The following is a 57671-nucleotide window of genomic DNA, read 5'->3' as shown; positions in this document are numbered from 1 at the left end:
ACACAGAGACCATTTAAAAGCAGAAAGGTTATTAGAAGAATTAAACAATACTTCTATTCCATTCTCAATTGATGAAGCTACAACTTTAATTTCTAAGTATACAAATGCTAAATTTGGAATAGGTGCTGCTGCAATTGAAGAATTATTAAAACAAATTGATTTAGAAAAAGAAATTAAAGAAATTAAATTAGTTCTTGATAAAGGAATTCAAAATGCAGACAATGCTAAATTATTAAAAAGATTAGATATTTTAGAATCATTAAAAAGATCAAATCAAAAAGCAGAGTGAATGATATTACGTGTTTTACCTGTTATACCACCTGACATTAGACCTATCATTCAATTGGATGGTGGAAGATTTACAACTAGTGAAATTAACGACTTATATCGTCGTATCATCATTAGAAATGAACGTTTAATGAAAGTTAAAGAGATGCAAGCTCCTTCAATTATTGTTAATAATGAAAAACGTATGTTGCAAGAAGCTGTTGATGCATTGTTAGATAACGAACGTAAACCAAGACCAATACAAGGTAAAGATAAAAGACCTTTAAAATCTTTAACAAGTGTTTTAAAAGGAAAACAAGGACGTTTCCGTCAAAATCTTTTGGGGAAACGTGTTGATTACTCAGGTAGATCAGTTATTGCTATTGGCCCTGATTTAAAAATGTATCAAGCTGGGCTTCCTCGTGAAATGGCATTAACATTATTTAAACCTTTTGTTATTCAATGATTACAAGAACATGAATATGCTGATAATGTAAAATTTGCTGAAAGAATGATTTCATCAAACGAACCTGAAATTTGAAAAGCTTTAGAACATGTGATAAAAGAAAGACCTATTCTTTTAAACCGTGCTCCTACATTACATAGATTAGGTATTCAAGCTTTTGAACCTAAATTAGTTAAGGGTAAAGCAATCAGATTACACCCATTAGTAACTACAGCTTTTAACGCTGACTTTGATGGAGATCAAATGGCTGTTCACGTTCCAATTACAAAAGAAGCTATTGCAGAAGCTAGAGCTTTAATGCTTGGTTCAAATGCTATTTTAGGTCCTAAAGATGGTAAAGCAATTGTTACCCCAGGGCAAGATATTATCTTAGGGAATTATTATGCGACTTTTGAAGAAAAAGGATCAGTTGGAGAAGGAACTATCTTTGCAGATGTTCAAGAAGCAATTAGATCTTATGAAAATGGAGCTGTTCAAGTCAATGCTATTATTGGTATTGCTGTTGATGGATTGCCTGCAACTAAATTTACTGATGAACAAAGAAAAAATTCATACTTATTAACTACAATGGGTAAAATATTGTTTAATCAAATTTTTGCAGATGATTTTCCATGAATTAATTCATCAGAAATTAATAACGCAAAAGAAGTTGTAAATAAATACATATTTGATTTTTCAAAAGAAATTACTAAAGTTATTGCTAAGCATGAAATTATTCCACCAATTAACAAAAAAGGACTTTCATTAATTATTGAAAAATATTTTAATACATATGGTTCAAGAAAGACAGCTGAAATGCTAGATAAAATGAAAGACTTAGGATTTAAATATTCAACTAAATCAGGGACAACTATTTCAGCTGGAGACATTGTTGTGTTTACAAATAAATATGAAGAATTTAAAGAAGCTGATAAAAAAATTAGTCAAATTAATAATTACTTCAAACAAGGTTTATTAACCCAATCAGAAAAAAAACAAAGGGTTATTAAAGTGTGATCTGATGTTAAAGATGAAATTCAAATTAAACTTGATGTTGAATTGAAAAAGGATGTTAAAAATCCAGTTTTTGTAATGTCAGATTCTGGAGCTCGTGGAACTCTTTCTAACTTTACCCAACTTGTTGGTATGCGTGGACTTATGAGTGATACTAAAGGGGACACTAAAGAAATCCCAATTAAATCATCATTCCGTGAAGGATTAACTGTTTCTGAATTCTTTATTTCAACTCATGGTGCTAGAAAAGGTATGGCTGATTTAGCACTTAAAACTGCCGATTCAGGATATTTAACAAGACGTTTAGTTGATGTTTCGCAAGAAATTGTTGTGGTTAATGAAGACTGTAAATCAAGTCATGGTTTTGATGTAAAAGCTATTGTTGATACAAAACATAATGCAGTTATTGTTACATTAAAGGATAGAATTAATGGTAGATTTACATTTAGCACCCTAAAAGATGCTAAGGGTAATGTAATTGTTGAAAAAGATACTTTGATAACTTCATCAATTGCAGATAAAATAATTGAAGCAAAAATTGAAAAGGTAATTATTAGATCAGTGTTAACTTGTGATAATAAAAAAGGTGTTTGTCAAAAATGTTATGGTAAAAATTTAGCTACAGCTGAATTAGTAAAAATTGGTGAACCAGTCGGAGTTATTGCTGCTCAATCAATTGGTGAACCTGGAACACAGCTTACTATGCGTAACTTCCACTCGGGTGGGGTAGCTGGTGATGCTGATATTACACAGGGATTACCACGTATTAAAGAATTACTTGACGTAACAACTCAAAAAGGAACTGTAGCTATTATTGCTAAAAGCGAAGGTAAAGTTGTTAAAATTGAAAACAATAACAATATTTATAAAATTCACTTAAAATACAAAAATGGAAAACAAGCTGTGGAGACAACTTTATACAATGCTGTATTAAGAGTAAAAGAGGGTGATTCAGTTACACCTGGTAAGAAATTAACAGAAGGTTCTATTAAATTACATGAACTTTTAGAAGTAGCCTCACCAACTGCAGTTGAAAACTACATATTAAAAGAAGTTCAAAAAGTTTATAGACTTCAAGGTATTGAAATTTCTGATAAGTACATTGAAATTATTATTAAACAGATGTTAAACAAAGTTAAAGTTGTTTCATCGGGTGATTCTAATTTACTTCAAGGAGAAATAATCACTAAACAGAAATTTAAAGAAATTGCTGCTGAATGTATTAGAAAAGGACATGATCTTCCAATTGTTGTTCCACAAATTCTAGGAATTAAAAAAGCGCCACTAAAATCTGAATCATGATTATCTTCAGCATCTTTCCAAGATACAGCTCGTGTTTTAACTGATGCTATTATCAAAGGAAGAGAAGATAAACTAGAAGGACTAAAAGAAAATATTATGTTAGGAAACCTAATACCTGCTGGTACAGGACTAACAGGTATTGAAGAGGTGATGAGAATTGCTGAAGAGTACCACAATAATGAATATTAAAAAATAATGAGTTTTAACGTCATTATTTTTATGAAAGTTTATAATCTATATTAAGGAGAGAAAAAATGAAAAAAACTTCAAATAAAATAGTATTAGTGGGAACAGGTGCAGTTGGTATGTCATTCATTTACTCAGCAGTTAATCAAGGAATTGCTGAAGAATACGTGCTAATTGATGTAAACACCAAAGCAGCAGAAGGTAATGCGATAGATATTCAAGATGCCATTCCAATGTTAAACCAAACATCAAAAATTAAAGCAGGAGAATATTCAGATTGTCAAGATGCAGATCTTGTTGTCATTACTGCTGGTAGACCTCAAAGACCTGGTGAAACTCGTTTAGAATTAATTGCAGATAATGCAAGAATTATGAAGGGTATAGCACAAGCTATAAAAGGTTCTGGATTTACTGGTGTTACTTTAATAGCCTCAAACCCTTGTGATGTTTTAACTTCAGTTTATCAAGAAGTAACTGGATTTGATAAACATAAAGTTTTAGGATCAGGAACTAACTTAGACTCAGCAAGATTAAAAAGATTGATTGCAAGTAAATTAGGATTAGCACCAGCTTCAGTTAACGCGTTTATTATGGGAGAACATGGTGATTCGTCACTTGCTGCATACTCTGCATCAAATGTTATGGGTAAATCAATTTCTCAAATTAAAGGTGAAAATAAAATTTCTGAAAAAGAACTTGAAGATGCATGATATCAAGCTGCTCATATGGCATATGAAATAATTGAAAGAAAAGGAGCAACATTTTATGGAATTGGTGTTTCATTAACTCAATTATCTTCAGCCATCTTAAGAGATGAAAAAACAACTTATATGATCAGTGCCAAACTTGAGGGTGAATATGGGCAATCTGGTTTTTATACAGGAGTACCTGCTGTATTATCAAGTAATGGATGAGAAAGAATTATTGAATGAAAACTTGAAGAATCTGAAATTGCAAAATTTAATGAATCATGTAATAAACTTCAAGAAGTTTACATTATTGCAAAAGAAGCAATTAAATAATTTAACTAATAAACAAATCAATTTGATTTGTTTTTTTGTTTTTTGCTTAATAAGTTATAGAGGGGAAATCTATGCAAACTTATCAAATAAACAATCAAGAAATAGAAAATTCAAACATTATTGTGAATAATTTTATAACAATATCAAATCAATCTATATTATCACCAGAAATAATATTTATTAATAGGCCTTTTCTTGTAAATAATAAGGGGTATTATAAAATGTTCATAAATTTAAATTATAATCCAAACTTTGTTAAAAAGTCAGACCTAAAAAACATTAAAAGTTTTGATAATTTAGATTTTAAATTATATGAGTCTAAAACTTTAAAAGAAATTAAGTCAAACACTAAATATTCAAAGCAAATAACAATAGATAATAACGCAGAAAACAATTTTAAAGAAATAGAGTATAATATTCCTGTAGAAATGGTAAATAATAACCTTATTTACATTAATTTTGGTAATTCTTACAAAGAAAATAGTTTTGATTTTAAAGGTAAAGGGCAAATAACAATAGATTTAAGTTCAAATGGTGGATCAGAACTTGAGCAAAATATTGTAATGTATTTGCCAAACTGAAACGAAAAAAATCAATTTTTTAAATCAGTTAATATTTTAAAAAGCTTTTCAAAAATTATTTTACAGCCATTAACCGTCAATAAATCTTATGAACATCTATTAGAAATAAATAATGAATTTTTTGACAATATACCTAAAAGAATTTTAAACAATTCAAGAGTCTCTGAAATAGTTTCGCAAGTCAAAAATAATACAATTTCCCCTTTATTCAAAGTAGGCGAAATATTGTTTTCTGACAAAAATGATTTTAAAAAAAATTACCAAGGTAGTTTAGATTTTGAATTTGAAAAAAACAATGATGGAAATTTTTATTTAAAAAGTAAAAATAAATGAGTTTTAGATGAAAGTACAAAATTAATAGAACTGAAAAAAAGCTCTAAATATGAAACTATAGTTTTTAATCCATTTAGTTGAAGTAAAGAACAAACTTTAATTTTTAAAATTGATTTATTGGGTAAAAAAATTGAATTTGAAATTCCTTTAAATACTTTTTCCAAATACTATGAATGAAATCAAAAATTTGAATTTGATTTTAAAAAGACCAGTTTTAAAAAACTTCAGCTTGACAAAATTTTCTGAAACAATATAAATTTTTTAAATAATAAAGAATTAAAAGAGGAACTTAAAAAATATGAGGTATAAAAAGTTTTTATCATTAATTTTGTCATTTTTATTAGTAAGTACATCAGTTGCTAGTCTTTATTTAGGTTTTAAAAATTTAAACTTAAATTTAGAATCTAAAAATGAAAAAGATTTTTTAATAAATAAAGTAATGTTTTCACAAAACGAGTGGACATCATTCATTAATAAAAAAGCTGAGATTGACATTCAAAATTTTGAATTATTGTTTTTAAGAAAACTTCAATCACAAGCATCAATCAACAAAATTACATTTGAATGAAATAAAACACAAGTAGTTGTTAAATTAGTGCATAAAAATAAACAGTACTCCTGATTTTATAACTTACAAAAAAAGTTTGTTATATAATAAAGTAAAAGGTGAAATTATGAATATAAACAATGAAATATTAAAAGAAATTAAAAAAAGAGGTGTTAAAGTAGCTTTAACAAAAAATACAAAATTTTTAGCTATGGGCCTTGATTCTCTTGACTTAATGGATATGATAACAGTTTTAGAAGAAAAACTTAATGTTTATGTTTCTGATGATATTTTGTTATCGATAAAAACAATTGGTGATTTAGAAATAGAAATAGAAAAACTTTTAAAAAATGCCTAAATTTATAAAAGAAGATTTTAGATATGAAGCAGTGATAAATGAATTAAAACAAAACAAAATAAAACTTACAGATATACGTATTAAAATCATTAAAGTTTTATTAAAAAATAATCATTTAAGTACACAAGAAATTATTGAAGAGCTTCAAAAAAATAATAAATCTATTAATGCTATGAGTGTTTACAATACAATGGACCTATTTTTAAAGAAACATATAATTTTTTCTAATACTTTTGATGGAAAAAATATAGGTTATGAGTTGCCCTCTTTAAAATCTATACATATAAAGTGTGATAGTTGTTATAGTGTTGATCATGTTTCAGAAGAAATAGAAAAACTTTGAGATATTAAAAACTTTGAGCCATTAGTAGATAATAAAAATACAAAAATTGAACATGTCAAAATTGAAATTCATGTAACTTGCAAAAATTGCCGTTTAAATAGTAATTAAGTTAATTTGTAATTGAAAAAAGTATCTTTTTAAAATATAATTAAATAAGTGAGTTTTTTATTAGGGGCATAGTTCAGTTGGCAGAACATTGGTCTTCAACACCAAGTGTCGCGAGTTCGAGTCTTGCTGCCCCTGCCATTCACAAGCAAGCACCAAATCGGTGTTTTTTTATTAGGGGCATAGTTCAGTTGGTAGAACATTGGTCTCCAAAACCAAGTGTCGCGAGTTCGAGTCTTGCTGCCTCTGCCATTAAGTAAAAAAAATCGTTCCAAGAACGATTTTTTATTTTCTAAAAACTAAAAAAGCTAAACTTTCAACACCACCGTGAACTAAAAAAATGTTAGGCATTAATTCTTCTTCAAATTTAATTTTTCTATTATTAAATTCATTTCTAATTAAATCTATAGTTTTGTTTTTAGCTAATTCGCTTCTTGCAAATACAATTTTAAAATTAGATCCAAACTCTTTAAGATATATTTCTGAAATTTTTTCAGCTACAGAGCTATATGTTCTAAAAACACCTTCTTTTGTAGGTTTGCTATTTCATCGCATAACAACTTTTACTTTTAAAAAAGATAATACAGACACTAACATTGATTTTGCTCTACCACTATTAGCCATTCTTTTCAAGTCTCCTGGAATGAAAATTGTCATACAATTTTCATATCAGTCATCAAGAAAAGCCTTAACTTCTTTAAGATTTTTTATTTTAGAACTTTTCAGCTTTTCACTTAATCTTAAAACTGCTCTTTCGACAACTTGAGCAGCCATTTTTTCATTAAAATAAATTGTCACTTTTCCTTCAAATTTTTCATCATTTGCTACCATAAGAGATGTTTGAAACATACTTGAAAGATTGTTAGCTAGAGGTATATGTATTATATGATCATATTTTTTTAACATTTCATCATATTTCTTTTCAACTTCACCAGGACTAGCTTGACTTGTTTTGGCTTCACCATCATCATTTAATAACTTTAAAACTTCATATTTTTTAAAATTTTCAATGTTATCTAAAAAATCTTTATCATTTGCCAAATTTATATGTAGAGGAAGGACTTCAACACAAGTTCCTTCAAAAATTTTAGGGTCATAAACTGACGAACTATCAATTAAAATTCCAATTTTCATTATATTTCTCCTTTATATGCTAATAGCGCAATTGTTCCTTCTCCTGTATGCGCTGCAATTACAGGAGATAACTCTGATGAAATATTAATTTCAAAACCTTTTGTGCTAATCAAATATTTTAAATCTTCTAATTCTTCTATGCTCATTCTTGAATAAGATATGTTAATAAGCTTAATATTTTTAATTTCGTTTTTTATTAAATCTAAAGCTTCATTTATTGCTTTTTTGCGTGTCCTTGCAACTTTTTCTTTATCAATAATTCCGTTATATCTCAATATTGGAACAATTTTCAACATCTTAGCTAAACTAGCAGCAGCTGGTGAAATACGACCGCCTCTTTTTAATGTGTTTAAATTTCTTGGGATAATAAATCCAATTAGCTGTTCGCTTCTTTTTTTAACCAATTCGACTATTTCAAAACCAGTTTTCTTTTGTGCTATTCAAAAAGCAACATTTTCAACAATTTCTTGCATAGCTATACTTACAGCGTTTGTATCACAAACAAATACTTTATCTTTGTAATTTTCTTCACTTTCACTAAAAAATCTAAAAGTGTTAAATTGCCCACTAAGGCCTTTTGAAATTGGTAAGAAAATAACTTGATCATATTCTTTTAACAACTTATCTCACATTTCCATCATTAATCCTGGTGTAGTTTGTGCAGTTTTTAAATGTTGTGATTCTAACATTTTATAAAATTTATCTTTATCAAAGTTTTCATCACACAAATGCGTTGTGCCATCATCTTCAACTATTAGAAGAGGCACCAAATAAAGGTCTTTTATTTTACTTATATCTCCATCATATGAAGAATCAGTAAGAATCGCTATTTTCATATTTCTCCTATCTAAAATCAAAATTTGTTAATATAATTATATAATATAAATACCAAATAAAGTAAAGGCGGCGCTAAATGATTCAAAAATGTGGAATGTTTTATAATAAACAATTTAACACCTTAATGGTCTGTATGAAAAATGAAAAACATAACCAAATACAAACTACAAAAAATTTATCAATTTTAAAAAAAGATGGAGTTATAGTTGGTTTTAATATTTTAGATGTCGAAATTAAAATAAATAAAAGTTTTATTACCTCAACAGATACTGAAATTATTGAATTTGTTAATAAAAAAATTAATTTAGAATGCAAATTAACGTTGAATAATCAATTTGTTATTGGGCAAATTGATTATTGTGAGTCAATTCCACAAACACATTTAAATGCTTGCAAGGTTAATATTGGAGAAGGTCTAAATTTAAATGTTGTTTGCGGAGCTTCTAATGCCAGAGAGGGGATTTTTGTTATTGTTTGTTTGCCTGGATCATGATTACCTGATGGAAAATTAATTGTAAATGGTAAGTTACGTGGTTATGAATCTAACGGCATGCTATGTAGCGCAGCAGAATTAAAATTAGAGGGTTTTAATAATAATGGAATAGTAGAATTAGATAGTTATTATCAAAACAAAGTTGGTTTTGATTTTTGAAGGGTTAATGATGAAAAAAATTAGTTTTGATAAAAAAATTAAAGAAGGTTTTTACATAGCAGACTATTTTAAAAAAACTCAAAAAATATTATCTGAACAAAAAATTGAGCAAAATGTAACTATGCAGTTTTTTCAAAGAAAAGATAATGTTGTTCTTTGTGGAATTGAAGAAGTTTTACAGCTTCTTCAATTTGCTTGCCCAAATTTTAAAGAATTAAAAATTTGAGGCTTAAAAGATGGAGATATAATAAGTAATCAAGAACCGGTTTTAAAAATTGAAGGTAAATATATTGATTATGGTTGATTAGAAGGAATGATTGATGGAATTTTAGCTAGAAATTCATCAATATCTACAAATTCTGCATCCATAGTTTTAGCTTCAAATGGGAAACCAATTTTAAATATGATGGATAGAGCAGATTCTTATCAGACACTAGCCACAGATGGTTATGCATCTTATGTTGGTGGAATCAGAATGTTTGTAACTGAAGCTGCTGTTAGTTTGATTGATGATGAAAATGTGAAAAAACCATCAGGTACAATGCCTCATGCTTTGATACAATCTTTTGAAGGAGATATTATAAAAGCAACTCAGGCATTTTATGATACATTTCCTGAAAATAATTTATTATCATTAATAGATTACAATAATGATTGTGTAAATGACGCTGTAAAAGTAGCAAATTATTTTAAAGAAAAATTATGAGCAGTTAGAATTGATACATCTGCAAATTTAATAGATAAATTTCTTGAAAGAAATAAAAATAATTATCCAAGTGATGCAAATTTAAATGGTGTTAATCATTATTTGATTAAAGAAGTTAGAAATGCCCTTGATAAAAATGGTCACAAACACGTCAAGATTATTGTTTCATCAGGTTTAACTGTGGATAAAATAAAAGAATTTGAGGAAAACAAAACACCTGTTGACATTTATGGAGTTGGTGCAATGTTAGCTAAAATAAATATTAGTTTCACAGGCGATGCTGTTTTAATAAATGGTAAAAAAGAAGCTAAATTTGGAAGAGAAAACATTGAGTCTAATAGGTTAATTAGATTTCAATAAAGGGGATAAACATGAGTATATTAAAAGAATTGCAATGAAGAGGATTGATAAAACAAATAACAAATGAAGAAAGACTATTAAAAGCTGAAAAAAATCATTCCGCAGTTTATTGCGGTTTTGATCCAACAGCTGATTCTTTACATGTTGGCCACCTAATGATGATAATAATGCTAAAAAGGTTTTCAGATTTTGGTTTTAAAGCAATAGCTTTAGTTGGCGGTGGAACTGGTATGATAGGTGACCCATCATTTAAATCTGATGAAAGACAACTTCAAACAAATGAACAATTATTGAAAAACTTTAATAGTATTGAAAAACAATTAAAATCAATTATTAAAGGTGTTGAGTTTAAAAACAACAAAGACTGATTAGGAAAATTTTCAATGATTGACTTTTTACGTGAAGTTGGAAAAGATTTTAATATAAGTTATTTACTAAACAAAGAATCAATTGCAACTAGAATAAGTACAGGATTATCATTTACTGAGTTTTCTTACACAATGCTACAAGCTTATGATTTTTATCATTTGTATATAAATGATGATTGCAAGGTTCAACTTGGTGGAAGTGATCAATGAGGTAACTTAACAAGTGGTACTGATTATATATCTTCAAAAGTGGGGTCAGACAAAACCGAAGCTGTTGGAGTTACAATACCTTTATTACTAAAAGCAGACGGGACTAAGTTTGGGAAAACATCCTCTGGGGCAATTTGGCTAGATGAAAATAAAACAAGTGTTTATAATTTTTACCAATTTTGATTGAATCAAACAGATGAAGATTCACAAAATTTTATTAAGTTTTTAACTTTTTACAATGAAAATGAAATAAAGAAATTAATTGAAACCCACAAAAATGAACCTAAAAATAGACATGTGCAAAAAGCTCTAGCTGAAAGTTTGACTAATTTTGTGCATGGACAGGAAAAATTAGACCAAGCTAAATTATTAACTGAAGGCTTTTTTAAAGGAAACATTTTTGATTTGGATAAAAACTTAATTGAATTAGCAATTAAATCAATGAACTCGATAGAAGTTAAAAAAAATGAATCTCTTGCAGATTCGCTTATTAAAGTTAAAGCAGTTCAATCAAAAAGAGAGTTGCGAGAGTTTATTGCTTCAAAAGCAATAAGCTATAATAACGTTGTTCTTGTTAAAGAAGATCTTTTAATAGCTGATATTAATCCTATATTCGAAAATAAAATTATAATCAAAAAAGGCAAAAAAAGTTATTTTGTTTTAACAATAATATAACAAAAATATTTTTTCCAAATAAATTATTGTTTTTTGGAATTATTTATTTATAATAATAGATAGGTATACATTGTATACCGCTTTACAGAAAACTGAAAAGCTCAAATTTAAAAAACATTATTACACTTTTACTATCAAATTAACATTTTATTTTTTCTCTCAATCAAAAAAAACAAAAAAGAGCTCGAAAGAGCTCTTTTTAATTTTGTTTAATCAAATTATTTAATTAAACGGTTGTATCATTCAACAATTAAAGCATCATTGATTTCAGCATTTAATTCTTGACGTTCTGGTAATCTTGAGAATTCACCTTTAACTGCGTTTTTGTCAACTTTAACAAATTCTACAGTTGATGCGTTGTTTTGTAATGCTTCAGAAACTTTTTCATTTTTCTTTGTAGCTTCTTTAACTTCAACTTTATCTCCAGGTTTTAATTGGTATGAAGGAATATCAATTTTTTTGCTATTAACTAAAATATGTCCATGATTAACTAATTGTCTTGCGGCTTGTCTTGTCATTGCAAAACCAAGTCTATAAACAATATTGTCTAATCTTGATTCTAGTAAAACTAAGAAGTTAGTACCAAGAATCCCTCCATGAACTTTTTTTGCTCTAGCAAATGTGTTTCTAAATTGCCTTTCAGTCATACCATACATGAATTTAACTTTTTGTTTTTCTTGCAATTGAGCACCATAACCAGAAATCTTTAAACGGGTTTTATCTTTTCCGTGTTGTCCTGGTGTAGTAACTCTTTTTTTACCTTTGCTAAATTCTTTACCGTTTTCAAGAATTGAAAAACCATATCTTCTTGCTTTTTTAAATGTTGATCCTGTATATCTTGACATACTTTCTCCTTTTTAAAAATGTAAGCGTTATTAAAAATAATCTTTAATAAATTCCCCACTAACCAGTTTAACGATTCGCCCTTACTGCAAAGAGTTACTTTTTTAATTGTTGTTAAACAGAATTTAGTGAATATTCATTATGCAGAATATAAACAATAACTTTAAATATTATAAACATTTTTTGTTCAATTTGATGCTTTTATGTATTTTTATGTATTTTTATAGTTTTTAAGACTCTGAAAAATAACAAAAATTGATATAATTTAAATAAATAAAAACTAAAGAAAGATGAAGGTAGAAACTAAATGAATTTAAAATCAGAAAATCTAACAATAAATACATTAAGTTTAGTTTTGATCGTCATTTCTTTAATAGGTATGTCAATAACTCTAGCTTGGTTCATAATTTACAAAAAAACAATAGAATATACTTATAAAAACTCTCAAACTTTAGAAAAAATAGATTACATTCCTGTTACTAAGTGATTGGTTAGTGTCAATACAGTTGCTACTAAAAATAGAACTAATAAAAATATTGAAGATAGTTTTAATATATTATTTAGAAATTATTATGAAATGTACGGGGAAAGGTTTATATCTTTATGTAAGCAAACAACATTATTTTTAGATTCAAATTCAAGCAGATCATGGCCTCTTTTTTCGAACTTTTTAAAAGCAAAAGATTTGAATTCAAAAATAGAATTATTGAATTTGGATGCAAAAGAAACAGTATTAAATGCTCAAGAAATTTTAGAACTTCAAACTATAACTAGAAATTGATTTGTAAAAATAAATGATATGGCAAACACTATAGTTGAAATCTTGAATGATAAAAATCAAAAAAAAGATGCAAAATCTGCAGAAATATGAAGAGTGCAATCTTTAAAAGAAAGTAAATTATATTCTTTAAAAATAGGTTTGAGTAATTCTTTATCTTTCATAAAAGCAGCTAAATATTCAAATGCTGTTGAAAATTTAAAAGCAGTTAGCTCTCTTCTTGGAGAAATAACACAGTTTATTGATAGCACAGATAAAATAATAAACATGGTAGATCACGAAATAAGAGAAAGATTACAAAAAATATTAAACGAGATTCAGTCTATAAACTTAAGTAATAAAGAAAAAGAGAAAAATTTAAATGCTTTTATTGCTTTAGAAAATTCTTATATAAATTTCATAAAAAATGCAAAAATTGATATCTACTCGTTAAAAATAGATGAAGCTTATAAGCGTTGCTTTAGAATGATAGAACAAATCAAAAAACATGAGTCTAATCTTCAATACGAAATGTTGATCAAAAACTTTATAAAATCAAACTATTCACACTTAGAAAATGTTTTTAACCAATGTAACTCTGATATCTTGAAAAGCATTGAAATGGTCGATTTCAATGCTAAATTCGGTATAAAAATAGTTCAACAAAAAAGAAAAATTGATTCAATTAAAAGAAGTTTTGAAAATATAAGAAATAAAGCACTTGATATATTCACAGAACCAGTTAAGTCAAAAGAACAACAGTATGCAACAAATCATAAGAAAAAAGGTCAGGAAATAAAGGAAATATATGAAAACTCAAAAATTATTCTTAATGAACTAGTTGCTATACGAATATCAATGAAAAGCTTAGATGATTTCAAAATTGAATTAGAGTCAAAAATAATTAGCTTTAAAAAAATGCTTTTAGCAACAGAGCTCATTTTGGCTAAAAACCCAAAAATAGATGAATTGAAACGTTTTACCCCTTTTATTCAAACTTATTTTTCTAAACTTCAGGAATGTGAAAATATTTTAAAAAATGATAATGAAGTTTTTGCTTCTCAAAAAAATATAGATGATTTTTCAGAAATACTAGATGAATACAATTCAACAATCGCTAAAACAAAAACTGAAATGGCACAGTGAGTTTATATTGCAAAATTAGCTGAAATGTCATTAGCTTATTCTGCAAGATTTAGCGGCATAAAATCTTTTGATGAAGAAATAGAAAAATCTATTCAAGCATTCGAAGCTGCAAAGTACAAGGAATGTTTGAATAAAAATATTGCATTCTTAAGAAATATTAAACAAAAAAATAAAACCGCAATAGCATATTAGAAGGTAACAAGCGAATATGAAAAGTATTTTAATAAGATATGGAGAGTTAACTTTAAAAGGTAATAATAAACACATTTTTATATCACAGCTTATTAGCAACATTAAAAATCAACTAAGTTCTTTTGAAAAAGACAAAATAAAGTACATTAAGGATAATAATTCATTGGTTTTAGATGTTGATGATTTACTTGTTAATGAAATAATAGATAAATTAAAAAACGTTTTTGGTATTTATTCATTTTCTGTAATAGAAAAGTGTGATAAAAATATTCAAGAAATTTTTAAAGTAGTGTTAAAAATAGTTAATAGTTCTGATAAAAAAAGATTTAAGTTAGAAATAGCAAGAAAAGATAAGAGTTTTCCTATGTCTAGTGCTGATCTTAAATTAGAACTAGCTCCTATGATTTTAAAAGCAGCTGGTGATTTAATTGTTGATGTAAAAAATCCAGATTTAAAAATAGAAATACTTATAAAAAATGATGCAGCACACGTATTTTCAGAAAGAATTGAAGGCCTTAAAGGGTTACCTGTAGGTGTTAGTGGAAAAGCTTTATCTCTTTTAAGCGGTGGAATTGATTCTCCTGTGTCTTCTTTTTTAACAATGAAAAGGGGAATGGAAGTTGATTTTATTCACTTTATGACTCCACCACACACAACACCAGATGCACTTGAAAAAGTTTTTGAGTTAGCAAAGATAGTTTCTAAGTTTAATTCAAAAAATTTTAAACTTTATGTATGTAATTTTTCAATGTTACTTCAAGAACTTCAACATATTCCACAACAAAGCTACAAAATAACTATTATGAGAAGAATGTTTATAAGAATAGCAAATAAATTAAGTTTAAAAGAAGGTCATCAATCATTGATTACTGGTGAAAGTTTAGGTCAAGTTGCGTCACAAACTATTAACAGTATTGATGTAATAAATTGTGTTAGTGACATACCAATCTTAAGACCCGTATTAACACATGACAAAGAAGAAATAATTGCTATTTCTAAAAAAATTAAAACTTATGAAACATCAATTTTGCCATTTGATGATGCTTGTTCACTATTCGTTCCCAAAAATCCAGTTACAAAACCAAAAAGGTGAACAGCTGAAAAACAAGAAAATGCAATTCTTTGAAATGAACTATTGGATTTTACATTAGAGAATAGTATTGAAAAATTTTCATTAATTAATGGGGAATTCATCAAACAAGAATAGAAGGAGAAGGTCATGTACTCACCACAGCTTAATGTTAAACTAGTTTATGACTTTCAAAAGTCACTCATCAAAATAGATGAATATATACAATTTGCTAAGTTACACAAATTTACACATTTATTTTATTTTGAAAATACTACAATGTTTGGAGTCGCTGATTTTGTTAAGAAATGCAAAATTAATAATATAAAACCAGTTATTGGTGTTGGTGTTGAACTTGATGACAATAATTTTATTAATATATTACCACTAAATAAAAAAGGTTATCAAAACATTTGTTATATATCTTCTGATTTAAATTTAAATAATATTAAAGATAATAATTTTAAAATTAACATAATAAATAAATATGTTGATACAAATAATATTGTAATAACAAATGTAACTGAATTTAGACAAAAAAATAGTTTAGTTCAAGAAGAAAATTTTTATGATCTTAATTACATTAAGATCTACCCAAATGCAATTAGATATTTTGATGTTGAAGATAAAAAATACTTTTTAGCTTTGTATGCTTTAAAAAACAACATTTCTTATCAAGAAGCTGGTGATATTTATAATATTGATGAATCTTATCCAGATGGCAATATTGATGATATTTATCCTGACAACGATAAACTTTTAAAACAAATAGCTTTTAAAAGTTTTCATGAAATATTGGAAGATAATGAAATTCATTTTGGAGTTTATAATACGCCCAACAATATACCTTCATTTAAATTTTTAAAGAGCTTGTGTTTTATATCACTAGAAAACTATTTTAAAAAAAATGTTTTTTCTGAAAAAGCGAAAATAGATTATATTGAAAGATTAAATACTGAATTGTCTGTAATTGAAAAAACAGGATTTGCAGATTACTTTTTAATTGTTCAAGATTATGTTTTATTTGCAAAAAAAGAAGGCATATTAGTAGGTCCTGGGAGAGGTTCTGCTGCAGGAAGTTTGGTTTCTTTTTTACTAAAAATTACAACAATTGATCCTATTGAGTATGGTTTGCTTTTTGAAAGATTTTTAAATCCTGAAAGAATAACTATGCCTGATATTGATATAGATTTTCAAGATGATAGAAGAAATGAAGTTGTAGAGTATTTGTTTGAAAAGTATGGTAAATTTAACGTTGCTACTATTGTCACATTTCAAACTATTGCTTTTAAATCAGCATTTAGAGATTCTTGTAGAGTTTTTAATGTTGATATCGAAACAGTAAATATCATGAGCAAAGAAGCTAGCGCTTTTGACCAAGATTTTGACACCATTATCAATAAAAGTATTTTATTGAAATCATATTCTAAATCTAATGAATATGATTTTATTTTTAAGTTAACCAAAAAATTAATGGGGATGCCAAGACAAACTGGAACACATGCTGCTGGAGTTGTTATAACTAATAATGATTTAAGAGGAATTGTTCCAATAAAAGAAGGGGTTGGCGGCATTTCTCAAACTCAATTTAATATGAATCATTTAGAAGAAACTGGTTTAATAAAAATGGATATTTTAGGTTTAAGAAATCTTTCTACTTTAAATCAAATAATAAATTTGATTAATAAAAACTATAAAAAAAATATTAATCTTTTAAACATAAATTTAAAAGATGCAAAGGTTTTTAATTTATTATCTAAAGGAGAAACAACTGGAATATTTCAACTAGAATCTGAGGGTATGACTGATGTTGTAAAAAAAATGAAAGTTTCAAGCATAGATGATATAGCTATTGCTTCAGCACTATTCAGACCAGGACCTCAAGAAATGATTCCACAATATATTCAAAATAAAAAAAGCACACAATTAAGTTATGTAGACTCTGCTTTAAAATCAATACTAGAACCTACATTTGGTATTATAGTTTATCAAGAACAAGTAATTAATATTTTGCAAAAAATAGGTAATTTTACACTTGGTAAAGCTGACATAATTAGAAGAGCTATGAGTAAAAAAGATGTTAAGTATATGAGTGGATTTAGAAATGAGTTTATTTTAAATGCACAGTCCAATAATATATCTATTGAAAAAGCAACAAATATTTGAATTTGAATTGAAAAATTTGCTAATTACGGATTTAATAAGTCGCATGCCATTGCTTATTCTTTTATAAGTTACTGATTAGCATGGTTTAAGTTTTATTATCCTGCTGAATTTTACTCAGCCTTATTAAATCATTCTTTGGGTGATAAAGTTAAAAGTAAACTATACATTCAACAATTAAAAAAATATGGAGTGGAAATAGTTAAACCTTCAATTAAAAATTTAAATATTAATTATGTAGGTGTTCAAAAAAAACTTTATATGCCACTAACAATAATTAATGGTATAAATAAAGATTTTGTTTTGAATCTTAGAAATCAAAGTCAAGAACATCAAGATTTATTTAGCGATTTAAACAACTTTTTCTTTTATAGTCAAAAAGCTGGAATTACAGAAAATAATTATGATGCTTTAGCTAAAAGTGGAGCATTTGATTGTTTTGGTTATGATAGTTTCACTATGGTTTCTAATAAACAATTTGTATTTGGTTTTATTAATTCTATTGCACATGATAAATCATTAGATCAACAACAAAATAAGTTCCGAGTAGTTGAAATGGAAGAAACTGATTCAGTTGCTCAATCACAATATGAAAAAGAAATATTTGGTTTTTATATAAATGATAATCCAATAACAAAAATTAAGAATGAAAATGCTTTTTTTAAACCTCAAGATATCGACACTTTAGTTCCTAATATAAGAAATATTAATCTTATAGGTCAAATTGTGAAAATTAAAACAATTAATGATAAAAAAAATGAAGAAATGGCTTTTATTGAGTTTTTAGATGAAACTGGCATTTTAGATATAACAATTTTTGCATCCACATTTAAAGAAATTAAAAATGAGATTATATTAAATAAAAATTATATAATTGAAATCAATGTACAAGAGTATGGTCAAAAAACCACAGGTGTATTTAATAAAATAGTTAAGCCAATAAAATAATAGAAGGAAATAACATGAAAAGAATACTTTTGATTGATGGAAATTCATTAATATTTAGAGCTTATTATGCTCAAGCATACCAAGGGTACACTTTAACAACTTCTAGTGGTATTCCAACAAATGCAGTTTATTCTTTTGCAAATATGATAACTAATCTTTTAAAAGAAAGACAATATTATGATGTTAAGGTTGCTTTTGATAAAGGTAAAAAAACTTTTAGACATGAAAAATTAGAAAATTACAAAGCAGGTAGAGCATCAACCCCTGATGACTTGATAAAACAATTCCCTATAGCACGTGAGTTTTTAACATCAGCTAATATTGATTGATTTGAACTAGAAAATTATGAAGCTGATGATTTAATTGGTACAATGGTAAAAAAAGCTGAAAAAGAAAACCCAAATTTTGAAATTGAAATTTTTAGTAGCGATAAAGACATGTTTCAACTTATATCAAATCAAACAAGAATTGTAACTTCTGAAAAAGGTTTTATTTCACTTTTTGGCATAGATGAATTATTCGACAAATATGGTATATCTCCATCTCAGATACCCGATTTTAAAGGTTTAATGGGTGATTCATCTGACAATTTAAAGGGTGTTGAAGGTGTTGGCCCTAAAACAGCTACTAAACTTATTCAAGAATACAATAATTTAAAAGGGATTTATGAAAATATAGATTTAATTAAAGGTGGAGTCAAAGATAAACTTATAAAAGATAAAGAATCTGCATTTCTGTGTAAAGAAATAGCTACTATTGATTGTGAAGTTAAAATGCAGTCAGTTGAGTTTAAAGAATTAGAAATTGACATTAATAAAATGATTAATTTTTTAAACAAATATGAAATGAAAACTTTGGTAAGCCGATTAACAGGAAGAGCTAATTTTATAAATGACAAAACAAATAATGCAGAAATGAAACCATCTTTTGAATTTACATATAATTTAATAAACGATTTAGATGAAGAGTATTGAAGTGAAGAAAATTATTTGTATATTGAAAATTTTGAAGAAAATTACCATAAAGGAAAAATCCTTTCAATAGTTGTTGTAAATGATAAAGGGAATTTCATATTAAATGATTGATCAAATGCAATTTATTTTAATAAGTTTTTAATGTCTAAGCAAAATAAAAAAATTGTTTTTGATTTAAAAAAAACTTGAGTACTATTTGATAACCACAACTTAAATTACAATCAAGAAAGTTTTGTTTGTGATTTAATGGTTGCTATGTATATCTTGGACTCAAACCTTGTTTCTAATTTACAAAATATAAATGTATTGTTTAATAAAGATTTAATACCTAATGATGAAGAAGTCTATGGCAAGGGTATTAAAAAAACTTTTGATATAGATAATAGTATTAAATACAGTTATTTAATATGCAAAACAATTTGTTTGAAAGAATCTCATTATGCTATGATATTAAAACTTAAAGAAAAAAACCAATATGAACTTTTTGCTAATATTGAATTCCCACTTATAGAAGTCTTATATTCAATTGAGAAGCAAGGTTTGCATATAGACAGAAAAGAATTAGAAAAACAGACATTAAAAACTCTAAAAGCAATTGATGATCTTGAAGAAAAAATGCTTTTTATTTTAGAAAATAAAATACCACAAAATTTTAACTTTGCTTCTCCTAAACAAATTAAAGAATTATTGTTTGATACACTAGAATTAAAATCTAATAAAAAAAACTCTACTGACAGGGATTCATTAGAAAAATTAATCGGTTTTCACCCAATAATTGAATATTTAATAGAACACAGAAAACTCTCAAAATTATATTCAACATACTTAAGAGGTTTTGAAAAATTTATTTTTAGTGATAATAAAATTCACACAATTCTTCACCAAACTTTAACAAATACAGGCAGATTGTCTTCATCTGATCCAAATATACAAAATATTTCTGTAAAAGACGATATTCAAAAAGAAGTCAGAAAAATTTTTGTTTGTGATCCCAATAAGAAGTTTTTGTCTTTTGATTATTCGCAAATTGAATTAAGAGTTTTAGCTGAATTAGGGGATGAAACAAACCTATTAGATATTTTCAATACAAAAAGAGATGTTCATGACGAAGCAGCAAGGTTAATTTTCCATTTAGAAAAAAATGAAAAAGTTGATGCTAGTCAAAGAAGAACAGCAAAAATTTTCAATTTTGGAATAATCTACGGTTTAAGTGGCTATGGTTTAAGTAATGATTTAAATGTTTCTATTTTGCAAGCAAATGAATATATTCAAAATTATTACAAAGCGTTTCCTAAGTTTGAAAATTTTAAAAAAGAATTAATATCTATAGCTAAAAATGAGGGTTATTCACAAACAATTTCTAACAGAAGAAGAGTAATAAATGAATTAAGCTCCCCAATGGCCAAGATAAGAGAATTTGGAAAAAGAATAGCTGTGAATATGCCAATTCAAGGAACAGCTGCAGATATTTTAAAAGTTGCTATGATTAATATTTATAAAAATATTAAATTAAAAAATTTACCTGTTGCTATGGTTGCTCAAATTCATGATGAAATTATTTTTGAAATTCCTGATAAAGGATATGATCACATAATTAAAATTATTGAAAAAGATATGAAAAATGCATTTATAGATTTATTAAAAATAATTGGTGTTAATCAAGAAGTTAAAGTAGAATTAGAAGTTAATATGTCAATTGGAAATAATTGACTAGAATTAAAGTAGGTGAAGCTATGCCAGAATTACCAGAAGTTAGAACAGTTGCTAATGAACTTAACAAAATTTTACCTGGTTTGAGAATTGTTAGTGGTGAAAATTTTATGCCAAAATTAATTTGACGAAATAAGGAAAGCGACTTTTTTGATAAAGTATTAGATCAAAAAATAATAAGTGTTCAAAATTATGGAAAGTATCTTATTTTTAATCTTGAAAATTTCAAAATGATCAGTCATCTTCGTATGGAAGGAAAATGAAGTGTTAGTTCAAAAGATAAGTATGTGTATAATGAAAAGCATTTAAGAATAGAATTTGAGTTATCAAATAACCAATGACTAAGATATTATGATTCTCGAAAGTTTGGTACACTAGAAGTTTGAGATAACAAATCATATTTAAAAGAAAGTGGAATAAGCAAACTGGGACCTGAACCACTGAATAATAACCCTTCTTTTGAATATTTGAAAAAAGCCGCAATTAAAAAAAATGTTAAAGTTAAACCATTTTTATTAGATCAAAAAGTTGTTTGTGGAATAGGTAATATTTATGTTAATGAAATTTTATTTGCTGCAAAAGTAGCTCCTGACAGAATAACAAAGACTTTGGACGATAAAGAAATAAAAAATATTATTAAGTTTTCAAACTTAATTTTAACAAAAGCTATTGAGCTTAAAGGCTCTTCTATACATTCTTATAAGTCTGGGGAAAATGTTGAAGGTCAATTTCAAAATGAACTTAAAGTTCACTTAAGGGAGAACAAACCATGTTTTGAATGCAAAAAACCAATAATAAAAACACAAATTGGTGGTAGAGGAACATACTTTTGTGTGGAATGTCAAAAGTAACACTTAATGTGGAAAAGTGGAAAAAGCAAAAAAACCTTTACCCTGTATAGTACGCGTAATAAAGTTTTCAAACATACACTTTTGAATTTAAAAAACTACTAAAAATTACAAGTATTTTATAAAAAAATTAATTATATTTATACTTATAAACAAGGAGTTAAATATGAGTTTTTTAAATAAAAAATATAGCGTCGAAGTTAGCAATAAAATAAGTCCAGAAGACCATATAATTTTAATAAACTTATATCAACCTTTAATAGGGGCATCTGCTATAGGTGTTTATAACACTTTAATTTTTGAATCATCATGAACAAAAAAAATGAAATCAGCAGTTTTTGAAATTGAAAGACTTGTTAAACTTACAAAGATTAGTGAAGAAAGGCTAAAAACTAGTTTATCTAAGTTGACCAAATTAGAACTTTTAAAAGTTTACAAAGAAAAATCTACAAGCAATATTGTTTTCATTGTTAACAAACCATTAAGCGCTAAAAATTTTTTAAATAATCATAAACTTAAGGAATTGTTGTTTGAAGCCTTAGATTATGATAATTTTGAATCGACAATGTTTTTTTTCAAAGAAAAAACAACATTTACTATTAACGAAGAATACATTGATATTGAAAAAGAATTATTTGATCCATCAGATAAATTATTATCTCAATTAGATTTACGTTTAAATAAATCCGAATACAAAAATGAAGCTTTTAATAACCATTCCTTAAAAGATTTTGAAATAGAACAAATAAGAACCATGCAATCTAATGACTGAGTATCTTATTATAATATGTGTATTGGAATAAACCCTAATGACATAACAATTAATGCTATTAATAAATTAAAAAAAGAATTTGAATTTAATGATGATATTGTTAATTGTTTAATTTATTATTCATATATAAGAAATAATAAAAATTTTATTTTTAGATATGTTAGCAAAATTGCCGAAACTATTTATATGAAAAAAATGAATTCAGTATATTTAGTACACAACTTCTTGAGTTCTATCTTTTTTAAAAAAACAAGTTCTGTTAAGTTTGTTGAATCTTCTGTAATGCAATCACCAACAAAAATAATTGAAGCATCTAATGTCGTTTTAAATGACAATATAGAAATAGAGTGATAGTATGGAAAAGCTGGTCAGTTTTTTAAATTCAAATGATTCATTTTTAAGAATAAAAAAAGAATTTGAAAATAGTAATTACCCAATAAATGATGAAGTTATAAAAACCAATCAAAATATTCTTGAAGAATTTGCTAGTCAATATATTTTATGCACAGTCGGTCCGCTTATTAATTGTCAACAATTGATCAAAGGGATGCAAAGTAATTTAAGTTATAGAGATGAAAAGTTTTATATAACTTATTTTAACTGTGCACACTTTATTTTTGAAAATAGAAATCATCTAATTAAATCTAATTACAGTTATGTTGATTTTGATGTTGATTTATTTCCACAAACAGTCAAAGGATATCTTAAAGGGTTATCTGAAAATAAAATATTTGATGAAAATGAAAAACTAGAAAGAAAAAGGTTGATTGAGAATGCAGGATTAGTAATTGTTAAGTATTTAGAAGATAAGGTTAATAATTATAAAAAAGGTTATTATATTTGGGGAAATTTAGGTATTGGTAAAACTAATCTTTTAAGAGCTCTAGCAAATGAAGCGTGTTTAAGAGGAGGGAATGTTGTATTTTGTACAGCACCTAATATAATTGAAAATGCTAAGGAACAATTTTCAGAAAAAGATTCAAAAAATGTAATTCTAATTAAAAATTTAAAAAAATGCGATGTTTTGTTTATTGATGATTTTGCAGGTGAAATGGTTTCACTATGATCAAGAGATAATTTTTGGTTTAGTATTTTTAATTACAGAATGGATCATCAAAAATTAACATTTTTTACTTCAAACTTTAGCTCAGTTGATTTGGAGAATATTTACACAATTAAGTCTCAACCAAAAACTACAGAAAAAAAGAAAGTTGATAGATTTATTGAAAGAATTAAAGCTATATCTTCAAGTTATAACCTTAAAGGTGAAAAATCGAAAAGAAATTTAGTTTAAAATAAAGGGTGCATAACTTTTTTGTAGGAGGACTCAACTAAGCAATTATCACAATTATTTCAAATGTTAATTCAATCATAACTCTATTTTTTTAAAAAACAAGTAAAATTAACGCAAAAATAATAAATGCGTTTATGATTATGTTTTTTTCTTGTTTTAGGGCACTTTTGGTTCTTTGCCTTACTTCTATACAAAAAATTTATTTTTGTTTGAAAAAAAAGTGTTAAAATTGATTTTAGAGCATATTCATATAACTTAAAAACCTAAATTATTGTTTAAATTGAAATTTCTAGCATTTAATATGTTTTTTATAACTTTAAAAGAAAATATCTTAGAACCATAACCAAGAGTACTTTTAACAAGTCCAGAAACAACAGATTCAGCACTCACACCAATATTTCAAGTTTTATTTTGGTTTTCAATTCCTTTGACGTTATTTTTAAAATATTTTAATATCGAATTACATGCAAAAATTTCTAAAATTTGTATAAGTTCTTCATACATTCCTTTGTAAAAATAACTTAAAGCTGTTTTGAATAATGTTTCAGAATTCTTTATAGAATTATTTAAGAAGACTTTCTTTAATTCCCTAACAGCATGATATCGATCTAATATATAGTCAGCTTCTAAATAATTAGCTAGATTTTTTATTCAAGTAGCACCATCACCACCAACGACTAAATGAGCATTATCAAAATTTTCATAAAAATTACACCCTAATTCATAAATTTTAAATGATAAAGCTTCAGTAGAAATGTTTTCATTTTTTCCAATTAAAAAAGTATTTCTTTTATTGGCTAATTTCTTTCGTTTAAGATTTAATGTTTTTTTATCATAACCAGTACAAAAAGAAATAACCCTAACTTTAGTGTCCTTTCCTCTGTTATATTTTCACCTTTTTTTAGACCTAAATCGATCTACATTTAAAAAAGCATCATCAACAAAAATATAAACTACTTGATTATTTTTTAATAAAACTTTTTTAGTAACTTCATTTCTTTTTTTGTCATTTTCAACAGATTTAAATATTCTTGAAATTGTCATCAATGATAAGTGAGCATTGGGAAACATGTCTATAATGTCTTTATATTTTTTACCACTACCTAATTGATCTTCTATTTTTGCTTTTAAATCAGGATCAATCTTAACGTATTTATTTAAATTTAAGTGAACATCTAACAACTTCACATACTTTTTATCAAAATTATCAAAATAAACCCTTCTATTTATTTTTAAATATCCAAATTCACTAACAATACATCTTTTAGCTAACCTTATCAATTTATATCTTCTTTTATCTCTCTTTATTAGCAATTCATAATCAAGTCTTTCAAGTTCAAGTTTTTTTGTTTTTAGAATTTTTGCAAATTCTTCTCGACAGTTAAATAACATATAAAACACTCCTTTAATAAATACACCAATTTTATTATAAGTACAAAAAAACTACATACTTTGTAGTTAATTTAGTTAAAGTTCTATTAAAACTATCGGTTGTGCCTCTTACTTTTTTTAATAATTTGAAATTGTTTATTTTCTTGCATTAATTTTAACTTTTCTTCTCTTTCTATTTTTCTGATCATTCTATTTTCTTGTTCTTCTAAAGAAAATTGTTTTCATATTCTTTGTTTGTCTTGTTCTTCAGTAGATAAGTTATTATACTCACCTGATAAAATCATTTTTTCAAAATTAACTTTATTTTTAATTTTATTAAACGAATAATTTGACGATCTTTTTATATATTTATACTTTTTATCAAAAGCGGGACCAATAAGCGGTTTCAACTTTTGTTTTAAACTTTTAGCATCAATTATGTAACTTGAACCCTTATCAAATTGAAAAACTTGTCCAGAACTTAACACTACATCAATTATATATTTTTGTTTCAATTTTGTTGATGCTTCTGTTACTCTAATTAAACTTGTGCCAGAATAAACTTTCGTGATCAAAAGTGGTCTTCAGTGTTTTAATTTCAAATCATTATCAGAGTAATCTCCTGGACTTTCAGAATAGCCTAATCAAATTTCTTTTTCCTTCAACATTTAATTACCTGCTTTCTAAATTAGAAAAAGGAGTACTCACTTATGTGAATACTCCCTCTTTCTTTCGGGAATTATTTAATATTATTAGACCCTATATTTAGAATTATACAAAAAAAGAACCAAAAAGGTTCCTTTTTTCCTGCATTTGCATGCGAGACTTGAATTCAAAGTTTAATTTTCTTTGATAAATTAATGTTAACACATAAAATTGTTCTTGTGTTGTTTTTTTATCTAAATATTATAAAATTTATTTTTATTGATCCAACTATATTAAACCCTTCATTAAATTCATTAACAGTTTCACTATCTTCACTATCTATATTAAAATTTTTTAATAATTGTTTTTGATTAGCTTCTTTTAAATAATTTACTGCTTTAGTAGTCATAGAAACTTCATAATATCCATCAACTTCAGTTACTTGTTTTCCGTTTAGCATTGATGGTGTATCTAAGGATTTAGGTGTATCAAAGAAATCAGACGATTCAAAATTTAATAAATTATCAATAAAAGCAAAACCTTCTGGAAATAAATCTTTATCTAAAAAATAATCATATCATTTGGTACTAAGCCCTGTAATAGATTGTGCAATTGCTTTATCTCAAGTTCAAAAAGAGTTCTGATTATCAATGTATCATTGCTTTAATTCTTTATTTGTTTTACCATATCATTCACCTTGGTTTTTTGTTAAATCAAAATAATCAATATTTCAATCACCGTGAAATTCTTGTTCAGCACCTGTTGTTACTGAAAAGTTTTTTATATATTCTTCAAAGCTCATTTCATATTCACCATCTGGAACAATTGGATTATCAATTGCTTTATCAGCTATAGCTTTAGTCAAAACAAAATTATCACTATCAATTTTTCTGCCTTCGACAACACTAATCTTTATTGTTACATCAGTTTCATTATTTTCAATTTCAAAAGCCTCAATTTTTTTAACACCATCAACTTTAACTTTTATTAACTCTTGGTTAACTTCATTTATATCAGTCTTATTTTGAATATGACTAACAGATCTCTTTATGTCTACTATTTTAATTTGTTTATTACAAGCAACAACAGCAAAGCTTGAAGTAACAGTTAAACTAAATGCAGCAATAATACTTAGAATTTTTTTCATATTTTTCACACTTTGCTACATATATTTTAAAAGTAGCTCTTTCTATAATTAACTATATACTTTATTTTATTCAAAATCTAATACATTTTGATATTTATTGGTGCTCAGTTGTTCTTAGTAAATTTGTAAACAATTTTAATAATTCTTACCTTTATCCCACCATTACCACCTTAAATCCCATGGATTTTACTAAAAATGTAGCATTTCATGCTCATTTTTTGAGTAAAAAGGTGGAAGCAAGATAAGAGGTGTAAACAAAAGTTCAAAATACAACTGCTTTTAATATTATTTATTTATAAATAATATCACAACCTAACACAAAAAGTGTTTACAAATATAAAAAAATGTTTACATTTTTGTAAACAAATTAAACTTTTAAATAAAAAACACCAAAATTTGGTGTTTAAAGTTACTTAATTATTAATGCGTTGTTTTTTTATTATAGCAGCTCTTAATTCTACTATTTTACGTCTAATTTCAGGTGTTATATTATTTTGGTTTCTTAAATCATTTAACTGTTCAATTAGTTCTGTTAAATTTCTATCATCCAAAACGTGAATTTCTTTTACTTTGGTAATATTAGAATTTTCATCAACCATTATTTTAACTTCGGGTTTTGTTTTACCAATTTGTTGTTCTTCTGTTTGCTTAATGATATTTTTTAATTCATTTCACAAATCTATTTCATATTTTTCAGAATATAACATAGTTTTCTTTTTAATAAAATTGTTTTCAATTGGTGAGTGATCATAAACTTTTTTACCATAATAATCAATATACTCGTTTTCACCAATTCAAGAAGGTAATAAATATGAAATGTATTTTTTATCATTTAACAAAATAGCTACTAAAGGTTTTGGTAATTGTTGAAGTTCATCTGCTGATATTAAAGCAGTTTTATCTAAAGATTCACTTGCTTCATTATCTCTAGTATTGTAGCTTCTTTTTAATTCTGCTCTTATCCCAAAAGATTTTGAGTATTTTTCATAATCGTCTCTCTCCGTTGAAGAAACAAAATAATTTAATTGACAGTTACCTAAAATTGATTTGGTATTGTTTATTCCATATTTCTCAGTCAATTGACTTTCTTTTTGAAGACAAATTAAAATATTTATATTTCTACTTCTACAAATTGAAAATGCTGAGATAAACTGATCTATTTTATTCATTGAACCAAATTCTTCAAGAATAAATAAAACTTTACGCTCAAGAGCCAAATTAGCACGTTTAGAAGCAATTGAAATAAGTTCTGCATAAATTTGCCCAACAAATAGTGAAACAAGTGAAACATAGGCTTTTTTGTTGTCTGGCACTATTAAAAATATAACTGTTGGTTTTTTAATCGCGTCTTCGACGTTTATTGTATTCTGACAGATTATGTTTTCTAATTCAATGTTGTCAAAAATAATTAAATCATTAGTTAATGTCTTTCATCAATTTTCAACATTACCAGGGTCTTTTTTAAATGTAATTGTAACATCAGCTAATCTAGTTTGTCAGTCATTTTCAGACAATGTATTTTTAGAAATAAAACTTTCAAGTTCTTGAACTTTTTTTGAACTCTTATTTTGGTTTTTAATTTCTATTAAAAGTTTTTGAGCTTTTTCTACATCATATGAGTGTTGAGATATTTTTTCAAAAAACTTGTTTTTATTAGATAAAATTTTTCTAATTGATTTTAAGTTAAAATTATCTATAGTTACCATTTTTGGATATTTAGCATTCAAGGCTAACATAAATTGTAAAGTTCCTTCAAAAAATTCTCTAGCTGCAGAATAAAAGAATTCATTTTTCGGATCTGGAGTAGTATATAAAGAACTTGCTAATTCAGCAATTTGACCAAAAGTTTCACCCTTTAGTTTTCTTTTTTCTTGAGTAATTCAATTTTCCATCTCACTTTGGGATGAAAAATAAACATCGAAGCTTTCATTTTTATTTTCATTTGTTATTTTAATAAATCCTATATATCAGTTTGGATTAGATTCGATGTAGTGGTCATTCACTAAGTTTTCAATACATTCTTTACAACTTAACGAGAAGTGCGTGTAACACCTAGCTAAGTTGCAATGGGATTGTATCATTGCTTTTGGTTCACTAACTTGACCTAATTTTCTTGAATTGTCAATTTCACTTGTTGGATGTAAATATTTTTGTCAAATTTCAAAAATAGAAGTCAGAGGATTTCATGCATCAGATTTATTTGGTTCTTGCAAATTAAAGGTTTTAACTTCATAACCATTTTCAATAAAAGTTTTGGACGTTTTTTGGTATAACTCTCCTTTTGGATCGTTTATAATCATAGATGATTTATTTTTTAATTTAATGTTATAAATTATTGTTGGCAAGATAATTCCAGCAGTTTTACCTGACCCAGGATCACCAAGAACAAAACCATTAACATCACTTGCAGCTGAAGTGTTTAATACTTTAGCTTTTGCATCTCAAACATTGCGAACAACAAATCCTGATTTCAATTTGTTTAATTCAATTTGTAGACTCTCATTAAAATTTTGCATAGAATCTTTTGATTGTTTGACCTTTATGTCATAAATAGAGCCATTTTGAGTTTTTCATTTAGGTTCATCATCAATAATATTTCGATCATCAATAACTAACTTACTAGCTGTTATATCTTTTGTGTCAATATGTTGTCTATACCCGCTTCTTCAAAATTTTGAATATATTGTGATAGCTAATGCTCAATTTAAAAATAACATCAAAACAAAAATCATCACTCCAATAAAAATAGGTCACATCAAATTAAACTTTCCAGTTAACACAAAAAATAAGTTAAAAGGGGTTTTAGAACTCATAGCACCAAGTAATGCTGTTATACAAAATCAAATTAAAATAGCTATTGGAATAGCCAATAATAATTGTCACAAGAAAAATCTTTTAATTATTTTATTTCATAATTGCAGTTTCATTTAAAAACCTCCATTCATAATTAACAAAACACTACATACTATATATATAAAAGACATAGATAAATAAATTGTCTTTCTAGATTTTTTCTTTTTGTTTTTTAAAACTTTTATAGTGTCAAACTGTTTTTCTTTAATTAATTTTTGGTATTTTTTTAAATTTTTAAAATAATCGATAACAAGCCAAACTATTAAACAAAAATTAATAGAGATTAAAGTATATATTGGAATTAACATTTTTATATCCTAATCCTTTCTCTTTCATATTTTTCAATTTCATTTTCAGCTTTCATTTTCAGTCTTTTCATTTCATTTTCAAATTCATATGCTGCTTGTCTAGAACCCAGTTTAAAAGCATCGCTAATCGAATTAGATATTTTAGAGACGTTTTGAGTCAAAAATTTATTTTCTTTGAATTCCTTTTTGATTCCTAGTTGAAAATTTTGATTATAAATTTCATTAAATAACACATTAACATGTTTTGAATAATAACCATTTTCGCCATTCATTAGTGAGTTTTTCACTTCATTAAAAATTAAAGTTTCTTTTTGTTCTTTTGTTAAATTATTTTCAGATAAATTATTATATAAACTTTGTGAATTTATTTTTAAATTTAATTTATCGAGAGCATCTATTGTTTTTAATGTTTGAATGGTTTTGGTATCATTATCATCAATTTTCTTTAGAAGAACTTTTGTTAGTTCATGCGAAATATCATCAACTTTACTTTGGATGTTTTGAAGCATTAACGTACCATTTTTAGACTGCTTTATTATATTTTCAACATATGATATAGCTTCGATCTTTCCTTCATCATTTAATGTGTTAAAACTTAATGTTGAGCCCTTTTTAGTTCTATAAGTTTTCATTGTTTCAAATCAACTTATGTGTTCATGATTTAATAATTTTTGGGTTTTTACCATTGAACATTTAAGTTTTTCTCAAGTGTTAATTTTATTGAGAAACAACATATTGGAATCTACCTTTTTTGCGATTTGCTTTTCAATTTCTGTTAAATTAGTTCTTCTTTCAAAAAATTGTTTTAGTTTATTTTTAGAATGGCTTTCATGAATTAAATTTATGTTATTAATTAAATTATTTTTCATTGATTTTATATTTTTATTATGATTTTGTTTTTCTTTAACAGTTAGCTGTTCAGATAAATATCTTTTTCTAAAATTAAGTTCTAAATCTTTAATTTTTAAACTTAATTCATCTATTTTTTTAATTTGTTTATGAATCAAGAATTGTTGATGTTTAGATAAAAAGAATTGTCCACTTATTTCTTCAGAAATTAAGGCTTTGGTTTCTAATTCTAAAACTCTCATTTTTTGGTAACTTAGTTCATTAGTTTGAGCATTTAATTCAATTCTTTGATAAAAATACTTCATAGATTCTTGGTTTAAATTTCCCTTGAATTTTCATTCACCATTTCTGTTAGGTTCATTTTCATAAAAAAATAAATGAGCGTGTGGATTAGATGTATTTCCATGCATAGAAAATCCCCAACTCATTCTTTTAGGGTCTAAATTGTTTTCAATAAATAATTGATCAATATTTTTACTTATGAGTTTTCCAATTACTTCAGGAACCAAAATATTGTTATCTTCAGCAAATTCTGTATCAAAAGATAAAACAGTATCTCACATTAACCTATCATTGTTATTCCTCATATTTAAAAATTCATTTTTTAAATTTTGAACTTCTTGTTTTGACAACTCACCAAAAATATAACTACCTTTAGTTTTGAAATGTGCCTGATTAGTATAAAGTCCAGTTCCTCATTGCACTTTTTTATATTCTTCAATACTCTTTTGTCTTCTTGAGCGTTCTCTATCTATTTCCAAAAGTTCTTTTAACATTTCTTGTTCAGTTTCTTGTGTTAAATTAAAGATTGTAGATTCTCTAGCTATAAAATCAGAATTTTGAAAATGGCCTGCTTCATTTAATGAATTAAATAATTTTGTTTTAAAGTTTCAACCATACTTTGAATACTTTTCATCATCAAATATATTTTCACTAGCTTTTAAAAATTCTTCACTCACTCCTTTGTTTAATCATTTCTGTCTTCACTCACTCCTGCTTTCTAACATGAATTCATTTAACTCTCTATTTTCTTGCAAAGCTTTTTCAGGAAGTGCTTTTAAAATACATGCTTGTTTTCTTGTTATGTAATCGATATAAGTAATATTTTTAGAACCTTTTTTGCCGCGATAATAGTTTGTCAATCTTTGTTTTGAGTTGTTGGGATCATAAAATCTTATTACTTTGAAAATGTTATTTTGTTTTCTATTCATTAGAACCTGCTTTCTAAATTAGAAAAAGGAGTACTCACTTATGTGAATACTCCCTCTTTCTTTCGGGATTATATTTAGTTACTAGTTGTACAATAAAATTATAATTGATTTAATTGAAAAAACCTTAACAATGAAAAAATAGCAATAAAAAAACCTTTTTATTTTTCAAAAGGTTTATTTTAAAATAAGTTTAAATATTTTTTAATTTTAATAAATATAGGATTATTAACCATAATTTCATAAATTAAATTCCAATCTGGTTCTTCTTTGTTGTTTACAGGTAAAGTTAATTTTAAAGTTCCATTTTTGAACTCACCTTCACTTATTGAATATCCAAAATATCTATTTTTGTGTTCTAGGCTCATAGCAAAAGCAATAAAAATTTTGTGCTCTAGACTCAATGTCTTGTCTATCAAATCAAAAACTTTGCATGTGCTTGCTACAATAAATTTATAAGGATGGAAGAAAGCTAGGCCTGCTCCCCCATCTCCTTGAGTGTTTCATGTAAATAAATTATCCAAAACAGATTCATTATATATATTTCTTATATTGCTTATTCTACAACCGTTTCTAGAATTTGATGCAGCGACATATGAGATATCTCCATCTTTGATATCTATATATTTTTCAATTCTTAGTGCATTATTAATATTTTTTTTAATTTCCAAATGCTCATTAGCTGAAGTTTCCTTTAATTTAAAATTTTTAATATATTTTTTTATATCATAAGCTTTTAATTCAGAGTCTATGTTTAAGAAATGATCATAAATTTTATATTTATCTTTATTGTTATTCTTATTTACTATTTCTTCAAACAAATTAAATAAATAATCATTCAAATTTAAAAAATCTTCAGAAGATATTTTATTATAGAAATTAAAATTTCATGTATCATTTTCAGATACGTTCTTTATGTTAATTGATGTATTTAAAATTTCTTTTCTATTTTTATAATTCTCTAAAAAATCACTTTTAATTTGTGACCATTTTTTAATGCCATCGTATCTACCATGTTTTTTGCTAGATATGAAACCATCATCTTTAAGGTCATAAAAATATGTTCCAAGATAATTTTCAGAATTTGGCCTTCCTATATCAGCGACAAGAATAGATGTTTTAACTTGTGCGCCAGAAGAACTTTTGTTTTGAAAAATATTGTTTGGCATATTAATAACAGCCATCAGCGAATTATTTTTCAAGAACTCTCTTTTAAAATCAGTATTTCCTTTAAAAATAGAAGTTGAAACAATTATTACAACTTTTTCTGTTGCCAATGTTAAAGATTTATTTATAAATTTTCACATTTCATCCTGAGATAAATAAGGCGGATTCATTATAACTTTTTTAGGATTTTCTACAAAGTCTTTTTTATCGTATTTAAAAATTCCAGATTTTTTAGGTTCGGGGTTGTCGTCATCAACAAAAATATTAGTCTTACCATCATCATTAATAAGCATATTCACTAATGTTAAAAAAAACATTTCTTTAGATATCTCTATTCCGTATATTTTTTTACTTTTAATTGTCTCAATTTCTTCATCATTTTTAGCCATTGATATTAATTTATTCATAGAATTAACTAAAAAAATTCCCGTTCCACAAGCAGGATCTATTACAGAGTCATCTTTTTTTAATTCTGCTAGGTCTATCATTAAATTTGCTATGTGTTTTGGAGTTAAAACTTGACCTAAAATTTTTCCATCTCCCGATGTGTATCTCAGTAAAACTCTATACATGTCACCAGAAAAATCATGATAAGACTCTTTTTTCATTTTGTTTATAATTGGCATTAATTTTTGATCTATGTTATCAATAATTTTTTTTCAAATTTCATTATTTATTGAATATGATTCAATTAGATTACAAAATCTATCAATAATTCCAATATTTTTGTCTCTTTTATTTTCAGGCAAAACATTTAACATTTTAGTTTTTATAGAACTAATTAGTAAACCACTAATGTTGCTTGTATTAGTCTTGTGCTTTTCAATGTCTGTTTGTATTTGCTTAAAATGCGTTAAAGAAAAAATTATAGAACCAGTAATTATCGGTCTTTTTTCTGTAGAAATTTTACTATCATCCATTAGCTTATTTAAAGAAGAAATTGCATCACTTAGGTTATCAACTTTTTCATCAATCAAATCATCAGCTATAATATTCTCGTAATCAAACTCATTTAATATTCTTTGAGATGGTAAGGGTTCAAAAATGAGGCTATCTTTTTTTGAATAAAATTGATCAATTATGTAATCACCCTTAGAACCTGAAGCAGCTATTCCAAATACGTCATAATCTTTAAAAAAACTCATATAATGCAGTACTCCATCTGTTGCAAAAATTTTTGGGTCAGTTATTTTTCCGATTTTATTAGATGTGTGTTTTTTCTTATCGTTTTTAATTTCTCCTAAAATTAAAAGCTTAGTCTCGGGATTAAAATATATTAAATCTGGTTTTCCTAAAGAAGGATTGATAGAATTAGAAAGATTTTTTGATGCTGTTGATAATTTTGAGTTTATTTCTTCAAAATCAGACTTATTAACATTTCAATCATATTTGTACAAATTTCTTTTTTTCATATCACTAACAACATTAAACAAATAATTATGTAAGTAAAATTCTAATTCACTATTTTTCATAAAACCTCCTAATATTTTATAAGTACAAGTAAATCAATTATATCATTCAAATTAAAAAAGTAGTTCTTTAAAGATAATTTGTTTAGGTAAAATGTTTTTGCAAATATATGCTGTTTCAGATGGTGGGTTTTTGCAAACTAACCCCTCATTTGATTTAAACTTAATTCTTTTGTCAAAAATTAACAATTGTTTGTCTTGTATTTTTTCTCTTATAGGTTTTAAAGCTATTGATACCAAAGGCACTAACATAGCGAATGGTTTGTTTAATTCTTCCAATTTGATAAACACTTGTTTTCTTAAACTGTAAGGTGGATTTGAAATGATGTAATCAAAAGATAAAACATCACCACTTTCCAAATCAAAAAAATCAAATCCGTCTTTAATGTGCCTATAACTGACCTTGTGACCTGCCTTTTTTAAAACATTTACATATTCGCAATCAATAGTGTCAAATGGGCATAATATTTTTGAGTTTGGTTTAAGAAATTCTAAAATAGGTTCAATCGCATAGGGCAATGTGTACCACTCATCATTTTTATTAGGAAAATACATTTTATTCACCTGCCTTTCTTTTATTTTAATTTATAGCCTTTTAATTTTCTTTTTCGCTTAACTACAGCAAATAAAGTAATAGCTATTATAGCAATTGCTGGTATTGTAACCAATCATCAGATTCCACCAAATAGCTTTTTATTTGGTTTTTCACCTCCTGGTCCAGGAATTTCAGGATCTGGTTTTTCTGGAAGTGGTTTAATTGGTGGTTTAACATTAGATTTAGGGTCATTAATTACTTGATAACTAGTAGCACCACTTAACAAAGTTGTGCCCCTAACAGCATTTATTCTTACTCACATTACACGTTTTTTAGCAACATTCAAGAATTGATCAATATATTCATTAATATTGGGTTCTTGTGTTATGTCTAGTTTCATACCATCAATAAAAATTGCATAATCTTTTGCATATTTATATTCTGGGATTTGTTTGTCAATAAAATTACCTGTTGGTTTTCCATCTTTATCTTTTTCAGGAATTTGCTTTAACGTTTCATTCTTAGCTATTCTATATTGATCAAGAGTTTGCCCAACATAACCTAAAAGATAATTTTCTAAAAATGCTTTTTTGTTTTCTTCAGGTCAGTTACTAAAATTACCTTCTTGAGTCTTAAATTTTACATCGCTTAAACTAATTTCAAGGTCAGGATCATATTTTATGTCATTGTTTATTTGAAATTCTAGATTCCCAACAAGTAGTAATGATTCAGGAGTAGCTATTACAGTTACATCTAGTTGTTCAATAGGGTTATCTTCACTTATACTTACAAATTTACTTAATTCCATATCATTAAGTGGAATATGCCCTTGTGTTGATTCAATAATATAATCTTTTTCTATGGCAGAGCCTTTAAAACTAAACATTTGCTCTTTTATTTTCCTTGTTATATATGCTTTAGCAGCAATTTCCTCTGTTTGCTTCATAGGAAAGTAAATTGGTTGTCAATCGCTTAAATTTAACCTATCATCAGTTTCTGGGTTATAAGTCATATGGCCATTTATTGCAGCTGAAACGTATTGACGTCAATATTTTACAATTTGCTCATATTTAATAAGTTGTAAAGCATCTGCTGAAGTTATAATTGCGTTTGCGATCATAAAACTTCTTAAGTGACCACCAGATGTAACTGTAAACCATTCATGTATTTTAGAATTCTTTTTTGAAGATTCTAAATCTAAAAAACGTCTATAGTTTTTAGCATCACTATCTAAAGTTATGATTTTATGAATAACAGTTCCTTGTATTGCTCTAATATCTTTATTTATTGGTGGATTATGGATAGAATTACTACCTCATGAACTTTGATCTACAAAATCTTTTAAATAAAAAATATAATGCCAAGTTCCTGGATTAGAAAATTGAACTTCATTATTAATTTTCACTTGTGTTTTTGAACCAACTTCTTGAAATGTAACTGGATCAATTTCAACTCTTTCTATTTTAGAAAATTGTTTTAACTGTTCATCATCATACAAGTATTTAATTCCCTTATTAACAACATAAGCTTCAGCAAAGTATCCTCACCTTAAAGGATCATCTTGAACATCTCCACCAATCAATTGTCCATAACGATCTTTTGGATCAATTAAAAAGGGTTTGGATAAAGGTTTTTCATTAACAAATATTGATTGAATTCTCACACCAGTTTCTGGATTTATATAAGGATCATATAACTCATTTTTTTCACCATTTATAAAAGGTTGTGTTAAAACTCATTGATCGTATTTATTTTTATCACCTGGTGTATTTTGTGGATCTCAACCCATTCATTTAAAGTCAACGTTGGGATTTAGTGAATTTATTTGTATTGTTCTACTAAATTTTAATTTACCATCAACTTCAACTGCAATTTCATAAGTGTTGTCTTCTTCCATTGTTGAGCTTTCATCATTTCTACCATCTGTTAATGTAGCTACAAAGACATTCCTTCAAACTTCAGCATCTTCGCCATTTACAAGCAATCGTTCATTTTTGTTAATAGAATTTGAAGCAAATTGTACAATTACTGTGTTGTGATAAATGAATGTTTGTTTACCATCTTTTTGAATAAGCTCTGGAACATCATTCATTGTTTTGCTAACGTCATTTAAATCTACAACTTTTCCAGGCAAAATTTCTAATCTTTTCAAATAACTCATATCTCAATAGCTTTGATCAACTTTTAAGTTAATTTTTGTTGTATAACGAACAAATTCTGTATTATTAAGCATGAAAACAGTATCAACTGTGTTATCAACATTATTTCAATTATATAAATCAAATGTTACTCCATATTGTTTATATGAATTTCATTGATCACCAAATGTTGTTGGTGCTCTTTCTCTTAAAAGTTTTTCAATTTCACTCTTATTTGCTTTTCCTGTTGGTTTTGGTTCTTTACCAGATTGTCAAGTTCCAGTGCTTTCATTTCATTCTCCTTGAAAATCACTAGATTTTAACTTTTCTTCCGAATCTATAGCAGCACCAGTATATGATGTATATTCAATTGTTTTTTTGCCATTATTTATAATTGTTTTTTTAAATGAATTTAAGTCATAACTCGACTTAAAGGAAACACTTTTAGGTTTAAATCCAATCATAGCTCCATGCCCATAAGCTGAACCTTTATTGTATTCTAAATATGAAGACGTTTTAATTTTCATTTGTAGATAATTTCCTGAAAAAGATGTTTTATAAAACATTTCAACCTGATGGTTGTTAGAACTATTATTTCTTTTTGAAAAAATTGATATATAATCGCTTTGAATTGTATTTAATGAAAAAGTTGTTGATTTATATGAGTCTTCTGAATCAAATTTAGCAATAACAGCAGGACTAGCTGATGATGTTACGTTTGTACTATTATAAATTAGATATGACAGCATTATCTCCAATTCTAAAGTTTTATAATTATTTTTAAAGTCATCAACAGTTTTAGCATAATTCAAAGTGTTTAAATTTAAAATTGTATATTCTTTTGATGCTGTTCCATTATCATAACTTTCCTCATCAAATGTTGAATTTATATCTGATAAGTATTTTTGATAACCTCAACCTGTTCTCATCCTATTAACTCTGTGTTTTGTATATGAGTTATTTAAAATATATTTAAAATTTGGATACATAGGATTAGTTATATTATTATTGTAATTAGATTTTTCATTTGTTAAAGAATAGTTATAGTTATTTAATAAATCAGATTTATTAAATACATAGTATGTAGTATGTATATTAAATATCGATAATAATGCAAATAATAATATGATTAAAATATTTAGTGTTTTTTTCATAGACATTTTATTCCGATCCAATCACTCCTGTGGTTAAACCAACAGCTCCTAAAGGTCCTTTGCTAACAGCACCAACAGTCTTAGTCGCATTAGAAGCTAATTTAGAACCAGTTTGGAAATTACTTTTTGTTGTTTGATCAATTCTTGAATAATTTGAATATTCACCAATTTGTGATTCCACTTCAGCAGCAATTTTTTTAACCCCCATTAGAACAGCTATTGAGATTATTGCCATAATCAAAGCAAAAATTATGTAACCGGCTTGACCTGTTATTGGTGGAAAGCTAATTAATGACTGCATGCCGGCAGAAACTGTATATGTTAAATTAATTCCCAAAGTTATAATCGCTATTGAAAGAGTTTTAGCAATTATCTTCTCTCTAGTCATTTTCATTCTTGCTCCACCATCAAAAGCAGAGGCACAAGCATAATAAATACAAATAAGAAAATTAAAAAATAACCAAAATGTTTTTTCAATTAAAGCAGCAAATATTGATAGCAAAAATATCAAGGTAGAACCACCAATCGCTAATCCTATAAAACCCCAAACTGTAAAGGCTTTAACAATTGTCTCAGATTTTCAAAGACCACCAGGCACTGACCCCCCAAGCACAGCTAATAAGACTGGATATCTTGCAAAAAAATCACCACTACTTGTTGGATTTAATCCAAAGAATAATAATTTATAAACATTGTCTGTAAATGCAAAAGATTTGTCTTGAGGGTTTCCTTCTACTACAAAAGAAATGTAACTAATGGTTAAGTCTAATCCAGTTCCGATTATTCAAAACCCAACAGGGATACAAAATATATAGATTACAGTTTTAAAACTACCTATGCTTGCATCTTTAAGTCTTTGTTGTGGTGAACGTTTATCGTCTGTGTTTGCCATAGAAATTGTTTGAAATAAAAATATTATAATTAATACTAAAGGAACTGATATACAAATTATTCAAAAAGCAACAGGAATATTTTCGACAACAAACTGATCTCCACCAAAGATTAGTTGATTAATCCCACCAGATGAAAAACCAATAATAATGTAATTAATTATGTAGCTAATAAACATTATAGGCAATGCAATCATTCTTATCAAAGTTAAGATTAATTTTTGACTTTTGGCTTCATTCATAGCTTTTAACATTTCAATTAATTTATTTAAAAAAGCTTGTTGATCTCATCCGCCAGGCATACCTGCTTTAAGAGTTCCAGGTAATTTAACGAGTTCATTTATTGCCATTAATCTAAAACCACCATTTGGCAAAGGCTCTCAAAAAAAACCATCGGAAAAATCCACATAAGGTGATGCAACCACAAAAGGTGGAACATTAGGCAAATCACCTAACGTTTTTAAATCCTCTAACCTTTTAATTGTTATATTATTAACATCAAAAGATAAAGTGGTTTTATAAAAAGTAAAAAATAAAATTGAAACAGAAATTATCAAAATAACTAAAGCCCAATTAATTTCTTTTCTATAATTGTAAAAATCATTTTCTTTTAACTTTGAATTTATTGTCATTATCTCACCACGCTTAATACAATTAATGCACTCTTAGTTAAACCCATGTCAGTTCCGATTAAAGATGCTGCAAAAACACCACATAATGGAACAGCTATCCCTAACACAATCATCGCGATTACAATAGTTATTAAATTTTTTGTACATTCATCCTTTTTTTTCTGATTACCCGCTGCTGCAGCAATTTGTTTTTGAACTAAAATTCAAATCATAGCACCAGCAGCAACAATAAACCCAAGTCCTCCAAAAGCACCTATTACAGCCAAAACAATTCCCCCGATGTAATCTGCAGGCGCTTTAAAGTCTGGTGCTTCTGCTAATAACATTAAAAATTTAATCATCTTCATTTCCCTTTCCAAATAACACATCCTTTAAATTTGTGCTACTTGAATCCTTTCTAATTTTGTTTTTTCATTTGTTTTGAGTTGATATTTCTTGATTTTCAAAACCAACAGGTGTCTTAAAAAAATCATTTTTAATAAACCCAGTTTCTTTATCGATAGTTGCATCAAAATACTCATAATTTAACCCTTGTAATATTGGCACAATGTAATTTAATAATTCTTTAAGATAATCCATATTACCAGCTATAAAAGCTGTTTGCAAATTTTGTCGAACAGTTATTTCTTGATTATTTTGTTGAATTACTTTAGTGACTGCTTTTGCTGCAATATTTGCAATTTCATCTGTTTTATTATCAAATAAGTCATATTTCATTCCCCTGATTAAAGCTCTTATATAAAAATCATTTGTTTTTGGTTTTGGTGTACGTTTTTTTGAGTTTTTATGTTCCAATATTTTTTGTTCAAGAAATCTATCATATTCATAAACTATTTCTTGCGCTTCATCAGTATTGAATCTGATGTTTAAGTGGTTTCTTTTAGGTAAGGATTTATTTTGAATAGGATTTTCAATTTTATTATTTTTTACTTCGCTCATTAATCAAACCCCTTTCTATTTTATTGAGTTTAATTTTTAATATTTTTTGCTGCCCTTTATAAAATTGGTTGTGCACGTGTTGCTGATCTATATAAAATTTACCAATATGAGTAAAAACTTCTTGTTGATCAATTAATACTTCAATTAAATGTACATAAACACTTTCTAAGATTTTCTTAGATTGTTTTTGTGTTAAATTAGTTCTAAATGAAAAGTCTTTTATGTATTCACTTTTAATCATAATTTCTATTCCTTATTATTTCTTTTTCAACATCATTTAGTTCAATTTGAATTTGATGCCTATTGTTGTTATTTTTCATAAAAACTCCTCTTCCTTGACCAGCATTTAATATGTGTTTTTTTTCTTCGGTTGTTAAACCACCATCTTGCGCAAAAAGAGTCTCAACATCTTCTAATCCCTTTGAGCTACAAAGCATTATTAGTCTTGCTGGTGTATTTGTCAATATAGATTGAGTTTTTTTAGAACTTTCTCCATCTTTAACAAAGTCCTTTACATCTTGAGTACAAAAAGTTAATCCAGCATAATATTTTCTAAAACGTTTTACTGATGAATTTAAAAAGTCCAAAGTAACATCTGAATTTTTCATAAATTCATGCCCTTCATCAATTAGTAAAGTTTGTTTAACTAAAAGTTCATAAGCAGCTTTATTTGGGTAAGGATTTTTTTCTTCTTCAAATTTAGCAACAAGTTCAGCATATTTAATATCATTTTCAATTCTTAAAGTGTTAAATTTATTTGTTACATATGCAAAAAGTAAATATAATAAAGCATTTTGTAATTTTTGATTATTTGTATCAAAGATTGATTTGATGTTGTAAACTATTAAACTATGATTACCAACTTCAAGAGTTGAATGATTATTTAGCAAATATTCATATTTACCATTGTTCTCAAAATCTTGTTTTAGACTATAAATTCATTGTTGATGAAGCATTTGTTGATCAGAACTTATTGTTTTAAGTTCTAATTCCATTAGTCTTATTAAGTCTGACATAATTGGGAAATCATTAGTTTTTAAATCATCTAAAGATAATTTATTTTTTAAAGCTTTATTGATTGATGTTGTATTTAAATAAAGAGTTCCGACTTCTTTAATCAAGTAACCTATTTGATAGTCATTAAAATCAGGATAAAGCAATTTAAATCAACCTTCTAAATTTGTAAGATAAAACTGCATATCATCATATAAATTATTTGTTAATTCATCATTTGGAGTAGCCATTATTTGAAGTGGATTAATTACTCCATTTTTTGTACCAACGTGTACTACTTTTTCACCTAAATTTCTTGCAAGTGGAGCATATTCATTTTCAATATCAAAAATATGTGTATGAACTTGATTAACAGTATTTCAAATAGCTAATTTTTTAATTGTGTGTGATTTACCTGAACCAGCCATGCCAATAAGTAATAAATTATGTGAAGTAGTTAAACCACTAGGTAAAAAGAATTGATCATAAATTATTTGGTCACCAACAACACTAACACCTAAATAAAGCCCTCTTCTGTCATTTAATTTTTGAGATATGAAAGGATAGGATAAAGCCATTGTTCATGTTGGTATTTGTCTTGAAATTTGTTTTTTTAAAGGGGTTCTTGGTTTTAATGAAAAATGTTCTAAAGCTTCTATTTGTCTATTTATTAGATCATTTAAGTAAATTCCTATTTTTTGAAGTTCAGATTTTAATGAATTTGATTGTTCTCTTAATTCATCTTCATTGTTACCTGAAAAAATTACTGTTGCACTAACTTCTTTTAGCTTTTCAGTTCCTGTTGCTAAATCAGCAACAATTTGAGAATAAACCTCTTGTTCATATTGCATTGCTTTTATATCGACAACTTTAGTTTGATTTATTGTTTGAGAATTTGTTTGTAAATTCATTAAGTTATTACTTAAGAATTTGTTTTCATTAATTAAGCTCTCTTTTATAGTAACAATAGCGCTAGTGGAATTTCTAAATAAGCCAATCATTCAACCAAGTTCGACCTTCATTGGAAATTTTGTGATAGCTGCAACTTTGAAATATTGCTCTTGACCATTCACCTTAAAACAATTTCTTTTAAATTCTATTTCTTTAAACGCTAAGAATTTTGTTAAATCTTCTGAATTACTCTCAATTAAAGTTGGAGACAAGGGTTCAGCTAATGGTGTGTAACTTTGATAAATTAAATTTACGTTTTCATATGAACTCATTTTTTGTCCAGATAAGCCTTTTTGATTTAGTATAGCTGTTATTCTATTAATCTCTGTTATCATTTCTTTTTCATCTTCAGCATAAACAATAATATGATATTTTTCTTCAATAAAATCTTCTCTACTTATATCGTTTTTATAAATATATTTTTTAGTGTATTCTTCTAAAACTCTTCTTCTAGCTTCATACTGAATTATATTTATTTTTTCTGTTTCAAAAAGTTTATTATTTATAGATAAAAGATTTGAAATGTGTTGATTATTAAAATCTCTATTACTCATAACAGACAATTTAACAATTTGTAAATCATATTTTGAATTGACTAGTAACTCTCATCAACTATTTGCCATCATTTCTAGATCTATTAAATCTTGTTGAAAAATATTTTTACCCTCAAACTTTATTCCACACATAAACAATTTATCTGTTTCATTTTCGTTTGTTAGAATTAAAAAATCTTTTGCTGCTTCGATGCTTGAATCAAAATTTATTTTTTTATAAGAATTAAATTTTTTGGTGGAATGATTTTTATCTTCTAATTTATATATTTTTTTATCAATGTATTTAAAAGAAACACTTCATCATAGTATATGATAAATCCTTACCCCATTACCAGCAGATGGGACAGGCATTAAAGGTATCATTAAAATAAATAAAACACATATCATGATTACTGTTTTTATTACAATATTTCAGACCAGACTTGAAACATTTGGAATTGATAAAATTATTAAAACACCAACTACAAAACCAAATAATGTTGCTATCAAATCGGTTCATAAAATACCTCATTTTAAAACTGCTTTTTGTGGAGGTTTTGGTATTACACCCACTAATTCTTTTGAATTTTTTTTGTTATTGTTTTCCATCAAACTCATCCTCACTTATTGGTTCTTTTACTAAACGTTTTACAGCTATCATAATTATTTCTGTTTTGCTAAAGTCTTTATTAAATTTAGCTGCACAATTTCTTTGAATTGAATCTATTAATTCTTTTTGTTCAATTGTTGGGTTTATTGTTGTGTACATTTTTTTTGGTTTTGGTTGTTTTGGCATGTAACACCTACTTTCTAAAATAAAAAAGAGAGAACACTCACAATTTGTGAATGTCCCTCTTTCTTTCGGGAATTTATTAAGTTTTAAATTATATAATCTATATGCTTAATAAACTTTTCTTTTGTTAAAAGGTTTAAAGGTTTAATGTTTTGCTTGGTATTTCTTTCATTTTGGTTAACGCTTTTATTAATCATCATTTTCAAATATTTCTACAATTCAATTAGTGTTGCAAGTTTTAGTGCAGAAGTAATACACATTGTTGTTTATTGTTCAAACTGAAGGTTTATTTACTCTTTTTTCTTTGCCACATTGATCACAAATTATTATTTTTTCAGTATCTGACATACTATTCCTTTCGAGTTTTTAATTTTTTAATCTCATAATGTTGACTCATCATCACTTAAAATAACTTCATCTTGAATAGCGCCTGCGCTAGAAGTTGCTAATACAGGTGATTCTAAAATAATATCTGATTCATTTACAGAAGGTTGATCTTCTGTATTTTCATTATTTTTTGAAGATCCTAAAAAGTTTACACGGTCAGCAGTTATTGTTGTAATGGTTTCATATTTTCCATCTTTTTGACTTGTACGAACACTTATTCTTCCAGATACAGAAACTAAGCTTCCTTTTGAAAGAAATTTAACCATGTTTTCTGCAGTTCTTTCAAATGCAAAACAAGGAATAAAGTTTGTTATTTCTTTTTGTTGTGAATATTCACTCACAGCAACTGTAAAAGAAACAAATCTACCTTGACCATTACTAGTTGATTTTAATTCTAAATCTTTGGTTATTCTTCCGATAATGTTCACTGAGTTCATTTTGTTATTTCCTATCTTTTCAATGTTTTTTTGATTTGTTCATTTTGTTCATTTTGTTTATTTTTAGGATGATTTAAGGATTCTTGATTCAATTTAATTCCATGCTCAAGTTGCTTTATATATTCTTGATCAGATAATAAATCTCATCCATCACTTGGTCTATTTCCATTTTTAGTTAATTCAATTTTATTTTTTGTATCATAATCATAAATTTCATATTCATTAGTTAAACCAGTTCTAGCAAAATCATCTAATTTTTTATTTGTTAAATCACAGAATTTTTCAACAAATCAAGAAGTGATTTGTTCTTTTTCTGTGTTGTTGATAAGTATTTCTAAATATTCGTTTAAAGAATGTGAGTTATCTTCTTTATTTAGTTCTTCTTTGACTGTGTTTATGGTGTCAATATCTCAAGTTTGATAAATTTGTTGTGGTGGGCCTGCATAACCAATTTTGTTATTTTTATAACATTCAATTTCCAAAATTGCTCTTTCTTTTGCAAAAATTTCAATTTTATTTGTTAAGTAGTCAAATATTTCAAAAGAGTTTCATTTTTCTGACATAATAAGTTTTCCTTTCGAGTTTTTAATTTTTTGATTTTATTCATTCTTCTAAACGATCTTCGTAACATTCTATACAATAGAATTCTAATCATTGTTCATTTTCTAACAAGAACTTAGCATCATCTTCTACTTCTTGTTTACAATTTTTACAATAATCTATTTCATTCACTTGAATTGGTTTCATTACTTTTATTCTCCTTTTTTAATCTTTTAACTTTATTTTTAATAATCAGTGTAGACAAATGATTGTGGTATAAAGTTGATTCCAAACTCTTTAAGATTTTTAGGTTTCAAAAATTTATGTATATTACCTAATCTATAAGCATGAGCAATATTTTTACCTTTGAAATAATTATCAAAATATTCTTTTGTTATCCCTGATTCATTTTTAGTTATTTTTCATAGTTCATTTGGAGTAAAAGAAATTAATTCTATAACTTCTACTTTAGCTATTATTTTACAAATCGGTTTTGTTGCATAAATGTAAATATATTTTATTTTTGTCGAAGGCATTCTTGTTCTATATTCAAATAGTTTAGTTTTATTGATAATTTTTTTTGAATAAGTTGGATTAATTGGCAATATTATATTTTTCATGTTTAATCAACTTTATTATTCATTTTTTTTAATCTTTTAACTTTATTTTTAATAATTCTTTGATAAGTATCTAACACTTCTTTAACGTTATATTTTTCATTTTTGATAACCTGATTTAGAATTCAATAATCGTCGTGTTTAAGTTTTGTTTGATTTGATCACTTAAAACTTCTATTAATTAGTTTTTGATTATTATCATCAACTATTTGTAAAATAGATTTCTTTATTATGTCTTCTCCATATTTGAAATCTAAAGTCTTAAGGTATTCGTAATATTTTCATTCCATTTATTTTTCCTCCTGATTTTCACTTTTAATAACGTCTGATAAATATCACTTATATGTGTTGTCATATTCTGGAGTATTTCTGTTGTTTTTTGTCGGTCAAATGTTTAAAAAGATATCTAATATAATTAATCTCTTATCTCTAGTAGCTTCTTTGTGAAATTCAAAAATCTTATTTATTGTATCTCTGTTGTACGAATGTGCTCAAAAATAATTTATTTTTAAATCATTATCTTGTATCCTGATTTTCACTTTTATCCAAGAAGAATTTGCATTTTGAATTGAATCTGAATAAATTATTTGTTCAATAATAATATTTTTTAAAGTTAAATTAACTTTTATTTCTTTTTTCATTAATCTCTCTTCCTTTCGAGTTTTTTTTGATTTGTTCATTTTGTTCTTTATGGTTTCTATTTTTCTAAATTTGATATATATAAGATATATAGATATAAGATATATAGATATAAGATATATAGATAACTGAACCCAAACCAATGAATATTTAATTTTCAAAGAACATGGGCTCAACTTCTGGTATGTGTTGTACACTTCCTCACACAACTTAACCGTTCCTCAGATGCTGCTATCCAAAATTTGTAACAAAGAAATAAAAAAAGCGATTATAATCGCTTTTGTTGACCCTACAACCTTGTTATACGCCCTAAAATAAATCAACTGTTTTAATTATTAGAAAAATGGTGTAAAATATATATATGTATTAACATACAAAGAGGGAGATATTTTTAAAATGTCAAAAAAAGTTGCTATTAACGGATTCGGAAGAATCGGGCGTCTAACATTTAGACAATTATTCAACCAAGGTGTTGAAATCGTTGCTGTTAACGACTTAACAGATACTAAAACTCTAGCTTATTTATTAGAGTTTGATTCAGCTCAAGGAAAATTTCAAGAAGGAAAAATTTCTTACACTGAAAACTCAATCATTGTTGATGGGAAAGAAGTTAAAATTTATGCAGAAAGAAATGCTGCTGACTTGCCATGAGGTAAATTAGGAATTGATTTAGTTATTGAATCAACAGGTTTTTATACTGATAAAGAAAAAGCATCAGCTCACTTAACTGCAGGTGCAAAAAAAGTTGTTATTTCAGCTCCAGCTACTGGAGAAATGAAAACAATCGTTTATGGTGTTAACCATAAAAACCTTTCAAAAGAAGATGTTATTATTTCGGGGGCTTCATGTACAACAAACTGTTTATCACCTGTTGCTAAAATAATGGATGAATTATTTGAAATTAAAAAAGGTAAAATGTTAACAGTTCATGCTGTAACTAATGACCAAAAATTATTAGACTTACCTCACTCAGACTTAAGAAGAGGACGTGCCGCTGCATGAAACATTGTTCCTTCAACAACTGGAGCTGCAAAAGCTGTTTCATTAGTTTTACCCAATTTAAAAAATAAATTAGATGGTTATGCATTGCGTGTTCCAACAATTACAGGTTCAATCACTGATGTAACTTTAACATTAGGTAAAAAAACTAGTGTTGAAGAAGTTAACAAAAAAGTTGAAGCTGCAATTAAAGAAGATGCTGAATTAGCAAAAGTAATTAAATTCAACAATCAACAAATTGTTTCAGCAGATACAATAGGTTCATCATATGGTTCAATATTTGATGCAACTTTAACCAAAATAACTGAAGTTGATGGAGAACAATTAGTAACTGTTTGTGCTTGATATGATAATGAATCATCATACGTTTCACAATTAGTTAGAACAACTATATACTTCATGGGATTATAGTCTTTATAAATTGAAACACTAATTTTATTTAGTGTTTTTTTTATTCCAAAATGAGTTAGTGATAAAATAATAATATATAAACAAAGGAGAAAAATTTGATGAATTATAATTCAAAAAAAACATTAAAAGATTTAGTAGTTTCTAGTAAGAAAGTTTTAGTTAGAGTAGATTTTAACGTGCCACTTAAAGATGGCGTGATAACTGATGATAACAGAATTCAAGCAGCTATTCCTACTATTAAATACTTACTTGAAAACAATGCTAAAGTTATTTTATTTTCGCATCTTTCAAGAATTAAATCTGAAGAAGATAAAAAAAGTAAATCATTAGCCCCGGTTGCTAAAAGATTAGAAGAAATTTTAAAACACAAAATCATATTTATTAACGAAACTAGAGGAGCTAAGTTAGAAAATGCTGTTTCTGAATTAAAAGAAAAAGAAATTATTTTAGTTGAAAATACTCGTTTTGAAGACGTTGCAAATGGTGAAGTTGTAAAACTTGAATCAAAAAATGATTCTGGTTTAAGCAAATATTGAGCTTCACTTGGTGATGTGTTTGTAAATGATGCATTTGGTACTGCTCATAGAGCTCACGCTTCGAATGTTGGTATTTCTTCAAACATTGGTGAATCAGCTTTAGGTTTATTAGTTGAATCAGAAATTAAAATGTTAGGTAAAGGCATTGATACACCACAAAGACCATTTGTTGCTATTTTAGGTGGAGCTAAAGTCTCAGATAAGATTGGTGTTATTGATCATTTATTATCAAAGGTTGACAAAATTATAATTGGGGGTGGTATGACCTATACCTTCCATAAGGCACAAGGTTTAGAAATTGGTAATTCATTATTAGAAATTGATAAAGTAGAATTAGCAAAAGAATTTTTAGCAAAAGCTAATGGTAAAATTATTCTGCCAGTTGATTCAGCATGTGCTTCAAGTTATGCAGATGTTACTCCAACTATTGTTGGTGAAAATATCCCTGAAGGAATGATGGGATTAGATATTGGACCTAAAACAATTGAACTTTATAAAAATATTTTAAAAGATGCTAAAACTGTTGTTTGAAATGGCCCAATGGGAGTTTCTGAATTTGAAAACTTTAAAGCAGGAACAGTTGCAGTTTGTGAAGCATCAGCAAAAAGAAAAGCTGACGGTGGATTCACTTTAATTGGCGGTGGAGATTCTGCTGCAGCTGCAATTAAATTAGGATTTAAAGATGATTTTTCTTGAATATCAACAGGTGGTGGAGCATCACTTGAATATATGGAAGGTAAAGAATTAGTTGGTATAGCAGCTATTCAAAATAAATAAAATAATTATTTAATTTAAATTATAAACTAAAATTAAAATCTATAAAAATTATTAATTACATAAAGTCACCTATTTTTTTGCTACAAATCTGCAAAAAATTTTAGGTGGCGTTTTATTTATCTTAATATTTTATCTATATTATTAAATTTGTTTTTTTGACAAAAGCATTAAAGTTAAGTTATTTTGAGTGTAAATTTTATCTTTTGGATTTAAATCAAGCATTTGCTTTTGGGTTGTGTTAAAATTTTAAAAATTTTTAAAGGAGATTTTATGAGTAAAGTTAGAGCACAAGACGATTTTTTTAATTATGTCAATGGGGAATGAATTAGTCAAACATCACTACCTAAAGGTTATGCATGATGAGGTAGTTTTCAAATTCTTAGAAAGAAATCAGATGATGATATCAGAAGTTTGATTGATGAATTATTAGCTAAAAATGATTTATCATTAGAAGAACAACAGATTGTTAACCTTTATCGTAACTTTTTAAATGACGAATCAAGAAATAAATTTGGAATCCAACCCATTATGCCAATGATTGAACAAATTGATAAATTAGATTCTAAAGAAAATTTAACTGAGTTTTTTATTGCAATGGAAAAAAAATGACGTATTTCATTTTTTGGAAGTTTTTCAATTTCTTTAGATATTAAAGATAGCAACACCAAAGTACTTTATGTTGGTTCAATGGGGTTAGGGATGTCAGATCGTGATTATTATGATCCAAAAAACCCTAGACATAAAGAAGTAAAATCAGCTTATAAAAAATATATTGAAAAAGTTGCGGAATTATCAAAAGTACCATTTAAAACTAAAAATTTATTTGATTTAGTTTATGATGTTGAAGACCAAATTGCCAAAGTTAAGTTACCTAAAGAAGAACTTCGTAATCCTGATAATACTTACAATTTGATTACACTACAAGAATTAAGCGATCAATACTCATTTATTAACTGAAAAGGAATTTTAGAATTATGAGGAGTGAATCCTGATAGTGATAGAAAAATTATTATTTCTCAACCAAAATGTGTAGCTAAAATTCAAGAGATTGTTAACGCCATGTCATTAGATGATTTAAAAGACTTTATGAAAATTGATCTTTTAACTTCTATGACTGGTAGTTTAAGTTTAGATTATTATGAAGCTTCATTTGAATATGGAAGTGTTTTTTCGGGAGTTAAAGATAAAAGACCTCGCGAAGAAAGAGCTGCAAATTTTGTTAATAGTGTCTTTGGAGAAGTTCTTTCAAAAGAGTATGTTAAAAGACATTTTTCCCCTAAATCAAAAGATTTAGTTTTAAAAATGGTTAAAGATTTATTTGCAGTTTATAAAGTAAGAATTAATCAATTAGATTGAATGAGTGAAGACACGAAACAAAAAGCTGTTGAAAAGTTAGATTCTTTTAAAGTTAAAATTGGGTATCCTGATAAATGAGAAGACTATAGTAAAATTCAAATTAGATCCTTTGAAGAGGGTGGGAGCCTATATGAAAACCTTCGTAACATTGGAGATTATTTCTTTGAAAACGAAATTTCTGAAATTAATGATCCGGTTGATAAAACTAAATGAGGAATGTATGCTCAAACAGTAAACGCTTATTATTCACCAACTGCCAATGAAATATGTTTCCCAGCTGCTATTTTACAAAAACCTTTCTTTGATGAACATCAATCTCTTGCAGCAAATCTTGGAGGAATTGGTGCAGTAATTGGTCATGAAGTAAGTCATGGTTTTGATGATCAAGGTAGTCGCTTTGATAAAGATGGAAATTTTAAAGACTGATGACAACCAAAAGATCATAAAATTTATAAACAAATCACACAAAAATTAGTTGAACAATATAATGAGTATGAGTTTGATGGAACCCACGTTAATGGTAAGTTAACATTAGGTGAAAATATTGGTGATTTATCAGGGGTTTCAGCAGCTTTAGATATTTGCCGAGAACAAGCCCCAGATGGGTTTAAAGAATTTTTTGAAAATTTTGCTAAAGTATTTTGCCAAATTTCAACTCCCGAACACCGTAATACGGCTTTATTAACTGATCCTCATTCTCCTGAAATTTGCCGTATTAATGGAACATTAGTAAACATCGATGAATTCCATGATACATACCAAACCAAACCTGGGGATAAAATGTATAAACCAAAAGCAAAACGAATTAAAGTTTGATAAAAATATACTTTTTTATTTTTAAGTTAATCACTCTGAATTGTTTCAGCTCAAACCCCCTTCTCAATTAATTATTCAAAAATCGATTACAACAAACACTGATGTTAGTAAAATAATTCATTTGGGTACCAAAGAAGAGATAGCTAGTTTCTCAATTTTAGTCCCTAATTATGAGTTATTTTTTAATTTACAAAATGAAAGCAATCTCGTTTACACAGAATATAAAAACTATGGTTTATGTGAGTATATTGCTCTTATTTCGTTGTTTAACTATTTTCAATTATATGGTAAAAATGATTATTATAAATTAGGACAAATTCCCGACAACATTTATAAAGGTCCGAAAACAAAATCAGCTCCAAATGTTGATTTTGATGGTGGATTATATAAACACCTTACTAAAATTGTTAATAGTGTAGAGCTAAATAATATTATGAATACAGTTTACCCCGCGAACTAACTTATATAGAGAATTTTCAAAATCAGAAATTTTACATAATTATAATCAAAAAACATAAGGTAACATTTAAACATTTTCGAAGAAACTGGAAAAAATTTAAATATTAAATCAGATTCAACAATCAGAAGTATTGTAAAAATATGAATGGGCAATAATTACAAGAACATTATTGATGATTACAGCGCTAATTTTTTGCATACTTCTTCGCCAAAAAATTGATTAATAAAGTGCAATGCTCCAATAATTGTAAATTTTACTTTTGTTGTTGATATGTAATCTTGAAGTTGTTATTTTAGATAAAATAACGGTAACTCTTGATATTAAGTTGTTATTTCAATAATCATAACAAAAAGTATTAAAAACTTAAATTTTTTACTTTTTGTCTTTTTATATTAGTTCTTACTTTTTTTAACTGTATTGTATATTTTAATGTCATTATTAATGATTATATAGTTTTTAAATTAAGCCGATATGTTAAAAGATTTTAAAATCTTACTTAAGACTTTAAATAAATAACAGCAAACAGCTATATTTAATAAATATTTTATATTTGTAATTAAAACTCCTAGTCATAATATCCATTGAGTAGGTGGCATATTGTATAAATTAAATATAAATAAGTAGTTACACACCAATGATATTAAACTTGAAACAACACTAGCTATCACACCTGAAATAAATATCCAAAAACTATACTTTAAAATTTGATTATTACTAAGTAATAAATTAAACATTTTTTTAAATGTATAAAATAAGCAACAAAAAACAATTAAAAAAGAAAGGTCTGCAATTGTTAAAGAAATTAAACCGATAGGCTCACTCCCAAGTAATGTTCTAAATCAAACCGAAATAACCGCAATTATAGATGTGTAAAATCAATTAAAAATTAATGCTATAAAAATAATAGGAAAAAAAGCCAGCTCAATTGTATAAGCTCCACCAATTATTCAAAAACCCAAAGTAAATTTAGATATTAACACAACAACCATTTCAAAAGCTAAAAGCAAAGACAACAAAGAAATTTGTCTTGTGCTTAAATAAAAATAATTTTTTATTCGCGCTTTTAAATTAAAGCCATCAATACCTTTGGTAATTTTAACATTATAAAATTCGCTATTTTTTGATTTCATTCTTAACCCTTAAAATTTATTATAAAGGAAAGGCATAAAAAAAATAGCATTTGCTATTTTTAAAATTATCTTTTTGTGTTTAATTCAGCTTCTTTTTCATCAATGTTTTGGAAATTTTTGATTGTTATAACTTGATCTTTTGCTCAAATACCTTTGATAATTGAACCTGATATTTGGAATATCATTGATACATACATCATTTCAAAAGTAATTCTTGCAAAAGCAATGAATATAGCAAACACCATTCAAATTCCCTCACTATTTGCAGCGTATCTTATAGCATCAGAAATAACAGCAATTAATCTTATAACACCCATTACAGCAATTAAAATCATTTCAATTGTTGCAATTAAAGTATAAATAACACCAATAACTTGCATTGTAAACCCTAAGAAATTTTTCTGGCTCAATTTTTCACTTGCTGTTTTACTTGAAAAGAAAGATATTCCTAACAAACCAATTAAAAAGATTACTACATAAATACCAATAACTATCATTGTGGTGGTATCAATAACAAATAAACCTTTCATTGGGCTAGTTAATGCAAATAAGAAAGTTGCACCTAAAGCTAATATAGAACCAATAAACATTGTTCAACCTAAGTGTTTAGCTAAAAAAACTCTTGGGTTAATTGTTGAATTTGTTTCTATTTTTGGCAATTGTGTAAGAACGAATGGTGTAATAAAACCCCCGACTCCCATACTTAATACCGCCATGATAAATCTGTTTGCAATAATTTCTTCATCCGTTGCGTTATTCATATATTTAATTATAACTACAGCTGAATAAATTGATTTCCACAACATGTAAACTTCAATACCAATAATGCCCCCATACAATAATGGGTTCATACTACTTGCATATTTTGAAATTAACACAATAGTTACAGCTAATATTAAAGCACTAAAGAAAGTACCTAAATATTGATAAAACTTTAATAGTCCTCTTGGGACCACACTACTTCTATTCATTTTAAAATCCTCCATTATAATTATACTATATCTATAATTGTAAAAAGAATAATAAACCCTCTTTAAATTTTTTATTTCTTATTAATAATAACTGGAATTATTAAAGGATTTCTTCTTTTAGTTCTAAAAATGTAAGGTGAAAGAGATTGCTTAATAGCTTTTTTCATAGCACCAAATGTAGGTCTATCAGATTCTAAAACCTCATTTATTGCTTCACTAACAATGTAAATAGATTCAGCAATTATATTACCTGATTCTTTTACATAAAAACTGCCTCTAGAAATAATTCTTGGTGGGCATAATAACTTGTTAGTTTTTGAATCAATAGAAACAACTACAGCAATTAACCCATCTTTTGATAAAGTTTCACGTTCACGAATAATGTTTGATGCATGTGCAGTCATATCTTTGCCATCAACATATATTGGATCAGCATCAATTCTTTTACCTTGAGTTGCTTTACCTTGAAGTAATTCTAATTGATCACCATTTGCTAGAACAAAACCGTGTCCTTTTTGAAGGTTAACTGATTCAGCAGTTTCAACGTGTTTTTTAAGCATTCTGTACTCTCCATGCATTGGCATAAAATAATGAGGTCTTAATAGCGTAAATAATAATTTTTGTTCTTCTTGACTAGCGTGACCTGAAGTATGTATTTTATTATTTGCAGAAGATTCAATTACATTAGCACCAATTTTGGTTAACCGGTTGATCAAAGTCTCAACATCTGCTCTGTTACCAGGAATGGGTGATGATGAAAAAATAATAGTATCTCCAGGAATAATGGAAATAGATTGATGCCTGTTATTTGCTATTCTCGAAAGCGCTGCCATTGGTTCACCTTGACTCCCAGTTGAAATAATCATAATTTCATTAAGTAGATATTTGTCAATATCATTTGGTTTAACAAACATTTTATCATTAATTTTTAAATGTCCCATTTGACGAATAATTTTAATAATTCTATCAATTGATCTGCCCAAAATAACAACTTTTTTATTGTACTTATTAGCTAATTCAACAATTTGTTGAATTCTGTGAACATTGGAAGCAAAAGTTGTTATAAAAATTCTACCTTTAGCTTTTAAAAATAATTTATCAATATTTTCAATTATTCCTCGTTCTCCAACTGTATAACCTTCTACTTCTGCATTAGTAGAATCTGCCATTAATAATTCAATACCCTTGTCACCCATGCTAGCTAATTTTGATAATTCAACAAAATGCCCAAGAGGTGATCAATCAAATTTATAATCTCCAGTTGAAAATATATTACCATTTGGTGTTTCCACTAAAATTCCAAAAGCATCAGGAATTGAATGGTTTAAAGCAGCATAGCTAACTCTAATATTTTTGGTGTTTCAAACATCATCAGCAACATATTCTTTTACAATAGTTTCGTTTGTTAGTTTGTGTTCTTTTAATCTATCTCTAATTAAAGCAGCAGCCAGTTCAGGAGCATAAATTACAGGGATTTTAACTTGCTTAACTAAATAATGAATTCCACCAATATGGTCTTCGTGACCATGAGTAATAAAAAGTGCTTTAATTTTACTTTCATTTTCTTTTAAATAAGAATAATCAGGAATAACAGCATTTATACCTAATAAAGAATCATCTGGAAACTTAACACCAGCGTCAATAATAATTATTTCATCCCCATATTCTATACAATAAGTATTTTTACCAATCTCTTCTAATCCACCAAGTGCAAAAACTTTTGTAGGTATATCAGTTTTTATATATTCTCTAGATACTTTTTTTTGTTGAAAAACAAAAGGTACAAACTCTTCTTTTGAAATTATAGATGTTTCTTCTTTATTTGTTGTTGTTAAATTTTTATTTTCCATAATTTGTTATCCTTTCTTTAAAAAAATGAAATTATCTTTATTTATAATTTGTTTATCTGTTAAAATTTTTAAGTTTTTATTAAAAGTTAATTTTGTAAGATACTACAAAATAAAAAAAGATTTTATTTACTAAAATACTATCATAAAAAAAGAGTCATTACAATATGACTCAATCTTCTTCTGTATATTCAGGGTCACTTTTACTTATTTTATCATAGTATAATTTGCCATTATTATGATCCATTTCATGTTGAAAAACAATTGACCTATAATCACGCAAAGTTAATTGTATATACTTTTTAGTTATTCAATCATAGCCTTCTACAACAATTTTTCAAGATCTTGGTACAATTCCTGATTTATCTTTATCAACAGAAAGACAACCTTCGCCTTCTTGTAAGCACGTAATTCTTGTTGAACTGCTAATTATAGTAGAATTAATCATTGCATATTCTTCTATTTTGCCTTCTTTTAGATTAAATCTAACGTAAAAAATATCTAAGTTTTTTCCTATTTGACATCCAGCTAAACCAACTGCTGGTCTTAAATAATCTTCTTTACCTTCGAAATTAAAATTTTCATCTTGAGAAGCAACAACAAAATCAATCAATCTTTTAACAGTCATTTCTTCTTCATTTGATAAGTTTTCAGGATCTGCAATCTTTTTACTTACACATCTAATAATTTCTTTATTTGTGTCTTTAGTTAATCAAGAATTAGAAGGAAGTTCGTCTTGTAATAAATAATTTGGTTTTTTCATATTTAGTCCTTTTAAATCAATTATATACTATCATTATTTTAATAAAATATGGTTTACTCAAAACCATAAAAAATAACTTTTAGTGTAAAATTATATATAGTAATAGAAAAATCTGAGGTATAGCATGGTAGTTTCATTCATTATTTCAAGTCAAGCTAAAGAAGAAAGATTGTTTAAAACAATTAACACTCTAAAAAGACAAACAAATGATTCATATGAATTAATAATAGTTATTGATGAATTCAATGT

Annotated in this window: 49 protein-coding genes and 2 tRNA genes (2 of these 51 cut by a window edge); 23 read left to right on the top strand and 28 right to left on the bottom strand. The window is 26.5% G+C overall.

Annotation, left to right across the window (positions count from 1 at the left end):
* The 8 genes from rpoC to EELLY_RS02015 all read left to right on the top strand — a co-directional run.
* Window positions 1–3217, top strand: partial view of a DNA-directed RNA polymerase subunit beta' gene (rpoC, locus tag EELLY_RS02050; protein WP_104205811.1) — the 3' portion only. The gene continues 542 nt to the left of window position 1, outside the view; the window shows 3217 of its 3759 coding nt (coding positions 543–3759); the start codon falls outside the window, past its left edge; its stop codon occupies window positions 3215–3217.
* A gap of 65 nt (window positions 3218–3282) precedes the next feature.
* Window positions 3283–4236, top strand: coding sequence for an L-lactate dehydrogenase (locus EELLY_RS02045; protein WP_104205810.1), 954 nt, complete (start codon window positions 3283–3285; stop codon window positions 4234–4236).
* A gap of 71 nt (window positions 4237–4307) precedes the next feature.
* Window positions 4308–5459: a hypothetical protein gene (locus tag EELLY_RS02040; RefSeq protein ID WP_104205809.1), complete on the top strand. Its 1152-nt coding sequence runs from the start codon at window positions 4308–4310 to the stop codon at window positions 5457–5459.
* On the top strand, window positions 5449–5805 hold the full coding sequence (locus EELLY_RS02035; protein WP_104205808.1) for a hypothetical protein: 357 nt from the start codon (window positions 5449–5451) through the stop codon (window positions 5803–5805). The genes EELLY_RS02040 and EELLY_RS02035 overlap by 11 nt, the downstream gene beginning before the upstream one ends.
* Before the next feature lie 19 nt (window positions 5806–5824).
* A complete protein-coding gene (locus EELLY_RS02030; protein WP_104205807.1) occupies window positions 5825–6055 on the top strand; it encodes an acyl carrier protein in 231 nt (76 codons plus the stop codon).
* Window positions 6048–6506: a Fur family transcriptional regulator gene (locus EELLY_RS02025; protein ID WP_104205806.1), complete on the top strand. Its 459-nt coding sequence runs from the start codon at window positions 6048–6050 to the stop codon at window positions 6504–6506. The genes EELLY_RS02030 and EELLY_RS02025 overlap by 8 nt, the downstream gene beginning before the upstream one ends.
* Before the next feature lie 62 nt (window positions 6507–6568).
* Window positions 6569–6644 (top strand) — tRNA-Trp (locus EELLY_RS02020).
* A gap of 35 nt (window positions 6645–6679) precedes the next feature.
* Window positions 6680–6755, top strand: a tRNA-Trp gene (locus EELLY_RS02015).
* A gap of 33 nt (window positions 6756–6788) precedes the next feature.
* Here the strand turns inward: EELLY_RS02015 and EELLY_RS02010 are convergent.
* Entirely contained in the window at window positions 6789–7637 is an 849-nt protein-coding gene (locus EELLY_RS02010; protein WP_104205805.1) for a DegV family protein, read from the bottom strand.
* Window positions 7637–8473, bottom strand: a complete 837-nt coding sequence (locus EELLY_RS02005) for a DegV family protein (protein ID WP_104205804.1) — start codon at window positions 8471–8473, stop codon at window positions 7637–7639. Before EELLY_RS02005 ends, EELLY_RS02010 begins: the two co-directional genes overlap by 1 nt.
* A 77-nt stretch (window positions 8474–8550) precedes the next feature.
* On the opposite strand from EELLY_RS02005, the gene ytpR reads away from it, so the two are divergent.
* The 3 genes from ytpR to tyrS are packed head-to-tail and all read left to right on the top strand — an operon-like array spanning window position 8551 to window position 11445.
* Window positions 8551–9150, top strand: a complete 600-nt coding sequence (gene ytpR, locus EELLY_RS02000; RefSeq protein ID WP_104205803.1) for a YtpR family tRNA-binding protein — start codon at window positions 8551–8553, stop codon at window positions 9148–9150.
* Window positions 9137–10192: a nicotinate phosphoribosyltransferase gene (locus EELLY_RS01995; protein ID WP_104205802.1), complete on the top strand. Its 1056-nt coding sequence runs from the start codon at window positions 9137–9139 to the stop codon at window positions 10190–10192. The genes ytpR and EELLY_RS01995 overlap by 14 nt, the downstream gene beginning before the upstream one ends.
* 11 nt (window positions 10193–10203) lie before the next feature.
* A complete protein-coding gene (tyrS, locus tag EELLY_RS01990) occupies window positions 10204–11445 on the top strand; it encodes a tyrosine--tRNA ligase (RefSeq protein WP_104205801.1) in 1242 nt (413 codons plus the stop codon).
* A gap of 218 nt (window positions 11446–11663) precedes the next feature.
* Here tyrS and rpsD read toward each other — a convergent pair whose 3' ends face one another.
* Window positions 11664–12290: a 30S ribosomal protein S4 gene (gene rpsD, locus EELLY_RS01985; RefSeq protein ID WP_104205800.1), complete on the bottom strand. Its 627-nt coding sequence runs from the start codon at window positions 12288–12290 to the stop codon at window positions 11664–11666.
* A 305-nt stretch (window positions 12291–12595) separates the two neighbouring features.
* On the opposite strand from rpsD, the gene EELLY_RS01980 reads away from it, so the two are divergent.
* The 7 genes from EELLY_RS01980 (at window position 12596) to EELLY_RS01950 (ending at window position 24161) form a co-directional block, all read left to right on the top strand.
* Window positions 12596–14383 (top strand): hypothetical protein, encoded by a 1788-nt coding sequence (locus tag EELLY_RS01980; RefSeq protein ID WP_104205799.1) that lies wholly within the window; start codon window positions 12596–12598, stop codon window positions 14381–14383.
* A 16-nt stretch (window positions 14384–14399) separates the two neighbouring features.
* Entirely contained in the window at window positions 14400–15590 is a 1191-nt protein-coding gene (thiI, locus tag EELLY_RS01975) for a tRNA uracil 4-sulfurtransferase ThiI (protein WP_104205798.1), read from the top strand.
* Window positions 15591–15602: 12 nt separating this feature from the next.
* Window positions 15603–18563 carry a DNA polymerase III subunit alpha gene (gene dnaE, locus EELLY_RS01970; RefSeq protein WP_104205797.1) on the top strand — a complete coding sequence of 987 codons (2961 nt, stop codon included), beginning with the start codon at window positions 15603–15605 and terminating at the stop codon, window positions 18561–18563.
* Between the two features lie 14 nt (window positions 18564–18577).
* Window positions 18578–21262 carry a DNA polymerase I gene (gene polA / locus EELLY_RS01965; protein WP_104205796.1) on the top strand — a complete coding sequence of 895 codons (2685 nt, stop codon included), beginning with the start codon at window positions 18578–18580 and terminating at the stop codon, window positions 21260–21262.
* Entirely contained in the window at window positions 21244–22098 is an 855-nt protein-coding gene (mutM, locus tag EELLY_RS01960; protein ID WP_245859144.1) for a DNA-formamidopyrimidine glycosylase, read from the top strand. The genes polA and mutM overlap by 19 nt, the downstream gene beginning before the upstream one ends.
* Window positions 22099–22261: 163 nt before the next feature.
* Entirely contained in the window at window positions 22262–23221 is a 960-nt protein-coding gene (locus EELLY_RS01955; RefSeq protein ID WP_104205795.1) for a DnaD domain protein, read from the top strand.
* A gap of 1 nt (window position 23222) precedes the next feature.
* Window positions 23223–24161 (top strand): DnaA ATPase domain-containing protein, encoded by a 939-nt coding sequence (locus EELLY_RS01950; protein ID WP_104205794.1) that lies wholly within the window; start codon window positions 23223–23225, stop codon window positions 24159–24161.
* Window positions 24162–24416: 255 nt separating this feature from the next.
* Here EELLY_RS01950 and EELLY_RS01945 read toward each other — a convergent pair whose 3' ends face one another.
* The 21 genes from EELLY_RS01945 to EELLY_RS01850 form a co-directional block, all read right to left on the bottom strand.
* Entirely contained in the window at window positions 24417–25553 is a 1137-nt protein-coding gene (locus tag EELLY_RS01945; protein WP_104205495.1) for an Mbov_0401 family ICE element transposase-like protein, read from the bottom strand.
* A gap of 92 nt (window positions 25554–25645) precedes the next feature.
* Complete coding sequence (locus EELLY_RS01940; protein ID WP_104205496.1) at window positions 25646–26200, bottom strand: hypothetical protein; 555 nt, start codon at window positions 26198–26200, stop codon at window positions 25646–25648.
* Window positions 26201–26427: 227 nt separating this feature from the next.
* Window positions 26428–27324, bottom strand: coding sequence for a lipoprotein (locus EELLY_RS01935; protein WP_104205497.1), 897 nt, complete (start codon window positions 27322–27324; stop codon window positions 26428–26430).
* Window positions 27325–27737: 413 nt separating this feature from the next.
* Window positions 27738–30251, bottom strand: a complete 2514-nt coding sequence (locus tag EELLY_RS01930) for a type IV secretory system conjugative DNA transfer family protein (protein ID WP_104205498.1) — start codon at window positions 30249–30251, stop codon at window positions 27738–27740.
* Window positions 30252–30487: 236 nt separating this feature from the next.
* Window positions 30488–32545 (bottom strand): relaxase MobL, encoded by a 2058-nt coding sequence (locus EELLY_RS01920; RefSeq protein WP_104205500.1) that lies wholly within the window; start codon window positions 32543–32545, stop codon window positions 30488–30490.
* Between the two features lie 179 nt (window positions 32546–32724).
* Window positions 32725–35181: an HsdM family class I SAM-dependent methyltransferase gene (locus tag EELLY_RS01915; RefSeq protein ID WP_104205501.1), complete on the bottom strand. Its 2457-nt coding sequence runs from the start codon at window positions 35179–35181 to the stop codon at window positions 32725–32727.
* A 51-nt stretch (window positions 35182–35232) separates the two neighbouring features.
* Window positions 35233–35733, bottom strand: a complete 501-nt coding sequence (locus tag EELLY_RS01910) for a sugar-phospahte nucleotidyltransferase (RefSeq protein WP_104205502.1) — start codon at window positions 35731–35733, stop codon at window positions 35233–35235.
* Between the two features lie 20 nt (window positions 35734–35753).
* On the bottom strand, window positions 35754–39005 hold the full coding sequence (locus EELLY_RS01905; protein ID WP_104205503.1) for a hypothetical protein: 3252 nt from the start codon (window positions 39003–39005) through the stop codon (window positions 35754–35756).
* A 7-nt stretch (window positions 39006–39012) separates the two neighbouring features.
* A complete protein-coding gene (locus tag EELLY_RS01900; protein WP_104205504.1) occupies window positions 39013–40527 on the bottom strand; it encodes an Mbov_0396 family ICE element transmembrane protein in 1515 nt (504 codons plus the stop codon).
* Entirely contained in the window at window positions 40527–40868 is a 342-nt protein-coding gene (locus tag EELLY_RS01895) for a hypothetical protein (protein WP_104205505.1), read from the bottom strand. The genes EELLY_RS01900 and EELLY_RS01895 overlap by 1 nt, the downstream gene beginning before the upstream one ends.
* Window positions 40861–41466, bottom strand: a complete 606-nt coding sequence (locus EELLY_RS01890) for a hypothetical protein (protein WP_104205506.1) — start codon at window positions 41464–41466, stop codon at window positions 40861–40863. Before EELLY_RS01890 ends, EELLY_RS01895 begins: the two co-directional genes overlap by 8 nt.
* Window positions 41447–41707 carry a hypothetical protein gene (locus EELLY_RS01885; protein ID WP_104205507.1) on the bottom strand — a complete coding sequence of 87 codons (261 nt, stop codon included), beginning with the start codon at window positions 41705–41707 and terminating at the stop codon, window positions 41447–41449. Before EELLY_RS01885 ends, EELLY_RS01890 begins: the two co-directional genes overlap by 20 nt.
* Window positions 41700–44552 carry an Mbov_0397 family ICE element conjugal transfer ATPase gene (locus EELLY_RS01880; RefSeq protein ID WP_104205508.1) on the bottom strand — a complete coding sequence of 951 codons (2853 nt, stop codon included), beginning with the start codon at window positions 44550–44552 and terminating at the stop codon, window positions 41700–41702. Before EELLY_RS01880 ends, EELLY_RS01885 begins: the two co-directional genes overlap by 8 nt.
* Entirely contained in the window at window positions 44539–44739 is a 201-nt protein-coding gene (locus EELLY_RS01875; protein ID WP_104205509.1) for a hypothetical protein, read from the bottom strand. Before EELLY_RS01875 ends, EELLY_RS01880 begins: the two co-directional genes overlap by 14 nt.
* 186 nt (window positions 44740–44925) lie before the next feature.
* On the bottom strand, window positions 44926–45084 hold the full coding sequence (locus EELLY_RS04125; RefSeq protein WP_146063613.1) for a TRASH domain-containing protein: 159 nt from the start codon (window positions 45082–45084) through the stop codon (window positions 44926–44928).
* A gap of 26 nt (window positions 45085–45110) precedes the next feature.
* Complete coding sequence (locus tag EELLY_RS01870; RefSeq protein ID WP_104205510.1) at window positions 45111–45560, bottom strand: single-stranded DNA-binding protein; 450 nt, start codon at window positions 45558–45560, stop codon at window positions 45111–45113.
* An 11-nt stretch (window positions 45561–45571) separates the two neighbouring features.
* Entirely contained in the window at window positions 45572–46123 is a 552-nt protein-coding gene (locus tag EELLY_RS01865; RefSeq protein ID WP_104205511.1) for a hypothetical protein, read from the bottom strand.
* Window positions 46124–46145: 22 nt separating this feature from the next.
* On the bottom strand, window positions 46146–46307 hold the full coding sequence (locus tag EELLY_RS04180; protein ID WP_181021025.1) for a hypothetical protein: 162 nt from the start codon (window positions 46305–46307) through the stop codon (window positions 46146–46148).
* 38 nt (window positions 46308–46345) lie between these two features.
* A complete protein-coding gene (locus EELLY_RS01860) occupies window positions 46346–46720 on the bottom strand; it encodes an ASCH domain-containing protein (protein ID WP_104205512.1) in 375 nt (124 codons plus the stop codon).
* A gap of 2 nt (window positions 46721–46722) precedes the next feature.
* Window positions 46723–47007: a hypothetical protein gene (locus EELLY_RS01855; protein WP_104205513.1), complete on the bottom strand. Its 285-nt coding sequence runs from the start codon at window positions 47005–47007 to the stop codon at window positions 46723–46725.
* A complete protein-coding gene (locus EELLY_RS01850; RefSeq protein WP_104205514.1) occupies window positions 47008–47358 on the bottom strand; it encodes a hypothetical protein in 351 nt (116 codons plus the stop codon). It abuts the gene before it with no gap.
* A gap of 394 nt (window positions 47359–47752) precedes the next feature.
* Between EELLY_RS01850 and gap the strand changes: the two genes are divergently transcribed.
* The 4 genes from gap to EELLY_RS01830 all read left to right on the top strand — a co-directional run bounded on the left by gap (window position 47753) and on the right by EELLY_RS01830 (window position 52711).
* Window positions 47753–48766, top strand: a complete 1014-nt coding sequence (gene gap / locus EELLY_RS01845) for a type I glyceraldehyde-3-phosphate dehydrogenase (RefSeq protein ID WP_104205793.1) — start codon at window positions 47753–47755, stop codon at window positions 48764–48766.
* A gap of 98 nt (window positions 48767–48864) precedes the next feature.
* Complete coding sequence (locus tag EELLY_RS01840) at window positions 48865–50079, top strand: phosphoglycerate kinase (protein WP_104205792.1); 1215 nt, start codon at window positions 48865–48867, stop codon at window positions 50077–50079.
* A 270-nt stretch (window positions 50080–50349) separates the two neighbouring features.
* Complete coding sequence (locus tag EELLY_RS01835) at window positions 50350–52254, top strand: M13 family metallopeptidase (protein WP_104205791.1); 1905 nt, start codon at window positions 50350–50352, stop codon at window positions 52252–52254.
* Between the two features lie 37 nt (window positions 52255–52291).
* On the top strand, window positions 52292–52711 hold the full coding sequence (locus EELLY_RS01830) for a hypothetical protein (protein ID WP_104205790.1): 420 nt from the start codon (window positions 52292–52294) through the stop codon (window positions 52709–52711).
* A gap of 461 nt (window positions 52712–53172) precedes the next feature.
* Here the strand turns inward: EELLY_RS01830 and EELLY_RS01825 are convergent, their stop codons facing one another.
* From EELLY_RS01825 to def, 4 genes are all read right to left on the bottom strand, one after another.
* A complete protein-coding gene (locus tag EELLY_RS01825; protein ID WP_104205789.1) occupies window positions 53173–53841 on the bottom strand; it encodes an ECF transporter S component in 669 nt (222 codons plus the stop codon).
* Window positions 53842–53906: 65 nt separating this feature from the next.
* Complete coding sequence (locus EELLY_RS01820; RefSeq protein WP_104205788.1) at window positions 53907–54812, bottom strand: hypothetical protein; 906 nt, start codon at window positions 54810–54812, stop codon at window positions 53907–53909.
* A gap of 71 nt (window positions 54813–54883) precedes the next feature.
* A complete protein-coding gene (locus EELLY_RS01815; RefSeq protein WP_104205787.1) occupies window positions 54884–56662 on the bottom strand; it encodes a ribonuclease J in 1779 nt (592 codons plus the stop codon).
* A 157-nt stretch (window positions 56663–56819) separates the two neighbouring features.
* A complete protein-coding gene (gene def, locus EELLY_RS01810) occupies window positions 56820–57422 on the bottom strand; it encodes a peptide deformylase (RefSeq protein WP_104205786.1) in 603 nt (200 codons plus the stop codon).
* A 124-nt stretch (window positions 57423–57546) separates the two neighbouring features.
* On the opposite strand from def, the gene EELLY_RS01805 reads away from it, so the two are divergent.
* A protein-coding gene (locus EELLY_RS01805) for a glycosyltransferase family 2 protein (protein ID WP_104205785.1) crosses the window boundary here: on the top strand, window positions 57547–57671 show its 5' end (the start). The gene runs 832 nt beyond the window's last position; the window shows 125 of its 957 coding nt (coding positions 1–125); the start codon lies at window positions 57547–57549; its stop codon lies off the right edge, out of view.

Source organism: Entomoplasma ellychniae, from assembly GCF_002930155.1.
Classification (GTDB): Bacteria; Bacillota_I; Bacilli_A; order Mycoplasmatales; family Mycoplasmataceae; genus Entomoplasma; species Entomoplasma ellychniae.
This window is presented reverse-complemented; position numbering and strand designations above follow the sequence as displayed.